General features: G+C 55.0%; 44 protein-coding genes, 2 pseudogenes and 1 riboswitch (1 of these 47 running past the window's edge). Of the genes and pseudogenes, 26 read left to right on the top strand and 20 right to left on the bottom strand.

Features of this window, described 5'->3' with window-relative positions:
- Positions 1–420 carry the 3' portion of a DUF1456 family protein gene (locus ACHHZ6_RS02630; protein ID WP_182272031.1) on the top strand. The gene continues 51 nt to the left of window position 1, outside the view, so the window shows 420 of its 471 coding nt (coding positions 52–471); its start codon lies beyond the left edge, outside the window; the stop codon is at positions 418–420.
- 749 nt (positions 421–1,169) lie between these two features.
- Here the strand turns inward: ACHHZ6_RS02630 and metG are convergent.
- Positions 1,170–3,203 carry a methionine--tRNA ligase gene (metG, locus tag ACHHZ6_RS02625; protein ID WP_395121691.1) on the bottom strand — a complete coding sequence of 678 codons (2,034 nt, stop codon included), beginning with the start codon at positions 3,201–3,203 and terminating at the stop codon, positions 1,170–1,172.
- A 165-nt stretch (positions 3,204–3,368) separates the two neighbouring features.
- On the opposite strand from metG, the gene apbC reads away from it, so the two are divergent.
- The gene (gene apbC / locus ACHHZ6_RS02620; protein ID WP_182272029.1) at positions 3,369–4,478 is read left to right on the top strand and encodes an iron-sulfur cluster carrier protein ApbC; all 1,110 of its coding nucleotides are present in this window, start codon (positions 3,369–3,371) and stop codon (positions 4,476–4,478) included.
- Between the two features lie 46 nt (positions 4,479–4,524).
- Here the strand turns inward: apbC and ACHHZ6_RS02615 are convergent, their stop codons facing one another.
- On the bottom strand, positions 4,525–4,980 hold the full coding sequence (locus ACHHZ6_RS02615; RefSeq protein WP_230857809.1) for a GNAT family N-acetyltransferase: 456 nt from the start codon (positions 4,978–4,980) through the stop codon (positions 4,525–4,527).
- On the bottom strand, positions 4,955–5,269 hold the full coding sequence (locus ACHHZ6_RS02610; protein WP_182918669.1) for an RcnB family protein: 315 nt from the start codon (positions 5,267–5,269) through the stop codon (positions 4,955–4,957). Before ACHHZ6_RS02610 ends, ACHHZ6_RS02615 begins: the two co-directional genes overlap by 26 nt.
- Positions 5,270–5,525: 256 nt before the next feature.
- Here ACHHZ6_RS02610 and ACHHZ6_RS02605 point away from each other — a divergent pair, with 256 nt between their 5' ends.
- Positions 5,526–6,041: a protein disulfide oxidoreductase gene (locus tag ACHHZ6_RS02605; RefSeq protein WP_395121690.1), complete on the top strand. Its 516-nt coding sequence runs from the start codon at positions 5,526–5,528 to the stop codon at positions 6,039–6,041.
- A gap of 33 nt (positions 6,042–6,074) precedes the next feature.
- Here the strand turns inward: ACHHZ6_RS02605 and ACHHZ6_RS02600 are convergent, their stop codons facing one another.
- Both ACHHZ6_RS02600 and ACHHZ6_RS02595 read right to left on the bottom strand, forming a co-directional pair.
- The gene (locus ACHHZ6_RS02600) at positions 6,075–7,541 is read right to left on the bottom strand and encodes an aspartate aminotransferase family protein (RefSeq protein WP_182272025.1); all 1,467 of its coding nucleotides are present in this window, start codon (positions 7,539–7,541) and stop codon (positions 6,075–6,077) included.
- Positions 7,542–7,559: 18 nt separating this feature from the next.
- Positions 7,560–8,936: a diaminobutyrate--2-oxoglutarate transaminase gene (locus ACHHZ6_RS02595; protein ID WP_182272024.1), complete on the bottom strand. Its 1,377-nt coding sequence runs from the start codon at positions 8,934–8,936 to the stop codon at positions 7,560–7,562.
- A 411-nt stretch (positions 8,937–9,347) separates the two neighbouring features.
- A riboswitch (TPP riboswitch) is annotated at positions 9,348–9,444 on the top strand.
- A 35-nt stretch (positions 9,445–9,479) separates the two neighbouring features.
- Here ACHHZ6_RS02595 and thiM point away from each other — a divergent pair.
- From thiM to ACHHZ6_RS02580, 3 genes are read left to right on the top strand one after another with little or no spacing between them, the layout of a single operon-like run.
- Positions 9,480–10,250, top strand: a complete 771-nt coding sequence (gene thiM / locus ACHHZ6_RS02590; RefSeq protein ID WP_182272014.1) for a hydroxyethylthiazole kinase — start codon at positions 9,480–9,482, stop codon at positions 10,248–10,250.
- Positions 10,247–11,047: a bifunctional hydroxymethylpyrimidine kinase/phosphomethylpyrimidine kinase gene (gene thiD, locus ACHHZ6_RS02585; protein WP_182272013.1), complete on the top strand. Its 801-nt coding sequence runs from the start codon at positions 10,247–10,249 to the stop codon at positions 11,045–11,047. Before thiM ends, thiD begins: the two co-directional genes overlap by 4 nt.
- Before the next feature lie 42 nt (positions 11,048–11,089).
- A complete protein-coding gene (locus tag ACHHZ6_RS02580) occupies positions 11,090–11,836 on the top strand; it encodes a GntR family transcriptional regulator (RefSeq protein WP_182272012.1) in 747 nt (248 codons plus the stop codon).
- Here the strand turns inward: ACHHZ6_RS02580 and ACHHZ6_RS02575 are convergent.
- The 3 genes from ACHHZ6_RS02575 to ACHHZ6_RS02565 are packed head-to-tail and all read right to left on the bottom strand — an operon-like array spanning position 11,810 to position 15,038.
- On the bottom strand, positions 11,810–12,763 hold the full coding sequence (locus tag ACHHZ6_RS02575; RefSeq protein WP_395121689.1) for a PfkB family carbohydrate kinase: 954 nt from the start codon (positions 12,761–12,763) through the stop codon (positions 11,810–11,812). The two genes, ACHHZ6_RS02580 and ACHHZ6_RS02575, sit on opposite strands and share 27 nt — an antisense overlap.
- Positions 12,760–13,764, bottom strand: coding sequence for an ADP-ribosylglycohydrolase family protein (locus tag ACHHZ6_RS02570; RefSeq protein WP_395121688.1), 1,005 nt, complete (start codon positions 13,762–13,764; stop codon positions 12,760–12,762). The genes ACHHZ6_RS02575 and ACHHZ6_RS02570 overlap by 4 nt, the downstream gene beginning before the upstream one ends.
- Positions 13,761–15,038 carry a nucleoside permease gene (locus ACHHZ6_RS02565; protein ID WP_395121687.1) on the bottom strand — a complete coding sequence of 426 codons (1,278 nt, stop codon included), beginning with the start codon at positions 15,036–15,038 and terminating at the stop codon, positions 13,761–13,763. The genes ACHHZ6_RS02570 and ACHHZ6_RS02565 overlap by 4 nt, the downstream gene beginning before the upstream one ends.
- Before the next feature lie 232 nt (positions 15,039–15,270).
- Here ACHHZ6_RS02565 and fbaB point away from each other — a divergent pair, with 232 nt between their 5' ends.
- Positions 15,271–16,323 (top strand): class I fructose-bisphosphate aldolase, encoded by a 1,053-nt coding sequence (gene fbaB, locus ACHHZ6_RS02560; protein ID WP_182272008.1) that lies wholly within the window; start codon positions 15,271–15,273, stop codon positions 16,321–16,323.
- 77 nt (positions 16,324–16,400) lie between these two features.
- Here fbaB and yegS read toward each other — a convergent pair whose 3' ends face one another.
- The 10 genes from yegS to yegD all read right to left on the bottom strand — a co-directional run bounded on the left by yegS (position 16,401) and on the right by yegD (position 32,780).
- Complete coding sequence (yegS, locus tag ACHHZ6_RS02555; RefSeq protein ID WP_395121686.1) at positions 16,401–17,300, bottom strand: lipid kinase YegS; 900 nt, start codon at positions 17,298–17,300, stop codon at positions 16,401–16,403.
- Between the two features lie 134 nt (positions 17,301–17,434).
- On the bottom strand, positions 17,435–18,199 hold the full coding sequence (locus tag ACHHZ6_RS02550; protein WP_182272006.1) for a hypothetical protein: 765 nt from the start codon (positions 18,197–18,199) through the stop codon (positions 17,435–17,437).
- Between the two features lie 295 nt (positions 18,200–18,494).
- A complete protein-coding gene (yegQ, locus tag ACHHZ6_RS02545; RefSeq protein WP_182272005.1) occupies positions 18,495–19,856 on the bottom strand; it encodes a tRNA 5-hydroxyuridine modification protein YegQ in 1,362 nt (453 codons plus the stop codon).
- 382 nt (positions 19,857–20,238) lie between these two features.
- The gene (gene baeR, locus ACHHZ6_RS02540; RefSeq protein ID WP_182272004.1) at positions 20,239–20,961 is read right to left on the bottom strand and encodes a two-component system response regulator BaeR; all 723 of its coding nucleotides are present in this window, start codon (positions 20,959–20,961) and stop codon (positions 20,239–20,241) included.
- Positions 20,958–22,361 (bottom strand): two-component system sensor histidine kinase BaeS, encoded by a 1,404-nt coding sequence (baeS, locus tag ACHHZ6_RS02535; RefSeq protein WP_182272003.1) that lies wholly within the window; start codon positions 22,359–22,361, stop codon positions 20,958–20,960. The genes baeR and baeS overlap by 4 nt, the downstream gene beginning before the upstream one ends.
- Positions 22,358–23,773 (bottom strand): MFS transporter, encoded by a 1,416-nt coding sequence (locus ACHHZ6_RS02530; protein WP_196390229.1) that lies wholly within the window; start codon positions 23,771–23,773, stop codon positions 22,358–22,360. The genes baeS and ACHHZ6_RS02530 overlap by 4 nt, the downstream gene beginning before the upstream one ends.
- The gene (gene mdtC, locus ACHHZ6_RS02525) at positions 23,774–26,851 is read right to left on the bottom strand and encodes a multidrug efflux RND transporter permease subunit MdtC (protein WP_395121685.1); all 3,078 of its coding nucleotides are present in this window, start codon (positions 26,849–26,851) and stop codon (positions 23,774–23,776) included.
- Complete coding sequence (locus ACHHZ6_RS02520) at positions 26,852–29,974, bottom strand: MdtB/MuxB family multidrug efflux RND transporter permease subunit (RefSeq protein ID WP_395121684.1); 3,123 nt, start codon at positions 29,972–29,974, stop codon at positions 26,852–26,854.
- Positions 29,974–31,221, bottom strand: a complete 1,248-nt coding sequence (locus ACHHZ6_RS02515) for an MdtA/MuxA family multidrug efflux RND transporter periplasmic adaptor subunit (RefSeq protein WP_182271999.1) — start codon at positions 31,219–31,221, stop codon at positions 29,974–29,976. Before ACHHZ6_RS02515 ends, ACHHZ6_RS02520 begins: the two co-directional genes overlap by 1 nt.
- A 206-nt stretch (positions 31,222–31,427) precedes the next feature.
- Complete coding sequence (gene yegD / locus ACHHZ6_RS02510; protein ID WP_182918657.1) at positions 31,428–32,780, bottom strand: molecular chaperone; 1,353 nt, start codon at positions 32,778–32,780, stop codon at positions 31,428–31,430.
- A gap of 131 nt (positions 32,781–32,911) precedes the next feature.
- On the opposite strand from yegD, the gene alkA reads away from it, so the two are divergent.
- Positions 32,912–33,784 (top strand): DNA-3-methyladenine glycosylase 2, encoded by an 873-nt coding sequence (gene alkA, locus ACHHZ6_RS02505; RefSeq protein ID WP_395121683.1) that lies wholly within the window; start codon positions 32,912–32,914, stop codon positions 33,782–33,784.
- On the opposite strand, the gene ACHHZ6_RS02500 is transcribed toward alkA, so the two are convergent.
- Positions 33,749–37,078, bottom strand: coding sequence for a diguanylate cyclase (locus tag ACHHZ6_RS02500; protein WP_182918655.1), 3,330 nt, complete (start codon positions 37,076–37,078; stop codon positions 33,749–33,751). The genes alkA and ACHHZ6_RS02500 overlap by 36 nt on opposite strands.
- A 343-nt stretch (positions 37,079–37,421) precedes the next feature.
- Here ACHHZ6_RS02500 and udk point away from each other — a divergent pair, with 343 nt between their 5' ends.
- The 3 genes from udk to asmA all read left to right on the top strand — a co-directional run bounded on the left by udk (position 37,422) and on the right by asmA (position 40,606).
- Positions 37,422–38,063, top strand: a complete 642-nt coding sequence (gene udk, locus ACHHZ6_RS02495; protein WP_182271995.1) for a uridine kinase — start codon at positions 37,422–37,424, stop codon at positions 38,061–38,063.
- Positions 38,064–38,154: 91 nt separating this feature from the next.
- Positions 38,155–38,736, top strand: a complete 582-nt coding sequence (gene dcd, locus ACHHZ6_RS02490) for a dCTP deaminase (RefSeq protein ID WP_182271994.1) — start codon at positions 38,155–38,157, stop codon at positions 38,734–38,736.
- Positions 38,737–38,758: 22 nt separating this feature from the next.
- Positions 38,759–40,606, top strand: coding sequence for an outer membrane assembly protein AsmA (asmA, locus tag ACHHZ6_RS02485; protein ID WP_196390226.1), 1,848 nt, complete (start codon positions 38,759–38,761; stop codon positions 40,604–40,606).
- A gap of 42 nt (positions 40,607–40,648) precedes the next feature.
- On the opposite strand, the gene ACHHZ6_RS02480 is transcribed toward asmA, so the two are convergent.
- Positions 40,649–42,232, bottom strand: a complete 1,584-nt coding sequence (locus ACHHZ6_RS02480) for a TerC family protein (RefSeq protein ID WP_182271992.1) — start codon at positions 42,230–42,232, stop codon at positions 40,649–40,651.
- A gap of 692 nt (positions 42,233–42,924) precedes the next feature.
- Between ACHHZ6_RS02480 and ACHHZ6_RS02475 the strand changes: the two genes are divergently transcribed.
- The 15 genes and pseudogenes from ACHHZ6_RS02475 to ACHHZ6_RS02405 all read left to right on the top strand — a co-directional run.
- A complete protein-coding gene (locus ACHHZ6_RS02475) occupies positions 42,925–44,064 on the top strand; it encodes a polysaccharide export protein (protein ID WP_395121682.1) in 1,140 nt (379 codons plus the stop codon).
- Between the two features lie 6 nt (positions 44,065–44,070).
- Positions 44,071–44,514 carry a low molecular weight protein-tyrosine-phosphatase Wzb gene (gene wzb / locus ACHHZ6_RS02470; RefSeq protein WP_395121681.1) on the top strand — a complete coding sequence of 148 codons (444 nt, stop codon included), beginning with the start codon at positions 44,071–44,073 and terminating at the stop codon, positions 44,512–44,514.
- A gap of 2 nt (positions 44,515–44,516) precedes the next feature.
- Positions 44,517–46,679: a tyrosine-protein kinase Wzc gene (gene wzc / locus ACHHZ6_RS02465; RefSeq protein WP_395121680.1), complete on the top strand. Its 2,163-nt coding sequence runs from the start codon at positions 44,517–44,519 to the stop codon at positions 46,677–46,679.
- Positions 46,680–46,791: 112 nt separating this feature from the next.
- Complete coding sequence (wcaA, locus tag ACHHZ6_RS02460; protein WP_395121679.1) at positions 46,792–47,634, top strand: colanic acid biosynthesis glycosyltransferase WcaA; 843 nt, start codon at positions 46,792–46,794, stop codon at positions 47,632–47,634.
- Positions 47,634–48,125: a colanic acid biosynthesis acetyltransferase WcaB gene (gene wcaB, locus ACHHZ6_RS02455; protein ID WP_395121678.1), complete on the top strand. Its 492-nt coding sequence runs from the start codon at positions 47,634–47,636 to the stop codon at positions 48,123–48,125. Before wcaA ends, wcaB begins: the two co-directional genes overlap by 1 nt.
- Entirely contained in the window at positions 48,122–49,339 is a 1,218-nt protein-coding gene (gene wcaC / locus ACHHZ6_RS02450) for a colanic acid biosynthesis glycosyltransferase WcaC (RefSeq protein ID WP_395121677.1), read from the top strand. Before wcaB ends, wcaC begins: the two co-directional genes overlap by 4 nt.
- Positions 49,314–50,534 (top strand): colanic acid polymerase WcaD, encoded by a 1,221-nt coding sequence (gene wcaD, locus ACHHZ6_RS02445; RefSeq protein ID WP_395121676.1) that lies wholly within the window; start codon positions 49,314–49,316, stop codon positions 50,532–50,534. Before wcaC ends, wcaD begins: the two co-directional genes overlap by 26 nt.
- A 12-nt stretch (positions 50,535–50,546) precedes the next feature.
- Positions 50,547–51,293 carry a colanic acid biosynthesis glycosyltransferase WcaE gene (gene wcaE / locus ACHHZ6_RS02440; RefSeq protein ID WP_395121675.1) on the top strand — a complete coding sequence of 249 codons (747 nt, stop codon included), beginning with the start codon at positions 50,547–50,549 and terminating at the stop codon, positions 51,291–51,293.
- 16 nt (positions 51,294–51,309) lie between these two features.
- Positions 51,310–51,858: a colanic acid biosynthesis acetyltransferase WcaF gene (gene wcaF / locus ACHHZ6_RS02435; protein WP_182918649.1), complete on the top strand. Its 549-nt coding sequence runs from the start codon at positions 51,310–51,312 to the stop codon at positions 51,856–51,858.
- A gap of 26 nt (positions 51,859–51,884) precedes the next feature.
- The gene (gene gmd, locus ACHHZ6_RS02430) at positions 51,885–53,006 is read left to right on the top strand and encodes a GDP-mannose 4,6-dehydratase (protein ID WP_010431938.1); all 1,122 of its coding nucleotides are present in this window, start codon (positions 51,885–51,887) and stop codon (positions 53,004–53,006) included.
- A 2-nt stretch (positions 53,007–53,008) separates the two neighbouring features.
- Positions 53,009–53,974 (top strand): GDP-L-fucose synthase, encoded by a 966-nt coding sequence (locus ACHHZ6_RS02425; RefSeq protein WP_182271982.1) that lies wholly within the window; start codon positions 53,009–53,011, stop codon positions 53,972–53,974.
- Between the two features lie 2 nt (positions 53,975–53,976).
- A pseudogene (locus ACHHZ6_RS02420) lies at positions 53,977–54,450 on the top strand (GDP-mannose mannosyl hydrolase); the annotation flags it as partial.
- Between the two features lie 113 nt (positions 54,451–54,563).
- Complete coding sequence (gene wcaI, locus ACHHZ6_RS02415; protein WP_395121674.1) at positions 54,564–55,787, top strand: colanic acid biosynthesis fucosyltransferase WcaI; 1,224 nt, start codon at positions 54,564–54,566, stop codon at positions 55,785–55,787.
- A 3-nt stretch (positions 55,788–55,790) separates the two neighbouring features.
- Positions 55,791–57,227, top strand: a complete 1,437-nt coding sequence (cpsB, locus tag ACHHZ6_RS02410; protein ID WP_182918648.1) for a mannose-1-phosphate guanyltransferase — start codon at positions 55,791–55,793, stop codon at positions 57,225–57,227.
- Between the two features lie 110 nt (positions 57,228–57,337).
- A pseudogene (locus ACHHZ6_RS02405) lies at positions 57,338–57,671 on the top strand (phosphomannomutase CpsG); the annotation flags it as partial.

Here is a 57,671-nt window from a genome sequence, read left to right as displayed (position 1 = left end):
AATAACGATATGGTGCGCATTCTTGCGCTTTCCGATATGGAATCCACGTCTGCCGGTTTCGACACCTGGATGACGAAAGAAGATGAAGAGGGGTTTGTTCGCTGCCCGGACATCATTCTGTCTGGTTTCCTGAACGGGCTTATCTACGACAAGCGCGGTAAAGATGAATCTGCACCGGAGCTGGCGCTTGAGCGTCGGGTGAACAACAACACGGTGCTGAAAAAGCTGCGTATTGCCTTTTCGCTGAAGACTGACGATATTCTGGCGATCATGACCGGGCAAAAATTCCGTGTGTCGATTCCGGAAATTACCGCCATGATGCGCGCGCCGGATCATAAAAACTATCGCGAGTGCGGCGACCAGTTTATGCGTAATTTTTTGCGCGGGTTGACCCAGCGGGAACACGCCGCGAAGCCATAAAAAAAGCCGGAGATTATCTCCTGATATCAGTCAGTTAAGCATGGTGGGTAATTCCGTTCACCTTACTATCCGCAGAAAATAATACGCTCACAACCTGTGAACGGGACAAGGGGGCCACCGTGGCCCCCTTGTCAATCCCCGCGGCCCCGCGGAGAAATCGGTGCTTCGCACTGCGCTCACCTCCCGACCCGCTGCCTGCGGTCGGCTCGACTCAAGATTACTCGTCCCATCCCTGGGACTCGCCCCTTCGGGGCCAACGCAAGCGTTGTTCAAAATTGCTCCCGGCAATTTTGTCCTGTCTCGTTTCGCCTCTGGCCGCCATCCCTGGCGTCCAGCCCTTGTCATCCGGTCTCCGGTTCGCCGATTTCAGCGGGGACTCAACACCCGTGCCACATTCAGACAACTGAGAAGGTGGAGGGAGCGTGAGTCCGGCTGAAAATCGCCGAAGCGTTTCCTGGAGGCCGGGGCGACGCGCAGGGATGCGCGTCGAGGGCGGCTTTACAGGGAGGTTACCTCCGCCCGTCCCCGAAAAGCCGGAAGGAATAAGCTGAGGGTACCGCGCAGCGGCGATTTTCTTTGCCGGGAGACGGGATTGTTAAGGGGGCGCGATAGCCCCCTTAACACGTTCACCACAGCGGATTATGCAGGTAGCAGGAATGTCTGAGTGAACGGAACGATACCACTGAAATAACAAAGTGCCTTTGTGCCGCTTAACTAACCGGCATTAGAGATTATCTCCGGCTTTTTTGTTATTTCACCTGCTGACCTGGTTTCGCGCCTTCATCAGGGCTTAACAGGAAGATATCTTTCCCACCAGGGCCTGCAGCCATCACCATGCCTTCGGAGATACCGAAACGCATTTTGCGTGGAGCCAGGTTGGCGACCATCACCGTGTGGCGACCAATCAGCACCTGCGGATCAGGATACGCAGAGCGGATACCGGAGAAGACGTTACGTTTCTCACCACCCAGATCCAGGGTCAGACGCAGCAGTTTGTCTGAGCCATCGACGAATTCCGCGTTTTCAATCAGCGCCACGCGCAGGTCGACTTTGGCGAAATCATCAAAGGTGATGGTTTCCTGAATCGGATCGTCAGCCAGAGGGCCGGTAACCGGTGCTGCGGCAGCTTTCACTTCTTCTTTAGATGCTTCCACCAGCGCTTCCACCTGTTTCATCTCGATGCGGTTGTACAGTGCCTTGAAGGTGTTCACCTTGTGGCTGAGCAGCGGCTGCTGGATAGCATCCCAGGTCAGCTCGGTGTTCAGGAACGCTTCAGCACGTTCTGAGAGCTGCGGCAGAACCGGCTTCAGATACGTCATCAACACGCGGAACAGGTTGATGCCCATAGAGCAGATGGCCTGCAGATCGGCATCACGGCCTTCCTGTTTAGCCACAACCCACGGAGCCTGCTCATCCACATAGCGGTTAGCCAGGTCTGCCAGCGCCATGATTTCACGCACCGCTTTACCAAACTCGCGAGCTTCCCACGCTTCGCCAATGGTGACCGCCGCGTCGGTGAAGGTTTTGTACAGCGCCGGGTCAGCCAGTTCAGCCGCCATCACACCGTCAAAACGCTTAGCGATAAAGCCTGCATTACGGGAGGCCAGGTTTACCACTTTGTTGACGATGTCTGCGTTCACGCGCTGCACGAAATCTTCCAGGTTCAGGTCGATATCGTCAATGCGGGACGAGAGCTTCGCGGTGTAGTAGTAGCGCAGGCTGTCTGCGTCGAAGTGGTTCAGCCAGGTGCTGGCTTTGATGAACGTACCGCGTGATTTGGACATCTTCGCGCCGTTGACCGTGACATAACCGTGAACGAACAGGTTAGTTGGCTTACGGAAGTTGCTGCCTTCCAGCATCGCTGGCCAGAACAGGCTATGGAAGTAAACGATGTCTTTGCCGATGAAGTGATACAGCTCGGCATCAGAGTCTTTCTTCCAGTATTCGTCAAAGCTTACGGTATCGCCACGCTTGTCGCACAGGTTCTTAAAGGAGCCCATGTAACCGATTGGTGCATCCAGCCAGACGTAGAAATATTTGCCCGGGGCGTCAGGGATTTCGAAACCGAAGTACGGTGCATCGCGGGAAATATCCCACTGCTGCAGACCGGATTCGAACCACTCCTGCATTTTGTTCGCCACCTGCTCCTGCAGCGCGCCGCTACGGGTCCACGCCTGCAGCATTTCGGTAAAGGATGGCAGGTCAAAGAAGAAGTGCTCGGAATCACGCATCACCGGCGTGGCACCAGAGACCACGGATTTCGGATCGATAAGCTCCGTTGGGCTGTAGGTCGCGCCGCACACTTCGCAGTTATCGCCGTACTGATCCGGAGATTTACACTTCGGACAGGTGCCTTTGACGAAACGGTCCGGCAGGAACATGCCTTTTTCCGGATCGTACAGCTGAGAGATGGTGCGGTTTTTAATAAAACCGTTCTCTTTCAGACGGGTGTAGATAAGCTCCGACAGCTCACGGTTCTCGTCGCTGTGCGTGGAGTGATAGTTGTCATAGCTGATGTCAAAGCCAGCAAAATCGGTCTGATGCTCCTGACTCATTTCGGCAATCATCTGTTCAGGGGAAACACCCAGTTGCTGGGCTTTCAGCATGATCGGTGTGCCGTGGGCATCGTCCGCGCAGATGAAGTTGACCTGGTGGCCGCGCATTCGCTGGTAACGGACCCAGACATCAGCCTGGATATGCTCCAGCATGTGGCCGAGGTGGATTGAGCCGTTAGCGTACGGCAGTGCGCACGTTACCAGAATTTTCTTCGCGACTTGAGTCATAGTAGGCATTACTTCTTTTAACTGTGAAAAGGGTTTTTGATGTTACCCGAAAGGGAATAACTACGCCAAGTGATAAGGGCATTAATCCATAAATGAATAATTGTTACCTCTGGGGTAAACTTGGTAGTTACACGTCTTTTTCAGAACAACTACAAAGGAGTCGGGATGAGTTCTCAATCCCAGGCCAAATCACCGGAAGCCTTACGAGCAATGGTTGCCGGGACGCTGGCTAATTTTCAGCATCCAACCCTGAAGCACAATCTCACGACGCTGAAAGCGTTGCATCATGTCGCATGGCTGGACGATACGCTGCACATTGAGCTGCAGATGCCGTTCGCCTGGAGCAGCGCATTTGACGTGCTGAAAGAACAAACCAGCTCCGATCTGCTGCGCATTACCGGCGCGAAAGCGGTGGACTGGAAGCTGACTCACAGTATCGCCACGCTGAAACGCGTGAAAAATCAGCCTGGCGTAAACGGCGTGAAAAACATTATCGCCGTCAGCTCCGGTAAGGGTGGGGTGGGCAAATCCTCCACGGCAGTCAACCTGGCGCTGGCGCTGGCAGCGGAAGGCGCGAAAGTCGGCATTCTGGATGCGGATATTTACGGCCCATCCATTCCGAATATGTTGGGCGCAGAAAACCAGCGTCCGACCTCGCCGGATGGCACCCACATGGCACCGATTATGGCGTATGGCCTGGCAACTAACTCAATCGGGTATCTGGTTACCGACGATAACGCAATGGTCTGGCGTGGCCCGATGGCCAGTAAAGCGCTGATGCAGATGCTGCAGGAAACGATGTGGCCGGATCTGGATTACCTGGTACTGGATATGCCGCCGGGTACCGGTGACATTCAGCTGACGCTGGCGCAGAACATTCCGGTCACGGGCGCGGTGGTGGTGACCACGCCGCAGGATATCGCGCTGATCGACGCTAAAAAAGGCATCGTGATGTTCGAAAAAGTGGAAGTACCGGTGCTCGGTATCGTTGAGAATATGAGCATGCACATCTGCAGCAATTGCGGACATCAGGAGCCTATCTTCGGTACCGGTGGTGCGGAAAAACTGGCTGCGCAGTATCACACTCAACTGCTGGGTCAGATGCCGCTGCACATCACGCTGCGTGAAGATCTGGACAGCGGGAAGCCGACGGTGGTGAGCCGTCCGGAAAGTGAGTTTGCTGAGATGTATCGTCAGCTGGCAGGTCGCGTCGCGGCGCAGCTTTACTGGCAGGGTGAAGTCATTCCCGGCGACATCGCGTTCCGCGCGGTATAAGTTTTCTGCTCTGAATGGCCGGGTAAGGCGTTGCCGCCACCCGGCTTTAACGCAGCCGATAGTGCATCAAATAATACTCTCCGTCCGGAGAATCTCCCGTCTCCTCAACGTGCCAGCCGTGCCGCTGGTAAAACGCGATCGCCCGTTCATTGCGGATGAGGCACTTTAACGCGCCGGTACGGGTGAATGTCTTCTGCGCCTGCTCCAGCAACAAACGACCCACACCCAGGTTTTGGTAGCGTGGATCAACAAACAAATTATGCAGAAAATTATCGTGCGTCCAGACCGAGGCGAAACCCAGGCAGCGGCCATTCTGAACGGCCACCCAAATCTCTTCGTCACGGGTGGCTGCGTCAAAATCCTCAGGTTGCCATTCCGCGCTGTTTAACCAGGGCCAGGCATCACGCCGGGCATGCAGGTAAAGCGTACGCAGGAAAGGTCGGTCGCTCTCCTGCCACGGACGGACAGTAATGGGATCAGCGATGATAGAAGATATCTCCATTGTAGGCTTTGTGGATTTTGCCGTCGGCATCACCAATCAGGACATAGTTTTCGCCCATATATGTCCAGTGAGTACCCGCATCTGGCGCTGGCAGGTTGCGCAGTTGATACTGTTTGATGGTGTACTCGGGGGTTTGATACTGCGCAGGTGCAGTGTCGCCAATCCTGAATTTTGTGAAATCGGCAATGAACTCTTGTTCGGCATAGGCCTGAATTCCGGCAGGCGCTGACCAGGCGGCACCCGCCAGAGACATTAACGCGCCCATAAGCAGCCATTTACACTTAGCCATTTTTTCTCCACTTATACTGTTACTTTTTGCCTTGGTTAACCCACAATACGGCACCTTGCCCATTTTATGTATCAGACTATGGCCTGTTTGAAGAAAAATGTAACAAAACTGAACACGACAAGATTATTTTCCCCGGCGTAGTGCTTCTACCGCTTACTGTCCCCTGCTTTAGGCGGTGCTGGCTGATGCGACACTTCTTTACAGTGTAACGGTGTGTTGCTGGCTAAGATAACCGCTGTTGAATCACGAGGTCATAATGGATAACCGCATATTTAGTCAACTGCGACGCTGGGTATGGGAAGGGGTCGTTTTTATTTTGCTGGCGCTGGCCGTAATGTGGGGTGTGGATCAATACCGTAAACCCGCGATACCTGCCAGTTTCAGTGCAACGCCGATGCAGAGCATTGACGGCAAACTGTACGATTTCACGGCGCTCAGCCAGGAACGGCCTTTGCTGATTTATGTCTGGGCGACCTGGTGCAGTATTTGTCGTTTTACCACACCGTCGGTCGATAAGCTGGCAAACGAGGGCGGAAACGTAGTGAGTATCGCTCTGCGATCCGGTGATGATGCAAAGCTTGAACGCTGGGTGGAGAAGAAACAGCTTACAGTTCCGGTGATCAACGATGAACGCGGTGCGTTGTCGCAGCAGTGGCAGGTGAGCGTAACGCCAACGCTGGTGGTGGTGTCAAAAGGGCAGGTGGTTAGCACAACAACCGGCTGGACAAGCTACTGGGGAATGAAGATCAGAATGTGGTGGGCGGGGGTGTAAATAGCCCCTCTCTGTTAAGAGAGGGGACACAGATTACTTCGCCATAACTTCCTGTGCGGTACGCTCAACCAGAGACAGCAGGACTTTAACATCCTCCAGCGTCACGGTTGGGTTCAGCAGAGTCAGCTTCAGGCAGGTGATGCCGTTGTGCTCGGTCACGCCGACGTTGGCACGGCCAGATTCCAGCAACGCATCGCCAATTTTCTGGTTCAGCAGGGCAATACCCGCATCATCCATCTGTGCTTCAGGGCGGAAGCGGAACAGTACGCTTGCCAGCTGTGGCTGCATGACCAGTTCCAGAGCAGACTGCTCTTTCACATAAGCCGCAACCTGCTGCGCCAGCGTCACACCGTGGTCGATGATCGCCGCATATTGTTCCTGACCCAGCGCTTCCAGGCTCATCCACAGCTTCAGCGCGTCGAAACGGCGGGTCGTCTGCAGAGATTTGGACACCAGGTTAGGTACGCCCGCTTCTTCATCGAACTCAGAGTTCAGGTAGGCCGCCTGATAGCGCATCAGCTCATAGTGACGCGCTTCTTTCAGCAGGAACGCGCCGCAGCTGATGGTCTGGAAGAACTGCTTGTGGAAGTCCAGGGTAATGGAATCCACCAGCTCGATACCGTCCAGGTAGTGACGATACTGCTCAGACATCAGCAGCGCGCCGCCCCAGGCCGCATCAACGTGTACCCAGATGTTCTGCTTCGCCGCCAGCTCAGCAATCGCACGCAGCGGATCGATAGCACCTGCGTCGGTAGTACCGGCAGTCGCCACAATCGCCAGGATCTGTTCGCCGTTGGCATTGCACTGCTCAATTTTCGCCGCCAGATCGGTCAGATCCATACGGGAGAATTCGTCAGTTTTCACCTGCACCACGGACTGGTAACCCAGACCCATCAGCGCCATGTTTTTCTGCACGGAGAAGTGCGCGTTTTCGGAGCACAGCACGCGAATTTTACGCAGATCGCCTACCAGACCGTCCTGCTGAACGGAGTGGCCCTGACGCGCGAAGAAGGCGTCACGTGCCAGCATCAGGCCCATCAGGTTGCTCTGGGTGCCGCCGCTGGTGAAGACACCTGCGTCGCCAGCCTGATAACCCACGCGGGTACGCAGCCACTCGATCAGTTTGATTTCGATAATGGTTGCGGACGGGCTTTGATCCCAGGAGTCCATACTCTGGTTAGTGGCGTTGATCAGCACTTCTGCCGCCTGGCTGACAACCAGGCTTGGACAGTGCAGGTGCGCCACACACTGCGGGTGATGAACGGACAAACTGTCTTTCAGGAAGAACTCCACAGCGCGTTCAATCGCTGCGTCGTTGCCCAGCCCTTTCGGGTTGAAATCCAGCTTAATACGGTCGCGCAGTTCCGCGACCGTTTTGCCCTGGTACATCTCAGGCTGTTTCAGCCACTGCATCACAGCCTGAGAGCTTTGTTCAATCGCCTGCTGGTAAGCTTCAATGCTCTGCGCAGAGGAGAACAAAATTGGGTTTGAATCAGACATCGTAATCAACAACTCCGGTTACGCCGGGCGAACGCCCGCAGCAAGCAGTGCCTGCTCAAATTTATCCAGGAAGATTTTCAGCTGATCATCGCTGATCAACAGAGAAGGCAGCAGACGCAGCACAATGCCGTTACGACCACCACGCTCCAGAATCAGACCGGATTCGAAGCACTTCTTCTGAATCAGGGCAGACAGCTCGCCGTCGCCAGGGAAGCAGCCCATATGATCTGCCGCTTCGTGTGGCTTAACGATCTCAATACCGATCATCATGCCCAGACCACGAATGTGACCAATTACCGGGTAGCGTTTCTGCAGTTCAGCCAGCTGCGCTTTCAGCCATTCGCCCTGTGCAGCCACTTTGCCCGCGATGTTCTGGTCTTTCAGGATTTTCAGCGTCGTCAGACCGGTTGCCATCGCCAGCTGGTTGCCGCGGAAGGTGCCGGTGTGGTGACCTGGAGCCCATGCATCGAACTGCTTTTTGATACCGAGTACAGCCAGTGGCAGACCGCCACCTACAGCTTTAGACATCACGATGATGTCTGGCTCGATGCCAGCGTGTTCGAAAGCGAAGAATTTACCGGTACGGGCAAAGCCAGCCTGAACTTCGTCGAGGATCAGCAGAATGCCGTGTTCCTGAGTCACTTTACGGATGCGCTGCAACCACTCAACCGGAGCCGGGTTAACGCCGCCTTCACCCTGAACGGCTTCCAGAATCACCGCTGCAGGTTTACGCACGCCGCTTTCAACGTCGTTGATCAGGTTTTCGAAGTAGTAGGTCAGTGCTTTTACGCCAGCCTCACCGCCGATACCCAGCGGGCAACGGTACTGGTGTGGGTAAGGCATGAACTGCACTTCTGGCATCATACCGTCAACCGCTTCTTTCGGAGACAGGTTACCGGTGACGGACAGTGCGCCGTGGGTCATACCGTGGTAACCACCAGAGAAACTGATGATACCGCTACGACCAGTCACTTTTTTCGCCAGCTTCAGCGCGGCTTCAACGGCGTCAGCGCCGGATGGACCGGTGAACTGCAGGCAATACTCTTTACCCTGGCCAGGCAGCAGAGAGAGCAGGTATTCGGAAAACGCGTCTTTCAACGGCGTAGTCAGATCCAGGGTATGTAACGGCAAGCCGCTGGTAATGACATTTTGGATGCTTTTCAGCACATCAGGATGGTTATGGCCAAGCGCAAGGGTGCCCGCGCCAGCTAAACAGTCAAGGTATTCTTTATTATCTGCATCGGTGATCCACACGCCTTCTGCTTTAGTGATGGCTAAAGGCAGTTTGCGCGGATAACTCCTGACGTTAGATTCAAACTCGGCCTGACGGGCCAGATAGGTTTCGTTGCTTTTGTGGGCATCTACGGTGTCAATACGGACTTTATCCGTCATCATATCACTCCTACAACCGCCGCTTCGTTATGAGCCACGATTGAATAAAAAGTTAAAAAACAGATGGGGGTCTGAAAAAAACGCCGCCAATATAGAGCCTTTTGTCACGGGGCTCAATGGTTAATTTGTTTACTGTTTTGTTACGGGGTGCATAAGGGGGTAAATATCCCGTCTTTGGCAGGGGAGAATGCGTTTCCCATCAAGTGAAAACAATGCGTTACATTGCATGCTGTGTGAGCGAAAAAGGGTGCCAAAGAGTGTTGCAAAATGTGCTTTTTTTGGTGTTAAAACGTAAATCTGGTGCATCCTGCCAAAAACCTGTTTTTGCACTCACTACCGGATGTTGTGAGGGGCAATGGTTTCTTGCATCAGCCTGTCACATCCCCTAATCTGCAAGCGGTTAAGCATTTGCTTACCCTTGACTCGGGGTGCCCTTCCTTGTGAAGGCTGAGAAATACCCGTATTACCTGATCTGGATAATGCCAGCGTAGGGAAGTCAGATGCCTTCCCGGTCATCGCTTCTTCACGCAAGGCAGGAGCGAACCCATGCAGCCTGACCTGCTCGATTTACACATTTTACATCAGTTCCGAACCCGTTCCCCGCTCACACATTGCATGACCAACGACGTCGTGCAGACGTTTACGGCTAACGTTTTGCTGGCGCTTGGCGCATCCCCGGCGATGGTGATTGAAGCCGAAGAGGCTGAACAGTTTGCTGCTCTTGCCGATGCGCTGCTGATTAATGTCGGCACGCTGACTGCCCCGCGCGCTCAGGCGATGCGCCGGGCGATTGAGAGTGCCGTGGCAGCAGGCAAACCCTGGACGCTCGATCCGGTGGCTGTCGGGGCGTTGACGTTCCGCACCCGTTTTTGCCATCAAATCCTCTCCCTTAAACCTGCGGCCATTCGTGGTAACGCGTCGGAAATTCTTGCGCTTGCCGGGATGAGTGCGGGGGGGCGCGGCGTGGATACTACCGATACTGCATCCAGTGCATTGCCTGCGGCACAGGCGCTGGCACGCCAGACCAATGCCATTATCGTGGTCACAGGCGAGGTTGATTACATCACCGACGGGCAGCGAACCCGGACGGTGACCGGGGGCGATCCGCTGATGACTCGCGTGGTCGGTACCGGGTGCGCGCTTTCGGCGGTGGTGGCGGCCAGTTGTTCGCTGCCGGGTGACAGGCTCGATAACGTGGCCGCTGCCTGCGGATGGATGAAGCGCGCCGGAACGGCTGCCGTTGCTCAGTCTCGTGGCCCGGGCAGCTTTGCCAGTGCGTTCCTGGATGCGCTCTACACCCTGGAGGAGCAGGCATGAAACGAATTAACGCCCTTACCATTGCCGGTACTGACCCAAGCGGCGGTGCAGGTATTCAGGCCGATCTGAAAACGTTCTCCGCACTGGGTGCCTACGGCTGTTCGGTGATCACCGCGCTGGTGGCACAAAATACGCGTGGTGTGCAGTCGGTCTACCGTATCGAGCCGGATTTTGTCGCCGCACAGCTCGATTCGGTGCTCAGCGATGTGCGCATTGATACCACTAAAATCGGGATGCTGGCGGAGACAGATATTGTCGAAGCGGTGGCAGAACGTCTGAAACGCTATCAGGTGCAAAACGTGGTGCTTGATACGGTAATGCTGGCAAAAAGTGGCGACCCGCTGCTTTCTGTTTCCGCTATCGACACGCTGCGTAAAAAGCTGTTGCCGCAAGTGGCGCTGATCACGCCAAACCTGCCTGAAGCTGCCGCGTTGTTAGACGCGCCGCATGCGCAAACCGAACGCGAAATGAAAGAGCAGGGGCGGGCATTGCTGGCAATGGGCTGCGGTGCGGTGCTGGTGAAAGGTGGCCATCTGGATGACGCCGAAAGCCCGGACTGGCTCTTCACCCGTGACGGAGAACTGCGTTTTACCGCACCCCGCGTGCAGACTAAAAACACCCACGGTACAGGCTGTACGCTCTCCGCCGCGCTGGCGGCGTTGCGTCCACGCCATAACAACTGGGCTGATACGGTACAGGAAGCCAAAATCTGGCTCTCGGACGCGCTGGCAAAAGCCGATACTCTGGAAGTGGGTCACGGTATTGGGCCGGTTCATCATTTTCATGCATGGTGGTAAGCCAGTATACTGGCAGGAAACACCACGCCTGAGAAAACAGAGATGGAACAAGCGCATACCCGGTTAATTGCTCAACTGAATGAACGGATCGCCGCTCCGGACAACACACCGCTGTACCTGAAGTTTGCCGAAACGGTAAAAAACGCGGTACGTAGCGGGGTGCTTGAACACGGGAATATTCTGCCCGGCGAGCGCGATCTGAGTCAGTTAACGGGTGTGTCACGCATTACCGTGCGCAAAGCAATGCAGGCGCTGGAAGAAGAGGGCGTGGTGACGCGCTCCCGGGGTTACGGTACGCAAATTAATAACATCTTTGAATATTCGCTCAAGGAAGCACGCGGGTTTTCTCAGCAGGTGGTACTGCGCGGCAAAAAGCCCAACACGTTGTGGGTTAATAAACGGGTGGTGAAATGCCCGGAAGAGGTGGCAAACCAGCTGTCAGTGGCGGCGGAAAGCGACGTCTTTTTGCTCAAGCGCATTCGCTATGTTGATGATGATGCCGTCTCGATTGAAGAGTCCTGGGTTCCGGCCGGGCTAATTCCCGATCCGGACGCCATCGGCATCTCGCTGTACGATTACTTCCGCAGTCAGAACATCTTCCCGCAGCGTACCCGTTCACGCGTCAGTGCCCGCATGCCGGACAGCGAATTTCAGGCCCATATTAAGATGGATGAAAAGATACCGGTGCTGGTGATCAAGCAGGTTGCGCTTGACCAGCAGCACCGGCCTATTGAGTACAGCATTAGCTACTGTCGCAGCGATCTATACGTCTTTGTGTGCGAGGAGTAATTCCCCGCGCGCAGGGGCGCAATCACCGCCACGGTGGCTGACCACCCAGGCGGCAACCGCATTGCCCAGCAGCACTGCATCCGCCAGTGACCATCCTGCTGCCAGCCCGGCCAGCGTACCGCCAGCGTGGCTGTCACCCGCGCCAATGGTGTCGACCACCGAAGCAGGAAACGCCGGAACATAACCCGAATCGTCAGCGTCATACCAGGCTGCGCCGTCTTTGTCGTGACGTACAATCAGCGCAGTGCCGAAACGTTGCTGCCATGTTGCACCTAACGTATCAACCTCCACACCAAGCCGCCCGGCAGCAATTTGCGCCTCCTGGCGATTAAGCGACACAATGGGTTTACAGGCCATAATCCGCGCCATCAGCGTGTCGGGAATATCTGCGATGCGTGGGCCGAAATCGATAAACGCGGTCACCTCCTGCAACCCTTCCAGCCAGCCCGTCAGTAACTCCCCGCACGGCGATGCCAGTTGATAGCCGGACAAATAGACCAGGCTTTTTTGCGGCACGTTAAGCGCATCAAGCCAGGATTGCTGCCACTGGTTCTCCACGCCGCTAAACGACATAAACGTGCGCTCACCGTCTGGCTCCACCAGCGCCAGACACCAGCCGTTATCGCCTGTTTCGGCTTCCACGGCGCTGTGCAGATCCTGCTTCGCCATTGCGTTGCGAATAATATCTGCCCACACGCCGTGGCCGACGGGCAGCGCATTTTGCGCGGTGACGCCAAGCCGTTTTAGGGCTATGGCAATATTGAGCGCGCAGCCGCCGATATTGACGCCCTGCTGTTTTAGCTCGATATCACACCCGCGCCAGGGCAGGGCGTAAGCATCGGCGATAACGTCAATCACCGCTGCCCCCAGCACCGTCACTGGCCGCGTGGCGCGTAATGTTTCAAGGCGTTGGGCAAAAGAATTCATACGCCCTCCCTTTGCTCCCGGTAGTGCAGCAATTTTTCGCAGTAATGACCAAAGTTGAGCTGGTTAACGGCGTCGAGTTCATCCTTCAGTGCCGGATTAATCGCCTGTACGCCGTGCAGCGCGCCACAGATTGCGGTTGCCATTGCGCCGATGGTGTCCGTATCGCCGCCCAGATTGGCGCATAAAATTGCGCAGCGGTTCGGGTCAGTGCCTGCCAGTTCAACCATTGCGATCGCCGCCGGAACGGACTCAATGGTGCTGGTTCCTGCCCCCACAAGCTGATAAACCTGCTCGCTGGCGGATTCAGTACCGTTGGCTTCACGCACGGTTTTGAGTGCCAGCTCAATACGTGCCGCAAGTGATGCGCTGAAGGTGGTGGTCTTCACTTCCTGTGCATAGCGGGCAATACCGGGCAGGGCAGTAACGATGTTCTGCCAGCTTTCGCCGTCGATGGCGCGTGAAACCGCCCAGGCAATCACCACCGCACCGGCAATAGCGAGATCCGATTTATGCGTCGGGCTGGAAGCCTGCGCCACCTGCTCAACAAAGTGCTCCAGGCGAGTGGCCGGGAGCAGGCAGCCGAGCGGGGAGGCGCGCATCGCCGCCCCGTTGGTGACGCCGTTGTTCTCCAGCTCGCTGACCGGTTTGCCATCGCGAATGGCGTTGAGGGCAATTTTGGAGGTCGGACCTAACACGTTTTTGTTAAAGGCATCGAACGACTCGACCCAGCGCAAAATATGTTTGCCGATGACATCCGCGTTAATCTGCCCGTCGCATTCGATAATCGCATCCGCCAGACACAGCGCCATCGACGTATCATCGGTGAACTCCGCGCGGTTGAAATAGCAGGCCGCGTTATTCTCTGCCGGGCCGGGTAAGAAGCGGTCAATCCAGCCGAAATGCGCTTTGACGCGCTTTCTTGGCCACAGCTCCGACGGCATGCCCATTGCGTCCCCTAACGCCTGCCCGTAAAGAGCACCGAGAACACGTTCTTGTTTCATTTAACTTCCCCTTGTGTCAGCGCGGTATCGCCATCAACCACCTCAATTGCGGTGATCTCTTTATCCGATTCGCGGAAAAACAGCATAAACAGCACGGCGATCACAGCAATCATGATCCCTCCGAATGCCCACATTCCGGCCCAGTTGAAGGTCAGCCCATTCACCGGCTCTTTGTATGCGAACATTTTTTCCATCATCACGCCGCCCAGGCGGTAACCCAGCAGGCTACCAAAGCCCTGACAGCACAGCGTGATCAAGCCCTGCGCAGCGGTACGCATATGCACCGGTGCTTTTTTGTCCACGTAGATATACGCGGTGACGTAGTAGAAGTCGTAGCTCACGCCGTGCAGCAGAATGCCGAGGAACAGCAGGGCGTAAGTGAAGTATTGTTCCGCACCACCGTAAACAAAGAAACCATAGCGGATGGCGGCGGTGATAAGCCCCAGCAGTAAGACCTTCTTAATACCAAAGCGTTTGGTGAAGAACGGCAGCGCCAGCATAAAGAAGATTTCGGAGAACTGGCCGAGTGTCATCCAACCGGTTGCGTTTTTCATGCCCACTTCGGTGAGATACCCGTTGGCAAAGATGTAGTAGAAAGCCAGCGGCATGGCGAACAGGAACGAGCAGAAGAAGAACACCAGGAAGTTTTTGTCGCGCAACAGGATCAGCGCATCCAGCCCCAGCATCACTTTGAAATCGAGTCTACCGGTACTTTTCGGCGGTGTATCCGGCAGGAACAGGGCAAACACGCCGAGCAGCGCAGAGCTGGCCGCCGTCATCAGCAGTGGGATATTGGTATCCGAAATGTCGCTATAGCCCATCATCTGCGGCAGGAAACCGCACGCCAGACCGGAGGCTATCCAGCCAATCGTGCCCATCACGCGAATACGCGGGAAATCGGCCTCGACGTCATCCACGTTGGCAAAGGCAATGCTGTTAGTCAGCGCGATGGTAGGCATATAGGTCAGGGAATACAGCAGTAGCAGCGGGAAGAAGGTGCTGAACTGAGTTTGCTGTGCGGCAAAGTACATCAGAATAGCCCCGGCAAACATCAGCACTGCCAGCACTTTCTGGGCGGCGAAGAAGCGGTCTGTCAGCGAACCGACCAGGATTGGCGAGAGGATCGCTGCAATCGCGGTACAGGCGTAAGACCAGCCAATTTCCCCGGCGCTAAAACCGCTTTTGCTTAACCACAGCCACAGCGGTACAAACCATGCGCCCCAGATAAACCATTCAACAAACATCATGAATGACAGTTGGACTTTCGTTTTCATTGTTTAATCCTGCATGTCAGAGAGGGTACGCCTTTAACATACCACTCAATGATACCTTTTAAATACCTTTGTGGTGATTGTTTGATCAATGTAACAGTTTTGTTGTGCCAGAATCGAGCCAGCAGATTGTGCTGAAAAAAATGGCAGAAGGTGGAAAATCGGTTAAGTCGGTACCAGGCTTAGTCTGCCCGCGAAAATGTGGGTTTGGATAACACGCTACGGGAGCATAGCTATGACTGATATTGCACAGTTGCTTGGCAAAGATGCCGACAGCCTTTTACAGCATCGTTGTATGACCATTCCAGCCGACAAACTCTACCTGCCTGGCCACGACTACGTTGACCGTGTGATGGTGGATAACAATCGTCCGCCTGCGGTACTGCGAAATATGCAGACGCTCTACAATACCGGGCGGCTGGGAGGCACCGGGTATCTCTCTATTTTGCCGGTTGACCAGGGCGTTGAGCATTCTGCTGGCGCATCGTTTGCGGCCAACCCGCTGTATTTCGATCCGAAGAACATCGTTGAGCTGGCAATTGAAGCAGGCTGTAACTGCGTGGCGTCGACCTATGGCGTGCTGGCTTCGGTATCGCGCCGTTACGCTCACCGTATTCCGTTCCTCGTTAAGCTGAACCACAATGAAACCCTGAGCTACCCAACCGAATACGACCAGACTCTGTATGCCAGCGTAGAGCAGGCGTTCAATATGGGCGCGGTGGCCGTCGGGGCGACCATCTATTTCGGTTCTGAGCAGTCGCGCCGCCAGATTGAAGAGATCTCTGCCGCGTTTGAGCGCGCGCATGAGCTCGGGATGGTTACCGTGCTTTGGGCGTATTTGCGTAATAATGCGTTCAAAAAAGATGGCGTGGATTACCATGTATCTGCCGACCTGACCGGCCAGGCGAACCACCTGGCGGCAACCATTGGCGCAGACATTGTGAAGCAGAAAATGGCCGAGAATAACGGCGGCTATAAGGCGGTGAACTTCGGTTACACCGATGATCGTGTTTACAGCAAACTGACCACCGATAACCCCATCGATCTGGTGCGTTACCAACTGGCGAACTGCTATATGGGACGCGCGGGGCTTATTAACTCCGGCGGTGCGGCGGGGGGGGAAACCGATCTCTCAGACGCGGTGCGTACGGCGGTTATCAACAAACGCGCGGGTGGTATGGGGCTGATCCTTGGCCGTAAGGCGTTTAAAAAATCGATGGCTGACGGCGTGAAGCTGATCAATGCGGTTCAGGACGTGTATCTGGACAGCAAAGTGACGATTGCTTAAAAAACTGACGCTTCTCCGACACGGGAGAAGGCGCAAAATACAGGCCGGGTCAGGCTAACCGCTACCCGGCAATTCATTCAGCGCAGCAGCATACAATCTGGTGGCAATCGACACTGCAACGCTCCTGGTACAACCGCAATTCGGAACCGTTTCCCGCTCAACGGTTCGCCATCAAGGTTAAAAGTCATTCCGTGCGGCGCATTCACCTCAAACCAGGCGGATTGCCCATCAATGATGTTCGGGCTTTTCTCCGGTTGGGTGAGGGTGGTAAACAGTGCTGGCAGCAGCCCGTCACCGGTGAAAATGCGCAGTGCCAGTAAGCCATCATTGATCAGCGCCTCCGGGCAAAGCTGTTGCCCACCGCCCGCCTGACGACCGTTACCGATCCCGATCACCAGCGCATCACCCTGCCAGTAAAAATCATCCCCGTGAATTTCGCAGCGATCGGGTTTCAGGGTATCCATTCGCATCAGACCGTGGATGAGATAGGAAACGCCGCCCAGTGCCGCCTTCAGCTTTTCCGGTGTTTCACTGGTAATGCGCGTACCAAATCCGCCCGTCGCCATATTGATAAAGCAGGTTTTATCGTTTACCTGTGCAATATCGACTGCGGTTGCTTTCCCGAGAATGGCAAGCTGTAGCGCTTTACTCAGATCCTCCGGTATCCCCGCGCTGGTGGCAAAATCATTTGCTGTACCGAGCGGTAAAATGCCCATCACCGGGCGTGTGTCCACGTTCAGGCCGATCAGGGCCGTCGCTATCTCGTTGATGGTGCCGTCACCACCGCCAGAAATAATCGTGTTGACGCCCAACTGTACGCCTTCGGCAACATACCGCGCGGCATCGCCTTTTTCCCACGTGAGCCGTACGTGAATATGGGCACCATCTTCCCGCAAATCGACCACCGCCTGGCGCAGTATGTCATTACTGGCACTCTTGCCGTTCAGAATCAATAAACTGTCTGGATACGTTGCCATCCGCGCTGCTCCCTTTTGTAGCGTTATCAAAAAGTGTATCGCAGGGAGGAAAAAAGCGGGTAGGAACAGGATGAAAGCTGGAACCCATCCAATGGGATGAGGCATCCTGTGTTCCTTTACCCACTGTTGATACGCTATCGAATACCTTTTAAATCACATACGGTTTTATTTAAATTAAGGAAATTATTGAAACCTACCATTATCAACCCACCTGTAGCAAACAGTATGGTGATGAGTCCAGCAAGCACCTTTTTCCCGGTTGTTTCAGAGTTGATTGCATCTTGTAATTCTGCACGAAGATCGCCATCATCAGTTGTGATATAAATGCATGCATCTTTAAGGTATTGAGCAGACGCTGAATTTTTGATGATGTCCATGCATTCAATTTTATTCCAGGAGTGGTTGTTCCTTTTATCATATACACGGTATTTAGAAATATATAATTTTTCGCTATCGCTGATATTGTATGTGACATAACCTGCTTTCATGTACGGTGCATCATAGAGGATGCCACATGCGGTGATAATGAACAGAACACCAAAAAACATCGTGCTGACAGCCTCTAGCCGCATCGTTCTTTTGACGCCCACCGCGCCAAACAGCCCTGTGAAACGCAATGTTGATCGTTCAATTTTTCCTTCATTCAGGGCCGTGGATATTAATTTTGCATCGTCAGTTGACGCTACTCTCACGCCATTTTTTAGTCTAAATAACTGCTGGTTGTAAATTTTTTCATCATATTCGCAGTACTCTTTATCTGAGTACTTAATTCGAAATAATTTTAGAATCAGTCCCGTAAAGAAACTGATGCTTGGTAATTTCATAAAAAATAACAGCGCGAAAAATACTAGCAAATATGCTTTGTAATCACCAAGCGCTTCAGAAATATAGTTGCTCATTCCTCAGGATCCTTTTGATATTCTCAACTAAGCGTTACCAGACATTTTACATGAATTTTACATTCGAAGCGTCAGACACCCTCCGATACTGCTAAAGCTCTTGTGTCGGCGGGGGACTATAGATAAAAAATAAGCCCGCGTAAGGGAGATTACGCAGGCTAAGGAGGTGGTTCCTGGTACAGCTAGCATTTATGGGTTATGTTTTTCAGCGGAGAGGATAATACCCTTATTGAGCGAAGCGGTATGTGATCCGATTCTAAGAATTATCCCGGCGCGAAAAAATCCCCCTGATTAACTACTTGCTGTGCGGGTTACGGGTGCTTTCGCCGTCGAAATTACGCATCAGCAGCGCAAATTTCAGCTCCACTTCTTCCGGAACCGGCAGCCAGACGGTATGTCCATCGCCAGGTGCAACGGTAATCGCTTCACCTTTGCCGTTTTCCAGATGCTCCAGCGTGAAGTTCATGTTGCCCTGCGGGGTCATCAACTCCAGGCTGTCGCCTTTGGTGAACTTGTTCTTCACGGCGACGGCGGCCAGTGCGCCTTTGCGCTCGCCGGTGAAATCACCAACAAACTGCTGGCGCTCTGAAACTGAATAGCCGTGCTCGTAGTTCTGGTAGTCGTCGTGCGTGTGACGACGCAGGAAGCCTTCGGTGTAACCGCGATGCGCCAGACCTTCCAGCGTTTCCAGCAGGCTGGTATCGAATGGTTTACCGGCAGCAGCATCGTCGATGGCTTTACGGTACACCTGCGCAGTACGCGCGCAGTAGTAATAGGACTTGGTGCGGCCTTCGATTTTCAGCGAATGCACGCCCATCTGGGTCAGACGTTCAACGTGTGCGATGGCGCGCAGGTCTTTGGAGTTCATGATGTAGGTGCCGTGCTCGTCTTCAAAGGCGGTCATGTACTCGCCAGGACGTTTGGCTTCTTCAATCATAAACACGCTGTCGGTCGGTGCGCCGACGCCCAGTGTAGGCTCAACGTTAGTGACCGGGATCGGTTCGTGTTTATGCACGATATTACCGATGTCATCTTCTTTGCCTTCCTGGACGTTATATTCCCAGCGGCAGGCGTTGGTGCAGGTTCCCTGGTTCGGGTCGCGCTTGTTGATATAGCCAGAAAGCAGGCAGCGGCCAGAGTAGGCCATGCACAGCGCACCGTGGACGAAGATCTCGATTTCCATATCCGGCACCTGGGTGCGGATCTCTTCAATCTCTTCGAGGGAAAGTTCGCGAGACAGAATGACGCGGGTGAGCCCCATCTGCTTCCAGAATTTCACCGTCGCCCAGTTTACGGCGTTGGCCTGCACGGAGAGGTGAATATCCATTTCCGGGAAGTTCTCCCGCACCAGCATGATTAAACCCGGGTCTGACATGATCAGCGCGTCCGGCCCCATATCCACTACCGGCTTCAGGTCACGGATGAACGTTTTCAGCTTGGCGTTGTGCGGCGCAATGTTAACAACGACGTAGAATTTTTTGCCCAGCTCATGCGCTTCATTGATGCCGAGCTGCAGGTTCTCGTGGTTGAATTCGTTGTTGCGCACGCGCAGCGAGTAGCGCGGCTGGCCCGCGTAAACGGCGTCGGCACCATAAGCGAAAGCGTAACGCATATTTTGCAGCGTTCCCGCCGGGGAAAGGAGTTCCGGTTTAAACATGTTTGTTCTCGTTCTGATGACAGGTCAGATCCGCGTACACACGGTGTCGCGGTAAGGGGATGATCCCCTACTTTAAGGGCGGGCATTGTAGCGCTGCGGAGCGGGGAGGTAAACCTTTTGGTCGCTTAGCTGTGCCTGTTATCAGGCGGTTTTGCGATATTGCCAGTAATGGTAAAGCCCATATGTCGGATCCAGGGGGACAGCGAAGGGTTACACCATGAAAAGACAGAGCGCGCCCCTCGCCAGTTTTCCAACAAAATCAAGACGCTTTATAAAGCAAACCGCGGTTTTTTTTCAGCAATGTGCTCTGCGCAGTGTCTGTTCTTTTAGCTAACAACTGCCGCTTTTACTCAGGGTTTATCCTTAAACGCGTCTGTCTACGTTAAACAATCCTGCACGCATCCGCTTCCCACCGATATCCCACGCCATACACCGCGCGAATAAATGACTGATCGGGGTCAAGAGCTTCCAGCTTGCGACGCAGGTTTTTGATGTGGCTGTCGATGGTGCGGTCGGTGACGACGCGATAATCGTCATACAGGTGGTTCAGCAGCTGTTCGCGGGAGAATACTTTCCCCGGCTCATGGGAGAGGGTTTTCAGCAGGCGGAACTCGGCAGGGGTGAGATCCAGTAGTTTACTGCGCCAGCTCGCCTGGAAGCGACCTTCGTCGACGATCAGCGGGCTTTCCGCGTCCAGCGTTTGCAGTTCTCGCTGCGGTTTGCAGCGGCGCAGGATGGTCTTCACGCGGGCGACGACCTCACGCGGGCTATACGGCTTGCAGATGTAGTCATCTGCGCCAATTTCCAGCCCCAGCAGACGGTCAATCTCTTCGATTTTAGCGGTCACCATCACGATGGGGACGTCGGAGAAGCGACGAATTTCCCGGCACAGGGTCAGGCCGTCTGTGCCCGGTAGCATCAGATCCAGCAGAATCAGATCCGGCGGTGTCTGGCGTACATATGGCAGCACCTGATCGCCATGACTGATCAGCGACGGGGCATAGCTTGCGGCGCGTAAATAGTCGATCAGCAGCTGCCCAAGCTTAGGCTCATCTTCCACGATCAAAATGCGCGGTGTGTTTTTGTCAATCGGTAACTCGGTCATGCTTCTCTCGATAAATCCCGTTCCAGAGGTAACTCTACTGTAATGCTAACCCCGCCAAAAGGCGAATGGGCGGCACGCAGCGTGCCGTTGTGCGCTTCGACGATGTTGACGCAAATCGCCAGCCCCAGGCCGGAGCCGCCGCTGGCGCGGTTGCGGGAGCCTTCGGTGCGATAAAAACGCTCAAACAATCTTTCCAGTTGTGCGTCCTGCACGCCAGGGGCGGAGTCCGCAAAGGTGAGGGCAAAACGCCCGTTTTCCTGCTTACCGGAGATATGTAGCCCGCCGCCGCTGTCAGTGTAGCGCAGGCTGTTTTCCAGCAGATTATTGAACAACTGCATCAGGCGATCCCTGTCACCAAACACCACGGCGCTGTCCGGCAGGGAGAGATGGATTTTCAGGTTGCGGCTGGCAAAGCGCTCGCGGAAGGCTCCGCTGGCAACTTCCAGAATGTTGATCACGTCCACCGGAGCTTTCTGATAGGCCAGCGCCCCTTCGTCCGACATCGAGAGCTGATGCAGGTCGTCCACCAGTTTGGTCAGCGTGCCTACTTCCGCCTGTAAGGAGGCCACGGATTCAGGGGTGAACTGACGCACACCGTCCTGAATGGCTTCCAGTTCGCCACGCAGTACTGCCAGCGGGGTGCGCAGCTCGTGCGAAATATCGGCCATAAAATCGCGTCGCATCTGCTGGTTTTTCTCCAGCGTGCTGGCGAGCTGGTTGAAGTCCTGCGCCAGTTTACCCAGTTCGTCCTGGCTTTGGGTGTCCACGCGGGTGGTGAAATCCCCGGCGGCCAGCTTGTGCGTACCTTCCACCAGCCGTTTAACCGGCGCGAGCAGGCCGCGTGCCAGCGGGAAGGTGGCGAGCGCGGCAAGCAGTATAGCGAGTGCGACAATCAGCCAACTGGTACGGCGCTGCTGGCGATCAAAGTTGATATCGGTGTTGCGCGTCAGGCGCTCGACCGGGGAGGCAATAACCCAGCCAACGGCCTCATTATTCACCTTGATGGCACGCCGGGTTCCGTCCGGCGGAACCGGCGCGCGCGGGCCAACCAGAACGTGCATATCCTGGTCGATCACCCAGAACTGCGTGCGCCATCCGTGCGGCGGCATGCCGGGGCCGGGACGATCGTCGTTGGTATCATGCTCAAGCGAGCGCAGGATCTGGAACACAAAGCGGTCGTTATTGCGTAAAAAACGCCAGTTTCCGTGCAGGGTATACTGCTCGGCCAGCGCATCGCTCAACCCCTGCAGGCGTTGCTCGTTACCGTGTTTGATGTAATCAATAAACCCGCGCTCAAAGCTGAGACGTACCGCCCAGTGCATGGTGATCAGCAGGACGATGCAGGTGGCAAATATTGCGACAAAGAGTTTACCGGTAATGCCAGGACGCCAGAATTTCATGGTTCACTCCTTTTGCCACGCCGGATCACGGCGTTTTTACTGGTATCATCCGGCACCCTGGCGAAGATGAATGCGGGCAGGGCAATAATCACCGCCATGCTGAGATAGGTATATAAAAACACCTGGTGAGCGACCGGGGTGTCAACGCTGAGATGGTGCTGCCCATACATGCCGAGCAACAGGCCCGCGATGGTGACCCCTACGCTCATGGAAAGCTGCATCACCATCGACAGCAGGCTGTTGCCGCTGCTCGCCTGCTCATCCGGCAGGTCTTTCAGCGTCAGGGTATTCATTGATGAGAAGCGCATGGCGTTGATAACCCCCTGGCAGAACAACACCAGCGGCAGGGCGTAGTACCAGCCCATCAGCGCCACGGCCATAAACAGCAGGATGACCAGCGCCAGTGCCAGCGTGGCGACTACCAGCACATGACGATAACCAAAGCGGTTCACCACCTGCACCACAATGCGCTTCGTCCCCATACTGCCAAGCACCATTGGGATCATCATTAAGCCTGCATGGAACGGCGAGAACCCCATCCCAATCTGCAGAAATACCGGCGTCATAAACGGCAGCATGCCGCTACCGGCTCGTCCGGCAAAGCTGCCGAGCAGGCCCAGACGGTAGGTGGTGTTTTTAAACAGCGACAGGCTGAACAGCGCTTTAGCGTTGCCTCTGGCATGCCACAGATACCCCAGTATTGCCGTGATACCGAGGGTGACCAGAATGCCCAGCGTCAGGGATGAAATCCCCAGCCCTTTTTGCCCGTCGAGCGCCAGCGTGAGCATGGCCATCCCGGATGCCAGCAGCATGAAACCAAAGAAGTCAAAGCGCCGCGTCTGCATGGTGTAGTTAGGCATCAGCATCAGGGTTGCGATAGCACCGACGATACCCACGGGCAGGTTAATTAAGAAGATCCAGTGCCAGGAGGCGTATTCCACCAGAAGCCCGCCCAGCGCGGGGCCGAGCAGCGGGCCAATCTGTCCAGGTAAGGTCACAAAGGTCATCGCCGACATATACTGCTCGCGCGGCACAATTTTCATTACCGTCAGCCGCCCGACGGGTACCATCATCGCGCCGCCAAACCCTTGCAGCACACGTGCCATCACCAGTTGGTCGAGGGTGTTGGCCTGCGCGCAAAACAGCGAACCGACGGTAAACAGCACAATGGCGGTGAAAAAGATATTCCTTACCCCCACTTTATCCGCCAGCCAGCCGCTGGCAGGCAGCATCACGGCGACTGTCAGCACGTAGGAGACAATCACCATATGCATGTGCAGCGGGCTCTCCCCGAGACTTTTGGCCATCGAGGGGAGGGCGGTGTTGACGATGGTCGTATCCAGCGACTGCATAAAGAAGCCGAAGGCGACAATCCATAATTGCCAGCGAACATTCGCGGGGAGGTCGGTCATTTACTCGGTCACCGTGGTTCTGTTTTTACGCGAAAAACGCATTCGCAGGCGGTCGAAAAAGAGATAGACCACCGGCGTGGTGTAGAGCGTCAGCAGTTGGCTCATCACCAGCCCGCCGACAATTGTAATACCCAGCGGCTGGCGCAGCTCTGAGCCGTCGCCACCGGATATCACCAGCGGTAGCGCACCAAACAGTGCCGCCAGCGTGGTCATCATGATCGGACGAAAACGCAGCAGGCAGGCCTGGAATATCGCCTCTTCCGGAGGAAGATTGCCGTGACGTTGGGCATCCAGCGCAAAGTCGACCATCATGATGGCGTTTTTCTTCACAATACCTATTAATAGCATGATCCCGATTAATGCTATCAGGCTGAATGGAGCACCAAACAATTCCAGCGCCAGCAACGCCCCGACGCCCGCTGATGGCAGGGTTGAGAGGATGGTCAGCGGATGGACGTAGCTTTCATACAGCACGCCAAGCACAATATAGACCGTCGCAATGGCCGCCAGAATCAAAATGACCTGCGAGTTCATCGTCTGCTGGAACACCTGCGCGGTGCCGGCAAAACTGCCGCGTACGGTGGACGGTACGCCAAGCTGGGTCATGGCGCGGTTGATAGCATCGCTGGCCTCGGAAAGCGACGAGCCGGTTGGCAGGTTAAAGGAGATGGTCGACGCAGCCGAAAGCCCCTGATGGTTAACCGACAGCGGCGCGTTCGCAGGCCGCCAGCTGGCAAACCAGGAGAGCGGGATGGGTTTACCGTCGCTGTTGATGATGTACATTTTATCCAGCGCGCTGATATCCTGGGTGTAGCGTGGGTCAACCTCCATCACCACTTTGTACTGGTTCATCGGCCGGTAGATGGTCGAGATTTCGCGCTGACCGAAGGCGTTGTTCAGCAGGCTGTTGACCGCTTCAACATTAATCCCCAGACGCGACATAGTGTCGCGATCGTAGGTCAGATCCATCTCAGAACCGTTGTCCTGTTGATCGGAATTCACGTCCGCCAGCTGTGGCAGTGCGGCCAGCGCTTTGCGGATCTTCGGCTCCCACTCGCGCAGGGCGGTCAGGTCGTCAGAAAGCAGGGTGTACTGGTAGCTGGCATTGGCCTGACGCCCGCCCACGCGGATATCCTGAACGGCCATCAAAAACAGGTTTGCCCCGGGCTCTTTGGCAAGCTTCACTCGCAGGCGGTCAATCACCTGTTGTGCGGTTTCATTGCGGACATCACGCGGTTTAAGGGTGATAAACATCATCCCGCTGTTGACGCGGGAGCCGCCGGTAAAACCGGTGACGTTATCCACCGCCTTGTCCTCGCGGATGATTTTCATAAAGTCCTGCAGTTTACCGCGCATTGCCTGGAACGAAATGCTCTGGTCAGCCTGAATACCGCCCATCAACACGCCGGTATCTTGCTCCGGGAAGAGGGTTTTCGGGATGGTAATATACATCCAGACATTAAGCCCGATCGTGGCGATAAGCGCTAACCCGACAAGCCGCGTATGGTTCAGTACCCACTTCAGTGATTTACCGTAGCCTCCCTGCATGGCCATCAGGACACGACCAAACCCCTTGCGACGCGGCTGCGAACGCGGTTTGCTGCGCCTGAGCATCCAGCCGCACATCATCGGCGTGAGCGTGAGCGAGACAGCCAGCGAAATACCGATGGCGACGGAGAGCGTCACCGCAAACTCGCGCAGCAGGCGGCCGGGAAGCCCGCCCATCAGCAGCAGCGGCAGGAACACCGCCACCAGCGACAAACTCATTGAAAGCACCGTAAAGCCCACTTCGCGCGTGCCCTGAAGCGCAGCCTGAAGCGGTTTCACGCCGGCTTCCAGATGACGGGAGATGTTCTCCAGTACCACAATGGCATCATCCACCACAAACCCGGTGGCGATGGTCAGGGCCATCAGCGACAGGTTGTTGAGGCTAAAGCCGCACAGATACATGGCGGCAAATGTCCCAATCAGCGAGACCGGCACTGCCACGGCGGGAATGAGCGTTGCGCGCCCGGAGCGCAGAAACAAAAAGACCACCAGGATAACCAGCCCGACGGAGATCACCAGCGTCTGTTCTACCTCTTCGAGCGAGGCGCGAATGGTCGGAGAGCGATCCTGGGCAATCTGCAGGTCAATTGCAGCCGGGATAGTCTCCTGTAGCTCCGGCAATCGCGCGCGGATGCTGTTCACCGTCTGGATAATATTGGCTTCCGGCAGCTTGCGGATCATCAGCAGGATCGCCGGTTTGGCGTTGGTCATCCCCGCGTTGCGGACATCCTGTACCGAGTCGGTGACGCTGGCGACATCGCTTAAGCGTACCGCCGCGCCGTTGTTGTAGTGAATAATCAGCGGCTGGTATTCAGCGGCGGTTTTCAGCGCGTCGTTGGTCTGGATCTGCCAGCGATGGCCGCTGTCCTCAATTGCCCCTTGTGGCTTACGCACGTTGGCATTGCTGATGGCGGTGCGCACCTCGTCCAGCGACACCCCCTGGTTAAACAGTGCCTGTGGGTTTAAACCCACGCGCACGGCGGGCAGGGAGCTACCGCCAACGCTCACATCGCCCACACCGTCAATCTGCGAAAGGGTCTGCGCCAGCTGTGTGGAGGCGAAATCGTACAGTTGTCCCTGAGAGTAAGTCTCCGAAGTGAGCGTCAGGATCATAATCGGCGCATCGGACGGGTTGGCTTTGCGGTAGGTCGGGCGGCTCGGCATCCCGCTCGGCAGCAGGCTTTGCGCGGCGTTGATAGCCGCCTGCACGTCACGCGCGGCTCCGTTTATATCGCGGTCAAAGCTAAACTCCAGAATAATACGCGTGCTGCCAAGCGAACTGCTGGAGGTCATTTCGTTGACCCCCGCAATCCGCCCGAGCGAGCGCTCCAGCGGCGTGGCGACGGACGATGCCATGGTTTCCGGGGATGCGCCAGGCAGCGAGGCGCTGACCATGATCACCGGGAAATCCACCTGCGGCAACGGAGCCACCGGCAGCAGCCGGAAGCCCAGCACGCCGCACAGGGTGATGGCGAGCGAAATTAAAATCGTCGCCACCGGTCGGTAAATGAAGAGGGCGAAAAACTTCACTTATGCCTCCTCTTCACGTTTCGGGAAGCGGCTTTTCGCCCACAGCGCCAGACGGTCAAACAACAGGTAAATGACCGGTGTGGTAAAGAGCGTCAACACCTGGCTGACCAGTAAACCGCCGACCATACCCACCCCCAACGGGCGGCGCAGTTCGGCCCCTACACCGGTACTCAGCATCAACGGCAGGGCACCCAGCAGGGCGGCGAGTGTCGTCATCAGGATCGGACGAAAACGCAACAGACAGGCCAGGAAGATGGCATCGCGTGGCGACATCCCCTGCTCGCGCTCGGCGGCGAGGGCAAAGTCGATCATCATGATGGCGTTTTTCTTCACGATCCCGATAAGCAGAATGATCCCGATGATGGCAATGACGTCCAGTTCGCTGCCTGCCAGCATCAGCGCCAGCAGTGCCCCTACGCCCGCGGCCGGCAGGGTGGAGAGGATGGTAATCGGGTGAATAAAGCTTTCGTACAACACGCCGAGCACGATGTACATCGCCACGACCGCCGCCACAATCAGCCAGATGGTGTTACCCAGCGCGGCCTGGAACGCCAGCGTACTGCCCTGGAACTGGGTCTGAATATCTGACGGGAAGCTCAGCGCTTTTTCAGCGGCCACAATGGCTTCAACCGCTTCGCCCAGCGAGTAATTGTCCGGCACGTTGAACGAAATGGTGGTGGACGGGAACTGATCCAGATGGTTTATCGACAGTGGGGTATAGCGCTCTTCCACATTCGCAATTGCACTTAACGGCACAATGCCGCCGTCTTTGCTGGTCAGGCGTACCGAGTCCAGCCCGGCAAGCCCCGGGGTGTTTTCGGTGTTGTGTTCCAGCACCACGCGATACTGGTTCGCCTGGGTATAAATCGTGGAGATCAGACGCTGACCAAAGGCGTTATACAGTGCGTTATCCACATCGGCCATCGTGATGCCCAGCCGACTGGCGGTGTCACGGTTGACGTTCACATATGCTGCCAGACCTTTGTCCTGCCAGTCGCTGCTGACGTCGGAGAGCTGCGGCTGCGCTTTCAGTTTATTCACCAGTTGCGGAACCCAGGTGCTGAGTGCGTCGAGCGTGGTCGCCTGCAGCGTGAACTGGTACTGCGTGCGGCTCACCTGCGTATCAATGGTTAAATCCTGAATCGGCTGCAGGTAGAGTTCAACGCCCGGCACGCGTGCCACGGCGGTTTGCAGACGTTCAATCACCGTTTGCACGCGGTCATCACGGCCACTCAGCGGTTTAAGGTTGATTTGCAGGCGAGCGCTGTTCAGCGACGGGTTAGTACCATCCACGCCAACAAACGACGTCAGGCTCTCGACCGCCGGATCGTTCATGATTGTCTCAGATACCTGCTGCTGGCGCTGTGCCATGCTGGCAAACGAAACCGACTGCGGTGCCTGCAGCGTACCCTGAATAATGCCGTTATCCTGAATCGGGAAGAAACCTTTAGGGATGAAGATCCACAGCATCACGCTCAGTGCCAGCGTACCCAGGGCTACACTCAGCGTCGCCCACGGATGATTGAGCACTTTCGCCAGTACGTGTCCGTAAGCGGCAATAATGCGTTCGAACATGCGTTCAGAGGCGCGGGAGAAGCGGTTTTGCTTACGCAGGGACTCAACGCTCAGCATGCGGGCGCACATCATCGGCGTCAGCGTCAGCGACACCACGGCAGAGATTAAGATTGCGATTGCCAGCGTGACGGCAAATTCACGGAACAGACGTCCGACGATATCACCCATAAACAGGAGTGGGATCAGCACTGCAATCAGTGAGAAGGTCAGCGAGATAATAGTAAAGCCAATCTCACCCGCCCCCTTCAGCGCGGCGGCCAGCGGTTTTTCGCCTTTTTCGATATAGCGTGAGATGTTCTCGATCACCACGATGGCGTCATCCACCACGAAACCGGTGGCGATGGTGAGCGCCATTAACGTCAGGTTGTTAATCGAAAAACCGAGGAACACCATCACCGCGAACGTGCCGACCAGCGAGAGCGGTACGGCAACGGCGGGGATAATGGTTGCGGGCACGTTGCGCAGGAACAGGTAAATAATCATTACCACCAGCGCAATCGCCAGCATTAGCTCGAACTGAGTATCGGTAACCGACGCGCGAATATTGGTGGTGCGGTCAGAGAGGACCTTCACGCTGACCGACTTCGGCAGACTGTCAATCAGCTGCGGCAGCATGGTACGAATGCTGTCGGCGGTTGCAATGATGTTTGCACCTGGCTGGCGCTGAACGTTCATCACGATCGCCGGCTGTTTGTTGGCCCATGCGCCAAGCCAGCTGTTTTCCGCCCCTTGTTCAACGGTCGCCACATCACCCAGGCGTACGGGAGCGCCGTTCTGGTACGCCACAATCAGCTGGCGGTACTCATCGGCGGACTGCATCTGATCGTTTGCAGAGAGCGTGACGGCACGGGCCGGGCCATCCAGCGAGCCTTTTGCCGAGTTGACGTTGGCATTGCTGATGGCCGCACGAATGGTTTCACTGGTTAACCCCAGCCCGGCGATCGCCTGGGCGTTAAGTTTCACGCGAACCGCCGGGCGCTGCCCGCCCGCCAGCGTGACCAGACCCACGCCAGACACTTGCGAAATTTTCTGTGCCACGCGGGTTTCGACCATATCTTCAACCTGAGTCATCGGCATGGCGGATGACGTGACCGCGAGGGTCATGATCGGCGGATCGGCCGGGTTGACTTTGCTGTAGACCGGTGGGTTAGGCAGGTCAGACGGCAGCAGGTTGGTTGCCGCGTTGATCGCAGCCTGCACCTCCTGCTCGGCGACATCCAGCGACAGCGTGAGCTGGAACTGCAGCGTCACTACGGATGCCCCGCCGGAACTTTGCGAGGACATCTGTTTTAACCCCGACATCTGGCCAAACTGGCGCTCGAGTGGGGCGGTAATGGCCGACGTCACCACATCCGGGCTGGCTCCGGGGTAGAGAGTGATAACCTGAATCGTCGGGTAGTCCACTTCCGGCAGCGCCGAAACGGGCAGGAAGCGGTAACCGATAATCCCGGCCAGCAGGATAGCCACCATCAACAATGTGGTGGCGACAGGGCGCATGATGAACAGGCGTGATGGCCCACCTGTCGTGCTGGGTGGCATGACCTGCATCAGGAGGCCGCTCCCTGTTTCTTATGCTCCCGCTTCGTGGGTGCAGCGTCTGATGCGGTGCTGCCGTGTGCTTCAACAACGTCGACTTTTGCCCCTTCGGTCAGGCGGTCTATGCCGTCGGTCACCACGCGGTCGCCCACGGCAATCCCGGCGCTGATCACCACCGTCTGGCTGTCCTGAAGCCCGGCTTTCACCAGATGCTTGCTGACGTTGTTGTCACTGTTTAGCACCCAGACAAAGTTACCTTCGTTACCCATCTGTAGTGCAGCCGTTGGGATCACCACCGCGTTTTCCTCGGTGGCAACCAGCATCCGCGCATTCACAAACTGGTTCGGGAAGAGGGCATCATCCTGGTTGTTAAAGCGCGCTTTCAGCTTGATGGTGCCGGTGGTGGTGTCGATCTGGTTATCGAGGCTCAGCAGGGAACCTTCGCTGAGTTTCTGCTTGTTGGTGCGATCCCAGGCTTCCACCACCAGCGCTTGCCCGGTTTTTTGCGCCTGCACGACGGTGGCGATATCACTCTCCGGCAGGGTAAAAACAAGATCGATAGGGTGAGTTTGCGTAATGACCACGATCCCGGTGGTATCGCCACTGGAGATCTGGTTGCCGATATCCACCTGTTTCAGGCCGACGCGTCCGCTAATCGGCGCGGTAATACGGCTCCAGTCGAGCTGTAGCTGCGCGCTGGCAACGGTGGCTTCATCGGCTTTTATCGTGCCCTGGGATTCGCTGACCAGAGACTGTTGGGTATCCAGCTCCTGGCGCGACACGAGATTGGTTTTTACCAGTTGCTGATAGCGGGCTAAATCACGCTGGGCGTTGGCGAGCGTGGCTTTATCTTTGGCGAGCTGTCCCTGCGCCTGAGCGAGGGTAACCTTAAACTGGCTCGGGTCGATTTCCGCCAGTAAATCACCGGCGTTGACCTGCTGCCCCTCCTGGAAATGAAGCGCCATCAGTTGACCGTCGACGCGGCTGCGTACCGTCACGGTCTTTGCCGCCGTGATAGTTCCCAGGCCTGTGAGATAACGGGGTACCGCTTTGCTCACCGCCGTCGCGGCCTGAACCGGAGCCAGAGCACCACTGCGCATACCGTGACGACCACCGCTCGCAGAGCGCTGTGGTGGGTTACTGGCACTTGCGGTTGACGTTGGTTCAGCGGATTGACTGTGCCAGTACCAGGCGGCGGCAAGAACCACCACAATGATGCCAGCGGCGATTGCCCAGCGGGATTTGTTACGGCCTTTCATCGTTATACGTTCTCATCCTGAAACACTTCGGGGGATGATACTAGTTTAGTCAGGCAAGACGGTGGAAAAATGGAGGAAATATGGAAGACTGTCTGGAATTGTCTGAATGGAGGTCAACGCAAAACGGCAATGCCGTTTGGGGTGTGTTCGCCCTCTCCCTGTGGGAGAGGACCGGGGTGCGGGCACCAGACCGCACCGTAACAACACTAGCTAAACACTACCTGCGCCCAGCGGGCAAGCCCTGCGGTTACCGAGCCGAAGTCATCGCCCCCGGCAATCGGGATCCCCGGCAGTTGTTCCGCCAGCGCTTTCTTGATCAGCGGCGAACGGGCGCTACCGCCGGTCAGGTAAATGATATCCGGCTTCTCTTTACCGTTCTCCAGGGCCAGTTGAACCTGCTCCAGAATACGCTGCAGAGGCTGGGTGAGTGCTGTTTCCAGCCCTTCCTGTGAAATCGCGGTTGCCAGCTCGTCGCGGATAAACGGTAACGATACCGCATGTTCAGGACGGTTGGAGAGGGCAATTTTGCTCTCTTCAGCGGTGCGCACCACGCGGTAGCTCAGACGCTGACGCCACACTTTGTACAGCAGCGCGACTTTGTCGGCGTCCTGGGCATCGCGCACCAGGTCATTCAGGTAGCGACCGTTGGCGGTGCTGTAAAAATCACTTTGCGCGGGAACATCATTGATGGCGATAGCGTTCCACCACGGCAGGATCGGCAGGGCGATCCCTTTTTCCGTTTGTCCACCCATGCCAAGCAGCGGCATCAGGCTCCTGAACGCCAGGGCGATATCCAGATCGTTACCACCCACGCGGCAACCACTGTGTCCCAGCAGGCTGTTTTCACGGTCGCGACGCGAGTGCCATTGTGGCCCCATCAACAGCAGCGAGCAGTCCGTTGTACCGCCGCCGATATCCACGACCAGCACGCGTTTTTCTTCCGTCAGCGTGGCTTCAAAATCCAGCCCCGCAGCAACCGGTTCATACTGGAACACCACATCACGGAAACCTGCACGGTGCGCGGCACGCTCAAGGATCCCCTGTGCCTGTTGGTTAGCGTCGTCACCACCCAGCCCCTGGAAGTTGATCGGGCGGCCAATAACTGCCTGAGTGATTGCATCGGAAACCTGCGTCTGTGCCTGATTACGGATGTGCAGCATCATGGCGCACACCAGATCTTCAAACACTGCCACCTGCTGTGGCTTCAGGCCGCTGGCACCCAGGAAGGACTTCGGTGATTTAACGAAGTAAACCTCTTCCGGGTCGTCAATGTAATGTCCGAGCGAAGAAAGACCAAACTGCACGCTGGAAGGCGTAACGTCGATGTCTTCCTCGCGGTTAAAACTGACAGCCCGGCGTAGCAACGCCTGGGTTTCTGCGGCATTGGCCGGAACCTGATGATGGCGAAACAGCCATTCGCTGACCGCTTCGCGCGTGGGTGCGCAGAGCATTGACGGCAGCAGCGTGCTCTCTTTTTCCATTTTCAGGAGCTGTGGTTGCCCGTTTTGCATAACCGCAACCGAACAGTTTGCCGTACCGTAGTCAAATCCAATAAACACGTAGAAATCCCCATGCCAGTGAGAAGGGGCGAGACTTTAACGAAATGTCTTCCCGGCGACAACTGGAATATGAAAGCAAGGCGCAACAAGATCTTTCGGTTTATGCTGAGGGGAACATAAAAGGAGCAACAATGTATACCCTGACATGGCAACCCCCTTATGACTGGCAATGGATGTTTGGCTTTCTTGGCGTGCGTGCGGTAGCGGGCGTCGAAACTGTCACGGACGAATACTACGAACGCAGTTTTGCCTGTGAGGGACATCAGGGAATATTTCGCGTCACGCCGGATATCCGCACCCGTACGTTAGAGGTAACGTTCAGTGCGGGGCTGACGCCAGTTGCACAGACCTGCCTGGAGCGCATCGGACGTCTGTTCGATCTTGCCTGCGATCCGCAGCAAATTCAGGAGGCGCTGGGCGAACTCGGTGCTGCGCGGCCAGGCTTACGTTTACCGGGGGCAATGGATGCCTGGGAGCAGGGCGTGCGGGCGATTCTGGGGCAACTGGTCAGCGTGGCGATGGCGGCGAAGCTGGCCTCGCGTGTTGTGGCGCTGTGTGGCAAACCGGTTAAGGATTCTCCGGGCTATGTCTGCTTCCCGACACCGGCAGCGCTGGCGGCGGCCGACCCACTGGCGTTGAAAGCTCTCGGGATGCCGGTCAGGCGGGCGGAGTCGTTGATTCATCTGGCGCAGTCCGTGGTCGACGGAACGTTTCCGCTTTTCCCGCCTGCGGATATTGAAGAAGGCATGAAGGCGTTACAACAGCGGCCGGGGATTGGGCGCTGGACGGCAAACTACCTTGCCCTGCGCGGCTGGCAGGCGAAAGATGTTTTCCTGCCGGATGATTATCTGATTAAACAGCGCTTCGCCGGAATGACCCCGGCGCAGATCCGTCGATACGCCCAGCGCTGGCAGCCGTGGCGCTCTTACGCGCTGCTGCACATCTGGTATACCGACGGTTGGGTGCCGTCAGTTGATAGCGAAATAGCTGGTATTCAGAAGTAATTCCAGCGGCTGTGGTTCGGCGATGGTGTCGCCGTAGATGAAGTCAATGCCGATACCGGAAAGGGTATCCATCATGATCGGCTGGTTGCTTGGCCCGGCGAGGGTTTTCATCCTCAGCCGCTGTGCATGGCCCTGAATAATGGCAACCATCATTTCATCCATCAGATTGCCGTGTATGTTCGTCACCATTTCTGCGTCCAGCATCAGATAATCGGCCATATTGGCGCTCAGGTGGTTAAAGACGTTCATGTCACGTCCTACCTGGCTGAGCACCACGCGACAGCCAGCATGACGGAGCTTTTGCAGCCCCTGCTGGACTCTCTCATCCGGGTTACGTACCACGTCGACAGCAATAACCAGATGCAGAAGACGACCCGGCAGTGTGCCTTTATCCAGAAGATCGAGCAACTCGTCGACCAGTGTGACGCTGGCTAAACCGGCTTCAGAAAGCGGCAGTGCCACTCCCATACCTTTACTGGCCACCTGCGCGGCATAGGTGCGGAAGAACTCGCTAAAAATACGTCGGTCGAGGGCGTGTAACAGTTCAGGCTCCGCCAGGCTCGAACGGAAGGCGTGCTCCTCCTGGACTTCGCCCTGGTTAGTCCACAGGCGTAATGAGATCAGCCAGAAATTACAGCTCTCCGGAATACGCGGGGAGGCGACGCTACGGGCAATCAACATCAGGTGATTGTCCTTGATCATATGCCACTGTTCATCAAGCGACATCATGCTGCGCGTGCTGTGGATCCGCTCCTGCTGCGGTTCGTAAACGGTGACGACACCACGCCCGTTGTTTTTCGAGGCATAGCAGGCGATGTCGGCTTGCGACATCACTTCCGACGCCTGATTGTTATTTTCATCAATCAGGGTGATACCGGCGCTGGCACCAATGCGGTGCAGACGTCCTTCCCACATAAAGTGGTAATTGTTGATGGCGTGGATCAGACGGCCTGCAATATAGCGTGCGCTTTCGATATTGCAGTCCGGCAGCAATAGCCCGAATTCGTCGCCGCCCAGACGTGCCAGGACGTCGCTTGAGCGCAGCATGGTCAGCATTAACGAAGAGAGTTCCCGGAGCAGGGCGTCGCCCGCCGCATGGCCTGCGGTATCGTTAACGGCTTTGAAGCGGTCGAGATCGATAAACACCAGCGCATGACGCTGGCGCGTCTCCTGCACGGTCTGCAACAGGCGTTTAAGGTGGTTTTCGAAGCTGACCCGGTTTGCCAGATGGGTGAGCGCATCGTGGGAGGCGCTGTAGCTCAGCTGACGCAGCATTTTGCGTGACTCGGTGACATCCTGAATCACCAGAACCGAGCCAATATTTTGCCCGTCAAGCGTACTGAGCGGAGTGATACTGTAATGGATATCAAAGCTCCCGCCAGTGCGACAGTTAAGCACCACATCCTGTTCAATCGCAGAACGGGACATATCGCCGCTGTGGATATTCTCCATCAGTGGGCCATTCTCACCAAACGTAATATGCAGCACCGTCAGGATCGGCTGCCCGATAGCCTCGGTTTGCAGCCAGCCGCTCATCTTCTCGGCGACGGGATTCATAAAGGTGACATTCATGTCGATATCGGTACACAACACCGCTTCACCGATGGAGTCGAGCGTGATGTGCAAACGCTCTTTTTCCTGGAACAGCGCTTCATTCAGCTGCTTAACTTCGGTCATGTCCATATTGATGCCAAGCAAGCGTTCAACTTCGCCCTGTTTATCCAGCACCCGGTTTGCCAGCGAACGAATATGACGTATGCCGTCCTTGACGCGAATACGAAACTCAAGCTTAAACGGCAGCCTGTCCATCAGCGAGTCGCGGATCACCTGTTCCACGTGGGCGCGGTCTTCTGGCACCATCGCCTCGTGCCAGAGTTGCCACGTCGGCTTGATATGCGGCGGAATTTCATACAGCTCGAACATCCGCTTATCCCAGCTGATGATGTCAGGCTCCAGATCCCACTCCCAAATCCCGATACCACCGGCTTCGTTAGCAAGGGTGATACGTTCCATCAGGCGTTTGTTGACCCACTCGGTCTGCTTGAGATCGTTAATGTCTTCAATCTGGGCGATAAAGTAGAGTGGGGAGCCGTCCGCATGGCGTACGACTGAAACAACAAGCAGCGCCCAGACGACCTCGCCATTGCGGGTGTAATAGCGTTTCTCAAGGCTGTAGTTATTGATATCCCCCCTCACAAGCTGTTCAAGCAGCTTCAGGTCGGAATTCAAATCTTCCGGCCACGTGAGCTGCTGGAAGGTGAGCGACTGAAGTTCTTTCTGGCTGTAGCCAAGAAAACTGCACAGCGCTTTGTTCGCCTGTAGCCACTGTCCTTCAACCCCCACCAGAGCCATACCGATGGCGGAATACTCCATTGCATTACGGAAACGCTCTTCGCTTTCGGTTATATGCTTACGTTCGGCACGAAATGCATACATCACCATCGTCATGACGTTGGCTGGCAGTAGCATCATCAGGAATGGCAGCCAGGGGGCATTCAGCATGGCGCTGGCATTCTGGGTTGCCAGCGGTAGGGGATTTCGGGCAATCATCAGCGAAATGACCATCACGGTGACTAAAAACACCAGGAAGGCTTCCATCCTCGGCAGACGCACGGCGCTCCACATGAGCAGGACGATGACGCAGGTAAACGGCCACGGTACCCAGGTTACGGCCACCCAGCTTAGCGTCAGGGTGGCGGCCATCGTCAGCAAGGTTTCCAGCAGCAGCTTCGGATTGCGGTGGCGAAGCAAATAGTGTGACTTAAAGAGCAGACCCAGTGGAACCAGTGCCAGCGAGCCAATGGATTCAGAAAGCACCCAGACCAGGAAGGTACGAAGTGGTTCCGGGCTGGGGATCAGAAAATGCACCAGTACCCCACCCACCAGCGGTGGTATCAGCGCACTGCCGATAGCCAGACGGATCCAGTCACCCAGGTTTTGTAATGGGTTATACCAGGGCAGCCATTTGCGGAGTATGACCGCGCCAATAAAGGCTTCAATCAGGTTTATCGAGAGGTAGGTGAAGCTCGTTGCCTCCCAGGAAAAGAGCATCCAGGTGGCCAGAATATTGCCAAATGAACAGGCCAGCGCAATGCCAGGCCACATTTTTCCTGCGTGGCGGTAAAACGCCACCATCATAATGGCGGTGGGAAACCAGAGGGGAGCCAGCAGCGTGCCGGAGCGGGTGAGCTCCAGCGAGAACAACGTAAAGATGAAGGTGACCAGGCCCAGACAGACAAGTCGTAATAAAGGATGTGGGGTAGTAACCAAAACCCGCTGGTATTGTTTATTCATTACCGCTTTATCCAAAGACGCCATGCCGTCAGGAGCCAGGCCCGGACGAGAGAATTTAATAATTTGGCTTATGCTAGTACAAACAATTTACAATTCATATGGCGTCTGCTCATAATTTGACATCATAGAGTTATTAAATAGTTACTCTGCAAAAAATTCATATTAAACGCTGAAAAAATGTTCGTTTAAATTTCACTAAGGGATCGAAAAGGCACTTTTCAGCCTCTCTCGCATATCCTGCGCTTTCGACTGGTATCACGCCCACGAAATCCCTATAATTGCCGCGTTTGACGCTCCGGCGTCGTCCTTCCTTAACATCCAGGTCAATCAGGTCGCTAAATTTATGACTGATAAGTCTCATCAGTGCGTCATCATAGGCATCGCCGGCGCATCGGCTTCAGGTAAAAGTCTTATTGCCAGTACGCTTTACCGCGAACTGCGTGAACAAGTTGGTGATGAGCACATCGGCGTCATTCCCGAAGATAGCTATTACAAAGACCAATCCCATCTGTCGATGGAAGAGCGCGTAAAAACGAATTATGATCATCCAAATGCAATGGATCACAGCCTGCTGTTCCAGCATTTAGAAGCGCTTAAGAATGGCCAGGCGATTGAACTGCCTGTCTATAGCTACGTGGAACATACCCGCACGCAGGAAACGATTCGCATCGAGCCGAAGAAGGTGATTATCCTCGAAGGCATCCTGCTTCTGACCGACGCGCGTCTGCGTGAATCCATGAACTTCTCTATTTTTGTCGATACCCCACTGGATATTTGCCTGATGCGCCGCATTAAGCGCGACGTTAACGAACGTGGCCGTTCGATGGACTCTGTCATGGCGCAATACCAGAAAACCGTCCGTCCGATGTTCCTGCAATTTATCGAACCATCCAAGCAATACGCCGATATCATCGTGCCTCGCGGCGGTAAAAACCGCATTGCTATTGATATCTTAAAAGCGAAAATCAGCCAGTTCTTTGAATAAGCCACGCGAATTGTGTACCGTTCAGATATAACCTGGTTTTGCCCTGAGTCAGTAAACTCTCAGGGCACGATGCACGAAAGGAGAAAGTGCCATGCGTCTTTGTGATCGCGATATAGAAGCCTGGCTGGATGAAGGCCGCCTGTCTATTACCCCGCGCCCGCCGGTGGAGCGTATCAATGGTGTGACCGTTGACGTGCGTCTGGGAAATAAATTCCGCACCTTTAGCGGCCACACTGCACCGTTTATCGACCTCAGCGGGCCGAAGGACGAAGTCAGCGCGGCGCTTGACCGTGTGATGAGTGACGAAATTGTCCTCGACGAGGGTGATGCGTTTTACCTGCATCCGGGTGAGCTGGCGCTGGCGGTGACGTTTGAATCCGTCACGTTGCCTGCGGATCTGGTTGGCTGGCTTGATGGCCGTTCTTCTCTGGCGCGTCTGGGGCTGATGGTACACGTGACCGCGCACCGTATCGATCCAGGCTGGTCGGGCCGTATCGTGCTGGAGTTCTTCAACGCCGGTAAACTACCGCTGGCACTGCGCCCGGGTATGATGATTGGCGCGCTGAGCTTTGAACCCCTGACAGGTCCGGCAGAGCGTCCTTATAACCGCCGTCAGGATGCAAAATATCGCGACCAGCAGGGTGCGGTTGCCAGTCGTATTGATAAAGACTGATCGTTAGTCCACTGAGGATGCCATGAGAAGAGTTCTGACAACGCTGATGATATTGCTGGTGGTGCTGGTTGCTGGCCTTTCAGCGTTGGTTCTGCTGGTTAACCCTAATGATTTCCGTGCCTATATGGTGCGGCAGGTTGAAGCGCGCAGCGGTTATGAACTGAAGCTGGATGGGCCGCTGCGGTGGCACGTCTGGCCGCAACTCAGCATTCTCTCAGGCCGTATGTCGTTAACCGCACCGGGGGCCACTCAGCCGCTGGTATCGGCCGATAACATGCGTCTTGATGTGGCGCTGTTCCCGCTCTTTTCACACCAGTTGCAGGTAGACCAGGTGATGCTGAAAAGCGCGGTCATTCAGCTTACCCCACAAACTGAAGCCGTGCGAAACGCGGATGCGCCGGTTGCACCACGTGAAAACACCCTGCCAGATGGGGCGTCTGATACAGGCTGGTCATTTGATATCGGTAAACTGAAAGTGGCCGACAGTGTGCTGGTTTTCCAGCATGAAGATAATGATCAGGTCACTGTACGCAACATTAACCTGAAGATGGAGCAGGACGCGCACCATCGTGCCACGGTGGATTTCAGTGGACGAGTAAACCGCGATCAGCGCGATCTGACCCTGTCGCTGAATGCCAGCGTGAATGCGTCGGATTATCCGCACCAGCTCACGGCAGATATTCAGCAACTGAACTGGCAACTGACGGGGGCCGATGTTCCTGCTCAGGGAATTACCGGCCAGGGAACGTTGCAAGCCGTATGGCGTGAAGAACAAAAACAGCTGGAGCTGGATAACCTTAACCTGCAGGCGAACGACAGCAGCCTGAAAGGGCAGGCGAGTGTTTCTCTTGAACAGAAGCCGAAATGGGTGCTGAACCTGCAGTTTGATAATCTGAACCTGGAGAACCTGCTCGTGACCCAGGCCGCCGCGCCGGACAGTGATGTGCAGCAATCGGGGCAGAGTCAGATGAAACAGACGCGCCCGGTTATCTCCTCCAATATTGATCAGCCAGACTATAACGGTCTGCGCGGGTTCACGGCAGACATTCTGCTGAAAGCCAACAGCGTGCGCTGGCGCGGCATTGACTTTACCAATGTGAGCAGCCAGATGTTTAACCATAACGGGTTGCTGGTTGTCTCCGAGCTGAGCGGCAAAATGGGGACCGGGCATGTTTCTCTGCCTGGCTCGCTGGATGTGCGTACAGAACCCGCCAGCGCGGAGTTCCAGCCGCGTCTCGACAACGTTGAGATTGGTACGATCCTGAAAGCCTTTAACTACCCGATATCCATGACGGGGCAGCTGACGCTGGCCGGGGACTTTTCCGGGGCGAAGATCGATGCTGACGCCTTCCGCCGCGACTGGCAGGGGCAGGCTCATGTTGAGCTAAAAGACAGCCGTATGGAAGGACTCAACTTCCAGCAACTTGTTCAGCAGGCGGTTGAACGCAGCAGTAACGTCCAGGCCCAGGAAAATTACGACAGCGCAACGCGTCTCGATAGCTTTACCAGTGACCTGACGCTGGACAACGGGCAGCTCTCTCTGGGCGGCATGCAGGGCTCTTCATCCCTGTTGTCGTTAACGGGCGAAGGCTCGCTGGATCTGGTGAAAGAGACGGCAGATACCCGTTTTAACGTGCGTGTGCTTTCCGGCTGGCAGGGTGAAAGCAAACTGGTCGACTTCCTGAAAGAGACGCCGATCCCGCTTAGCGTGTACGGCAAATGGCAGGCGCTGAATTACAGCCTTCAGGTGGATCAGATCCTGCGTAAGCATCTGCAGGATGAAGCCAAACGTCGGCTGAACGACTGGGCGGATCGGAATAAGGATTCACAGACAGGGAAAGATGCGAAGAAGCTGCTCAATAAGCTTTGATGTCTGTTGTGCCGGGTAAGGCGTAGCCTCCACCCGGCTTTTTTACACCTCAAAATCCATCTCTTCCTCATCGCGTAGCGGTATTAACCGTACCTTCTGCACGCGATGGTTCTCCACCTGTAATGTCTTAATCAGATAATCCCCGACCTGTACCTCTTCACCGGGTACCGGAATGCGCTGCAGATATTCCATCAACAAACCGGCAATGGTGTGGTACTCACGTTTCTCATCCAGAGGCAGGGGAACATACTGGATCAGGTCTTCAAGTGGCATATGGCCGTTGGCCGTCCATGAACCGTCCGCATTTTTCTGAATGTCATGGCGCGCATCAATTTCATCTACCTCGTTGGGGAGATTACCGGCGATGGTTTCCATTACGTCGCTGAGCGTGACCAGCCCTTCAACCGAACCAAACTCATCCACCACAAAAGCAAAATGGGTGCGCGCGTTACGGAACTGCTCCAGCGCCGAGAGCAACAGCAACGTTTCCGGGAACACCAGCGGCTGGCGCACCAGTGCGCGCAGATTGAGTGGTTCGCCGTGCAGCTGTTGTTGCAGCAGGTCGATAACATGCACGACGCCCAGCAGCTCTTCTTCCTCTTCTTCCCCAGTGACGACCACGCGGGTGTGCTGGTTTTTATCCAGCAACGCGCGGATTTGCTCTTCCGGGGCGGCCAGATCGATATGTTCAATGTCATGGCGTGAGGTCATGATACTGCTGACTGAACGCTGGTTCAGATTGAGCACCCGCTCAATCATCCGCCGCTCCTGCGGGTCAAAAATCTGCCCGTCGCTGTGATCGGCGAGCATCGCGGAGGATGCGGCATCCAGCTCCGCATCTTCTTTTTGTCCGCTGAGCAGGCGCATTACCGTGTCGGCAGTGCGCTGGCGCAGACTCTGGTTAGCAGACAGAAAACGACGGCGGTTGAAAATCGCCAGCTGGTTAAGCGATTCAATCATGACCGAGAAACCAATGGCGGCGTACAGATAGCCTTTTGGAATGTGGAATCCGAAACCGTCGGCCACCAGGCTAAAGCCAATCATCAGCAGGAAGCTCAGACAGAGGATGACGATGGTCGGGTGGCTGTTCACAAACCGTGTCAGCGCTTTGCTCGCCATGACCATCAGTACAATGGCGATAATCACGGCGGCCATCATCACGGCCAGATGGTCTACCATCCCGACGGCAGTGATGACCGAGTCCAGCGAGAAGACCGCATCCAGCACCACAATTTGCGCGACCACTGGCCAGAATTTAGCGCCCCGGCGCTGGGTGGGGTTTTCACTGTCTTTCCCTTCAAGCCGCTCATTCAACTCTACCGTGGCTTTGAACAGCAGGAACAACCCACCAAAAAGCATGATCAGATCGCGGGCGCTAAAGCTCAGGTTGTAAACGGTAAACAGCGGCGTGGTCAGCGTGACCAGCCAGGAGATTGACGCCAGCAGCAACAGTCGCATCACCATCGCCAGCAGCAAACCCGTCACGCGTGCCCGGTCACGCTGCGAAGGTGGCAATTTTTCGGCGAGGATGGCGATAAAGACCAGATTATCAATACCGAGTACTAATTCGATGACGACCAGCGTAACCAACCCGGCCCAGAGTGATGGATCGGCAATCCATTCCATAGTAATAGCAATACCTTCTGTTATATGACCAATGTCACACTTTGATCATGGATAAAACCAGAGGAAATTGCAATGCCAGGGTGAGATTTCTCTTAATAAGCGGGAGAAAAAGAAAATATGCTGAGAATACTGTAAATAAGGTAAAGGCGTATATTTGATTATTGAGTGAGATATTTAGGAAATATCGCAATTAATGATTTTAATGTGTTTTTTGTCAATATAAAGAAAATCCTAAAATGTGAAAAATTTGCTCTTAATATTATTCTTAAAAATAGTTATCAGGGTGGATGTCTTCTTGCCTGCTATTAGGTTAGCTGCAACAATTCCCTCAGCATCAAATGTTAAATCTCCTTGTTGCTATTATTGTTCCGGTCTTTAGTCTCGGTTATTCATTATCAGCAACTTCTCTGAAGTGGTTGGTATATTTGCTATAAGACCTGATTCAAGAGGGTGTCTTTCCATAACACATTGTTTAGTCAGTAGATTGGTAACTGAAAGCCAAGGGCGGTAGCGTGCCCGGACGCGAGTGAATCAGCCTCGATTATTCTGTCAATAGCCAGTGGGTGAATAAGCTTTTTTTAGGACTGATGCCAGTTATATTTCTATTTGATTAACTGCATGCTGAAAGCCAAAAGACCCGGGCTTATTTAAATTTCACAGGGTAATTACTCTGCCAAAGTGATAAATAATCAATGATGAAATCCAAAATGAAATTGATGCCATTATTGGTGTCGGTGACCTTGATGAGTGGTTGTACGGTCTTTCCCGGCAGCAATATGTCAACAATGGGCAAGGATGTGATCAAACAGCAGGATGCTGATTTTGACCTCGACAAAATGGTGAATGTTTATCCGCTGACGCCGCGTCTGGTTGAACAATTACGCCCACGTCCAAATGTTGCCCAGCCGAATATGTCTCTGGACCAGGAAATAGCCTCTTATCAGTACCGCGTAGGGCCAGGAGACGTGATCAACGTGACCGTCTGGGACCACCCGGAACTGACGACTCCGGCGGGCCAGTATCGCAGCTCAAGCGATACCGGGAACTGGGTGCAGTCTGACGGGACCATGTTCTATCCCTATATCGGCAAAGTGCATGTTGCAGGGAAAACGCTCGCCGAGATCCATAGTGATATTACCGGCCGCCTGGCGCAGTATATTGCTGACCCGCAGGTGGACGTTAATATCGCCGCATTCCGCTCGCAGAAAGCCTATATCTCCGGGCAGGTGAACAAATCTGGCCAGCAGGCCATTACCAACGTCCCCCTCACCGTGCTGGACGCCGTTAACGCCGCAGGCGGTTTAACCGACGGCGCTGACTGGCGCAACGTGGTACTCACGCATAACGGCAAAGAGCAGCGCATTTCCCTGCAGGCGCTGATGCAAAACGGTGACCTGACCCAGAACCGTCTGCTCTATCCGGGCGATATTCTCTACGTACCACGCAACGACGATCTGAAAGTGTTCGTGATGGGCGAAGTGAAGAAGCAGAGCACCCTCAAGATGGACTTCAGCGGTATGACCCTGACCGAAGCGCTGGGCAATGCGGAAGGCATCGATCTGACGTCCTCCAACGCCAGCGGCATCTTCGTGATCCGTCCGCTGAAGAACGACGCCAGCGCCAAAGGCAAGATTGCCAATATCTACCAGCTGGATATGTCTGATGCGACGTCTTTGGTAATGGCAACGTCGTTCCGCCTGCAGCCATACGATGTGGTTTATGTCACCACCGCGCCAGTTGCCCGCTGGAACCGCCTGATCAACCAGTTGCTGCCAACCATCAGTGGCGTTCGCTACATGACGGATACGGCGCGCGACATTCATACCTGGTAACCCGCGATGTTTAACAAAATTCTGGTGGTATGCGTGGGGAACATTTGCCGTTCCCCGACGGCGGAACGGTTGCTGAAAAATTATCAGCCCGGACTCACCGTTGACTCCGCAGGGCTTGGTGCGTTGGTCGGTAAAAGTGCCGATGAACGTGCCACCAGCGTTGCCAGCGGTCACAACCTTTCCCTTGACGGGCACTGCGCCCGCCAGGTCTCCGGCCGGATGTGCCGGGAGTATGACCTGATCCTGACGATGGAAAAACGCCACATTCACACGCTGTGCGACATCGCGCCGGAGATGCGCGGCAAGGTGATGCTGTTTGGTCACTGGGACAATGAACGTGAAATCCCCGATCCGTATCGCAAAAGTCGTGAGGCGTTTGAAGCGGTATACACCTTACTTGACCAGTCTGCCCGTCAGTGGGCGCAGGCACTGAAAGCTCAGCAGGGATAACAATGACAGAAAAAACAAAACTTTCTGCCGCCCCGACTTCGGGCAGTGATGAAATTGATATTGGTCGCCTGGTCGGCACCGTTGTAGAAGCGAAGTGGTGGGTGATTGGGATCACCGCCGTATTTGCCGCTGCGGCGGTGGTCTATACGCTGTTCGCGACGCCAATCTACAGCGCCGATGCGCTGATGCAGATTGAGCAGAACACCGGTAGCTCGCTGGTGCAGGACATTGGTTCCGCGCTGGCCAACAAGCCTCCGGCATCAGACGCCGAAATTCAGCTTATCCAGTCGCGTCTGGTACTCGGTAAAACGGTTCACGACCTGGGGCTGGATATTTCTGTCACCAAAAATACCTTCCCGGTATTTGGTGCGGGCTGGGATCGCCTGATGGGCCGCAGCAATGACACCGTGAAAGTGACGGATTTTGTGCTGCCGAAAGGGGGCGCGGATCAGACGTTTACCCTGACCGTGCTGAGCCCGAAACAGTATCAGTTGACCAGCGATGCGGGCTTTAGTGCGCGGGGTGAAGTGGGGCAGATGCTCACCAAAGACGGCGTCAGCATGATGGTGAGCAGCATTCAGGCGCAGGAAGGGGGTGAGTTTACGGTCACCAAATTTTCCACGCTGGGGATGATCAATAATCTGCAAAATAACCTGACCGTCACCGAAAATGGTAAGGACACCGGCGTTCTGAGCATGACCTTTACCGGTGAGGATAAAGATCAAATCCGCGACGTACTCAACAGCATTACCCGCAACTACCTTGAGCAGAACGTGGAGCGTAAATCGGCGGAAGCGGCAAAAAGCCTGGCCTTCCTGGCGAAACAGCTGCCAGAGGTGCGCGCTCATCTGGATGATGCAGAGAATAAACTGAATGCCTATCGTCAGGATAAAGATTCCGTTGATTTACCGCTGGAAGCAAAATCGGTTCTCGATTCAATGGTTAACATTGACGCACAGCTCAACGAACTGACCTTCAAAGAAGCCGAAATCTCTAAGCTCTACACCAAACGTCACCCGGCCTACCGCACGTTGCTGGAAAAACGCCAGACGCTGGAAGAAGAGAAGGCGAAGCTGAATAACCGCGTGACCGCGATGCCAAAGACGCAGCAGGAAATTGTGCGTCTGACCCGCGACGTGGAATCTGGTCAGCAGGTGTATATGCAATTGCTGAATAAACAGCAGGAGCTGAAAATCACCGAAGCCAGCACCGTCGGCGATGTGCGTATCGTTGACCCGGCAATTACCCAGCCTGGTGTGCTGAAGCCGAAGAAAGCGCTGATTATTCTCGGCAGCATTATTCTTGGCCTGATGCTTTCCATCGTCGGCGTATTGCTGCGCTCGCTGTTCAACCGTGGTATCGAAAGCCCACAGGCGCTGGAAGAGAATGGCATCAGCGTGTATGCCAGCATTCCTCTGTCCGAGTGGCAGAAATCGCATGACAGCGTCAAAACCGTGAAGGGCGTTAAGCGTTACAAACAGAGCCAGCTTCTGGCGGTGGGTAACCCAACTGACCTGGCGATTGAAGCGGTGCGCAGCCTGCGAACCAGCCTGCACTTTGCCATGATGCAGGCTAAAAATAACGTCCTGATGATGACCGGTGTAAGCCCGTCGATTGGTAAGACATTCGTCTGTGCCAACCTGGCGGCGGTGGTGAGCCAGACCAATAAACGCGTGCTGCTGATCGACTGCGATATGCGTAAGGGTTACACCCACGAGCTGCTGGGCACCAACAACGTCAACGGTTTGTCGGAAATCCTGCTCGGTAAAGGGGAGATTAGTGAAAGTGCTAAACCGACCTCGATCCCGAAATTTGACCTGATCCCGCGTGGACAGGTACCGCCTAACCCCTCTGAACTGCTGATGAGTGAGCGCTTTAGCCAACTGGTGGCGTGGGCGAGCAAACACTACGACCTGGTGCTGATTGATACACCGCCAATTCTGGCCGTCACCGATGCTGCCGTTGTGGGCCGCCATGCAGGTACCACGCTGATGGTGGCGCGCTATGCGGTGAACACCATCAAAGAGGTGGAAACCAGCCTGAGCCGTTTTGAACAGAACGGTATTGAGGTGAAAGGGGTGATCCTGAACTCCATCTTCCGTCGCGCGAGTGGTTATCAGGATTACGGGTACTACGAGTACGAATATAAATCGGACAGCAAATAAAAGTTCATCCCCCCCTCACCCTAACCCTCTCCCAAAGGGAGAGGGAATATTATCCCCCTCTCCCTTTGGGAGAGGGCAGGGGTGAGGGCATCGAACTCATTCGGGAAAGACCATGGCCACACAACGTCCTTTGATTTCTATCTATATGCCGACATGGAACCGTCAGCAGCTGGCGATCCGCGCAATCAAATCCGTACTACGACAGGATTATGATAACTGGGAGCTGATCGTCGTTGATGACTGTTCTTCCTCGTATGAACAGTTGCAGAAATTTGTGTCTGATCTCAACGATCCGCGCGTGATGTATACGCATAACGCCATCAACTCCGGGGCGTGTGCGGTGCGTAACCAGGCGATTATGCAGGCGCAAGGGCAGTATCTGACCGGTATTGACGATGATGATGAATGGACGCCAAATCGTTTGTCGATCTTCCTGTCGCATCAACAGCAGCTGGTTACGCACGCTTTCCTGTATGCCAACGACTATGTCTGCCAGGGTGAAGTCTACTCTCAGCCCGCGAGTCTGCCGCTGTACCCGAAATCTCCGTACTCACGCCGTCTGTTTTATAAGCGCAATATCATTGGCAATCAGGTGTTTACCTGGGCATGGCGCTTTAAAGCGTGTCTGTTTGATACCGAACTGAAGGCCGCGCAGGATTACGACATCTTCCTGCGGATGGTGGTGGAGTACGGCGAGCCGTGGAAAGTGGAAGAGGCCACGCAGATCCTGCACATCAACCACGGGGAGATGCAAATCACCTCCTCGCCGAAAAAATTCTCGGGCTACTTCCATTTTTACCGTAAGCACAAGGACAAGTTTGACCGTGCCAGCCGGAAGTATCAGCTCTTTACCCTCTATCAAATCCGCAATAAGCGCATGAACTGGCGCACGCTGCTCACGCTGTTTTCCGTGCGCAATGGTAAACGCCTGGCTGATGGGCTTCGGGGGAAATAATGTTTCTGGAAGATTGCCGCGCAAACAGCTGGAGCCTGCGCCCATGCTGCATGGTTCTGGCGTACCGCATCGCGCACTTTTGCTCGGTGTGGCGCAAAAAAAATGTGCTGAACAATATCTGGGCGGCACCGGCTCTGGTGCTGTACCGCATCATCACCGAATGCATTTTTGGTTATGAAATTCAGGCTGCCGCGACCATTGGCCGCCGCTTCACCATTCACCACGGCTATGCAGTGGTGATTAATAAATTTGTGGTCGCGGGTGATGATTTCACCATTCGCCACGCGGTGACCATCGGCAACCGTGGGCCGGACAGTCTGGCGTGCCCGGTTATCGGCAATAACGTCGAGCTGGGAGCCAACGTGGTGATCATTGGCGACATTACTGTCGGCAATAACGTCACCGTGGGTGCAGGTAGCGTGGTGCTGGACAACATTCCGGATAACGCGCTGGTGGTGGGAGAAAAAGCCCGGGTGAAGGTGATCAAATGAACATTCTGCAATTTAACGTGCGCCTCGCGGAAGGCGGGGCGGCCGGTGTAGCGCTGGATCTGCATCAGCGTGCGCTGCAAAAAGGATTACAGTCGCGCTTTGTCTACGGCTACGGCAAGAGCGGCAAGAAAAGCGTCAGCCACGATAACTATCCGCAGGTGCTGAAGCAGACGCCGCGCCTGACGTCTATTGCTAACATTGCACTGTTTCGTCTGTTTAACCGCGATCTGTTCGGTAACCTGAATAACCTTTATCGCACTGTAACGCGAACCACCGGCCCGGTAGTGCTGCATTTTCACGTGCTGCACAGCTACTGGCTGAAGCTGGAAGAGGTGGTGGCATTTTGCGAGAACGTGCAGGCGCATAAACCGGACACCCGGTTTGTCTGGACGCTGCACGATCACTGGAGTGTGACCGGACGCTGCGCGTTTACCGACGGCTGTGAAGGGTGGAAAACGAACTGTCAGAAATGCCCGACGCTGACCAACTATCCACCCGTCAGCATTGATCGCGCATATCAGCTGGTAGAGGGAAAACGTCAGCTGTTTCGCGACATGATCTCGCTTGGCTGCACGTTTATCTCCCCAAGCCAGCACGTGGCGGACGCATTCAACAGTCTGTACGGCGCAGGGCGCTGCAAAATCATTAACAACGGTATCGATGTGGCGACGGAAGAGATTCTGGCGGAGCTGACGCCGGTGGCGGAAACCACGGGCAAACCGAAAATTGCTATTGTCGCGCATGATTTGCGCTACGACGGTAAAACCAATCAGCAACTGGTGCAAGACATCATGGCGCTGGGCGACAACATTGAACTGCATACCTTCGGTAAGTTTTCCCCGTTCATCGGGGCAAACGTGGTGAACCACGGGTTTGAAACTGACAAGCGCAAACTGATGAGCGCCCTGAACGGCATGGACGCGCTGGTGTTTAGCTCACGCGTGGATAACTACCCGCTGATCCTGTGCGAAGCGCTCTCCATTGGTGTGCCGGTGATTGCCACCCACAGCGATGCGGCGCGTGAAGTGCTGGAAAAATCGGGCGGGAAAACCTTCGCGGAGCAGGAGGTATTGCCGCTGGTGCAGATGACGAAGGCCGATATTGCGCAAGCCGTGTTTGGCACGAGCCTGGAATCATTCCGCAACCGCAGCCGTAAGGCCTACAGTGGACAACAGATGCTGGAGGAGTATGTCTCGTTCTATCAGAATCTGTAGTTATCTGCTGCTGCCGCTGATTTACCTGCTGGTCAATGTCAAGATTGCTCAGTTGGGTGAAAGCTTCCCGATTACCATCGTGACCTTCTTGCCCGCTCTGCTTTTGCTGTACGTCGAGAAAATCAACCTGAAGAAGTTGATGATTGCGCTGGGTATCGGGTCAGGGCTGACGGCCTTTAACTACATCTTTGGTCAGTCGCTGGATGCCAGTAAATACGTCACCTCCACCATGCTGTTTGTTTATATCGTCATTATTATTGGCATGGTCTGGAGTATTCGCTTTAAAACGATATCACCGCACAATTATCGGAAAATCCTCAGGTTCTTTTATATTGCCGTTGCGTTAATTGTTATGCTTGCTGCACTGGAGATGGCGCAAATTATTTTGACCGGTGGCAGTAGCCTGATGGAGATTATTTCGAAATATCTCATTTACAGTAACAGTTACGTTCTGAACTTCATTAAGTTTGGCGGAAAGCGTACCACCGCACTCTATTTTGAACCGGCGTTTTTTGCTCTGGCATTAATCTCAATTTGGCTCAGCATCAAACAGTTTGGTATCAAAACCCCTAAGACCGATGCTATGATTCTTGCAGGGATTGTTCTGTCAGGATCGTTTTCCGGGGTAATGACATTTATCCTGTTTTACCTGCTGGAGTGGGCGTTCCAGTATCTGAACAAAGAGGCGATTAAGAAAAAATTGCCGCTGGCGATTATTTCCCTGACGGTGTTTATGGTGGGTGTGATATTTGCCTTCCCATACATCTCTGAACGTCTGGGAGATTTGGGAACAGAGGGTTCATCATCCTATTATCGCATCATCGGACCGCTGGTGATGGTGGGTTATTCCTTAACCCACATTGATGGTGTAGTAAGATTCGGCTCACTTTATGAATATGTTGCATCATTCGGAATCTTTAACGGTGCGGACGTCGGTAAAACCATAGACAATGGCCTGTATCTGTTAATTATTTATTTTTCGTGGTTCGCCCTGTTGTTGACATTGTGGTATCTGTTTAACGTTTTCAAAATGATGATTAACGCGTTTGGTGATAACCAAAACTTTCGCGTGCAGCTTTATCTTTTTACGCCCGTGTCGCTGTTTTTTACAGGGTCAATATTTAGCCCGGAATATGCATTCTTAATTGTCTGTCCGTTTATTTTGCGCAAGGCGCTAAATATTACGAATTCATGACGAGGTGATTTTATGTTTCTTAGCGTTGTTACTGTCGCCTTTCGCAACCACGAAGGGGTGGTAAAAACCTGGCGCTCGCTGCGCAATCTGGCGCGCGATCCAAGTCTCACCTTTGAGTGGATCGTGGTCGATGGCGGTTCGAACGATGGCACGGCGGAGTTTCTGGAAAAACTCAACGGTGAGTTCAACTTACGTTACATCAGCGAGAAAGATAAAGGTATCTACGACGCCATGAATAAAGGCATCGCGATGGCGCAAGGGCGGTATGCTATCTTCCTCAATTCCGGTGATGTGTTCCATGATGATGTGGCGCTGTTTGCCCGCCAGCTGGCTCGCCAGAAAGAAGAGGCGATGTACATTGGTGATGCGCTGCTCGATTTTGGCGACGGTAATAAAGTACTGCGTAGCGCCAAACCAGGCTGGTATATCTATCACAGTTTACCCGCCAGCCATCAGGCCATTTTCTTCCCGGTAAAGGGGCTGAAAAAACAGCCTTACGATCTGCAGTACAAAGTGTCATCAGACTATGCACTGGCCGCCAGTTTGTATAAGTCAGGTTATCCATTCTGTCGAATTAACGGTCTGGTGTCTGAATTTTCAATGGGTGGGGTGTCAACCTCGAATAATCTTGAATTATGCCAGGATGCCAAAAACGTCCAGCGTAAGATATTACGCGTGCCGGGCTTTTGGGCGGAATTGTCTTATTTTCTGCGTCTGAAAACGACGGGTAAAGCGAAAGCCTTATATAACAAAGTCTGAAATATAAGGAAACGTAATGCAGGATTTAAAAGGATTCTCCGTGCCGAAAGATTTTCGCGGCAGGAGCGGTATTAAAGTGCAGTTATGGTGGGCGGTACAGGCAACTTTATTTGCATGGTCGCCGCAAATACTGTATCGCTGGCGAGCATTTTTATTACGCCTGTTTGGTGCAAAAATCGGAAAAAACGTAGTTATTCGTCCATCGGTCAAAATTACGTATCCCTGGAAATTAACGCTTGGGGATTATGCCTGGGTCGGGGACGACGCCGTGCTCTATACCCTGGGCGATATTACGATTGGCGCAAATTCGGTGGTGTCACAGAAATGTTATTTGTGCACCGGAAGTCACGATTTCATGAGCCCGCATTTCGATATTACCGCCACACCTATTGTGATCGGTGAAAAATGCTGGCTGGCAACAGATGTCTTTGTTGCACCGGGTGTTTCTGTTGGCGACGGCACGGTTATTGGTGCCCGCAGCAGCGTTTTTAAATCGCTACCGGCAAATAAAGTTTGCCGTGGCAACCCCGCAGTGGTGATACGCGAACGCGTTGAAACTGAATAATTTCTTATAAGTTGGAGAAAATAAACATGTCTAAAGTCGCTCTCATCACCGGCGTTACCGGACAGGATGGTTCTTACCTGGCAGAATTACTGCTGGAAAAAGGGTATGAAGTACACGGTATCAAGCGTCGTGCTTCTTCGTTCAACACCGAGCGTGTTGACCATATCTACCAGGATCCTCATTCCGCGAACCCGAAATTCCATCTGCATTACGGCGATCTGACCGATTCCTCCAACCTGACCCGCATCCTGCAGGAAGTGCAGCCGGATGAAGTGTACAACCTGGGGGCGATGAGCCACGTTGCGGTCTCTTTCGAATCTCCTGAATACACCGCTGACGTTGACGCAATGGGTACCCTGCGCCTGCTGGAAGCCATTCGCTTCCTCGGTCTTGAGAAGAAAACCCGTTTCTACCAGGCGTCCACCTCTGAGCTGTACGGCTTGGTGCAGGAAATCCCACAGAAAGAGACCACGCCGTTCTACCCGCGCTCTCCGTATGCGGTAGCCAAACTGTACGCCTACTGGATCACCGTGAACTACCGTGAATCTTATGGCATGTACGCCTGTAACGGCATTCTGTTCAACCACGAATCCCCACGTCGTGGCGAAACCTTCGTCACCCGCAAAATCACCCGCGCGATCGCTAACATCGCTCAGGGTCTGGAATCGTGCCTGCACCTCGGCAACATGGACTCCCTGCGTGACTGGGGTCATGCCAAAGACTACGTGAAAATGCAGTGGATGATGCTGCAGCAGGACAAGCCAGAAGATTTCGTTATCGCTACCGGTGTGCAGTACTCCGTGCGTCAGTTCGTTGAGATGGCCGCAGCACAGTTGGGCATCAAACTGCGCTTCGAAGGCACTGGCGTGGAAGAGAAGGGCATTGTGGTTTCGGTAACTGGCCACGACGCACCGGGCGTGAAGCCGGGCGATGTGATTGTGCAGGTTGACCCGCGTTACTTCCGCCCTGCGGAAGTGGAAACCCTGCTGGGCGATCCAACCAAAGCGCACGAAACCCTGGGCTGGAAACCCGAAACCACTCTGCAGGAGATGGTTTCTGAGATGGTGGCCAAAGATCTTGAAGCAGCGAAAAAACACTCCCTGCTTAAGTCTCATGGCTACGAGGTTGCCATCGCGCTGGAGTCTTAAGAATGACGAAACAACGTATTTTTGTCGCCGGCCATCGCGGAATGGTGGGTTCCGCGATTGAACGCCAGCTGAAGCAGCGCGGTGACGTAGAGGTGATTGTCCGCACCCGCGACGAGCTGAACCTGCTCGACAGCAAGGCTGTGCAGGCGTTCTTTGCGAATGAACGCATTGACCAGGTGTATCTGGCGGCGGCAAAAGTGGGTGGCATTGTTGCCAACAACACGTACCCGGCGGATTTCATCTACGAGAACATGATGATCGAGAGCAACATCATTCACGCAGCGCATCTGCATAACGTGAACAAGTTGTTGTTCCTCGGGTCATCCTGTATCTACCCGAAAATGGCAACACAGCCGATTGCGGAAAGTGAGCTGTTGCAGGGCACGCTTGAAGCGACCAACGAGCCATACGCGATTGCCAAAATTGCCGGGATCAAGCTGTGTGAATCCTACAACCGTCAGTATGGTCGCGACTATCGCTCAGTGATGCCGACCAACCTGTACGGGCCGCATGACAACTTCCACCCGAGCAATTCGCACGTGATCCCGGCGCTGTTGCGTCGCTTCCACGAGGCAACCGCCGAGAACACACCGGACGTGGTGGTGTGGGGAAGCGGTACGCCGATGCGTGAGTTTCTGCACGTAGATGATATGGCGGCTGCCAGCATTCACGTGATGGAGCTGGATCGCGAGGTGTGGCAGGAGAACACCGAGCCGATGCTGTCGCACATCAACGTGGGCACGGGCGTGGACTGCACCATTCGCGAGCTGGCGCAGACCATCGCCAAAGTGGTGGGCTACAAGGGCCGCGTGGTGTTTGATGCCACCAAACCGGACGGCACGCCGCGTAAACTGCTGGACGTGACCCGTCTGCATCAGTTGGGCTGGTATCACGAGGTGTCACTGGAGCAGGGGCTGGCCAGCACTTACCAGTGGTTCCTGGAAAACCAGCACCGCTTCCGGGGGTAACGATGTTTTTAAGTCAGGAAGATTTTGCCACGGTAGTGCGTTCTACGCCGCTCATCTCAATCGATTTGATCGTCGGGAACGAACGCGGCGAGTTCTTGCTGGGGAAACGAACCAACCGTCCTGCACAGGGCTTCTGGTTCGTGCCCGGCGGGCGCGTGCAGAAGGATGAGACGCTGGCAACTGCCTTTGAGCGTCTTACTCTGGCGGAGCTGGGCCTGCAACTGCCGATGGCAGCGGGCCAGTTTTACGGGGTCTGGCAGCACTTCTATGACGATAACTTTTCAGGCACCGGATTCTCCACGCACTACATCGTGCTGGGGTTCCGCCTGAGGGTGAGTGAGGCAGACCTGTGTCTGCCTGATTCCCAGCATGACGACTACCGCTGGCTGACGCCAGAGGCGCTGCTTGCCAGTGGTAACGTGCATGACAACAGTCGGGCGTATTTCCTCACGGAACGTCAGGCTGAGGTGCCGGGATGTTACACGAAATCATTCTGCCTGGATCAAGGCGGCAAGACTGGGGATCCTGAAGCAAGTGACTGGGGTGAGCAGACGCAGCCAACGCAGAGTCAGGTTGAAGGATGAAGTGTATGAAGATCCTCGTATATGGAATTAACTACTCGCCGGAGCTAACCGGTATCGGGAAATACACCGGCGAGATGGTCGAGTGGATGGCGAGCCAGGGACATGACGTGCGGGTCATTACCGCGCCGCCGTACTACCCGGAGTGGAAGGTGGGCGAGCGCTACTCCAGCTGGCGTTATCGCCGCGAAGAGGGGGCCGCGACGGTGTGGCGCTGCCCGCTGTACGTGCCGAAGCAGCCCTCGACGCTAAAACGTTTACTTCATCTGGGCAGCTTTGCCCTGAGCAGTTTCTTCCCGCTGATGGCGCAACGTCGCTGGAAGCCGGATCGCATTATCGGCGTGGTGCCGACGCTGTTTTGCACGCCAGGCATGCGCCTGCTGGGCAAACTCTCCGGCGCGCGCACCCTGCTGCATATTCAGGACTATGAAGTGGACGCCATGCTTGGCCTGGGGATGGCAGGTAAAGGCAAGAGCGGCGTCGTTGCGAAGCTTGCCAGCGCTTTTGAGCGTAGCAATCTGCATAACGTCGATTACGTTTCGACCATCTCGCGCTCAATGATGAATAAAGCCCAGGAGAAGGGCGTGGCGGCGGAGAAAGTGATCTTTTTCCCGAACTGGTCTGAAGTGGCGCGTTTTCGTGACGTGACAGAAAGTGACGCGCAGGCGTTACGTGCCCAGCTTGGTTTGCCTGAAGAACAAAAAATCATTCTTTACTCCGGCAACATCGGCGAAAAGCAGGGGCTGGAGAGCGTTATCGAGGCCGCGCAACAGCTTAGTAAACATTCGTGGATGTTTGTGATTGTCGGGCAGGGCGGTGGGAAAGCGCGGCTGGAGAAGATGGCAAGCGAGCGTGGCCTGACAAATGTGAAATTCTTCCCCCTTCAGTCGTACGAGGCACTGCCTGCGTTGCTGAAGATGGGCGACTGCCATCTGGTGGTGCAAAAGCGCGGCGCGGCAGATGCGGTGCTGCCGTCCAAGCTGACCAACATTCTGGCGGTGGGCGGTAATGCGGTGATTACGGCAGAAGCCGCAACCGAATTAGGCCAGTTATGCAGCAGCTATCCGGGGATCGCCGTTTGCGTGGAGCCGGAATCAGTCTCTGCGCTGGTGAGTGGAATTGAGCAGGCACTTGCCATGCCAAAAGTGAACACGGTGGCACGTGAATATGCCGAGCGTACGCTCGAGAAAGAGAACGTGCTGAGCCAATTTATTGCAGATATACGGGGATAAATCATGAGTCAAACCACGTTGTATCCGGTTGTGATGGCAGGTGGCTCTGGTAGCCGGTTGTGGCCGCTGTCCCGCGTGCTCTATCCAAAACAGTTCCTCTGCCTGAAAGGGGATCTCACCATGCTGCAAACGACGGTTAACCGTCTGCACGGTGTGGAGTGCGAAAGCCCGGTGGTGATCTGTAACGAACAACACCGCTTTATCGTTGCCGAGCAGCTGCGCCAGCTGAATAAACTCACTGAAAATATCATTCTGGAGCCTGCCGGACGCAATACGGCACCGGCTATCGCCCTGGCGGCACTGGCAGCAAAACGCAGCAGCCCGGATTGCGATCCGTTGATGCTGGTGTTGGCGGCAGACCACGTCATTCAGCAGGAAGACGCGTTCCGTGATGCGGTACGAGCTGCCATTCCTTACGCCGACAGCGGCAAGCTGGTGACCTTCGGCATCGTGCCGGATCTGCCGGAAACGGGTTACGGCTACATCCGCCGTGGCACGGTAACGCCAGGTGAAGGCGATAGCGTGGCGTTTGACGTGGCGCAGTTTGTCGAAAAACCCAATCTTGAAACCGCACAGGCTTATGTGGCCAGCGGTGAATACTACTGGAACAGCGGCATGTTCCTGTTCCGCGCCGGGCGCTATCTGGAAGAGCTGCAGAAGTATCGTCCGGATATCTTAAGCGCCTGCGAAAAAGCGATGGACGTGGTTGACCCGGATCTCGACTTTATTCGTGTGGATGAAGACGCCTTCCTCGCCTGCCCGGAAGAGTCCATCGACTACGCGGTGATGGAACGCACGGCAGACGCCGTCGTGGTGCCGATGGATGCGGGCTGGAGCGATGTCGGCTCCTGGTCCTCATTGTGGGAGATCAGCGCCCATACCCCGGAGGGTAACGTTCATCACGGTGATGTGATTAGTCACAAGACGGTAAACAGCTACGTTTATGCCGAATCAGGCCTGGTGACGACGGTGGGGGTGAAGGATCTGGTGGTCGTTCAGACCAAAGATGCTGTGCTGATTGCCGACCGTAATGCCGTGCAGGACGTGAAAAAAGTGGTGGAGAAGATCAAGGCCGATGGCCGTCATGAACACCATATTCATCGCGAAGTCTACCGTCCGTGGGGGAAATATGACTCCATCGATGCGGGCGACCGCTACCAGGTGAAACGCATCACCGTGAAGCCGGGTGAAGGGCTGTCGGTACAGATGCACCATCACCGCGCTGAGCACTGGGTTGTGGTGGCGGGCACTGCCAAAGTCACCATCGACGGTGAGATCAAACTGCTGGGTGAAAACGAATCGGTGTACATCCCGCTCGGGGCAACGCACTGCCTGGAAAACCCGGGGAAAATTCCTCTCGATTTAATTGAAGTGCGCTCCGGTTCGTATCTGGAAGAGGACGACATTGTTCGCTTCCAGGATCGTTACGGCCGGGTATAGCACCTTAGCATCTTGCCCGGTGGCGCAGCGCTTACCGGGCCTACGAATGACAAAAATGAATTTGGCCATTTAGTGGTCAGGGCCAACTGTTGCCTGAAAAAGGGGTCATCATGGAAAAATTAACCTGTTTTAAAGCCTACGATATTCGCGGCAAGCTGGGTGAAGAGCTGAATGAAGATATTGCGTGGCGCATTGGCCGCGCGTACGGCGAATATTTAAAACCGCAGACCATCGTGCTGGGCGGTGATGTGCGTCTGACCAGTGAGTCGCTGAAGCTGGCGCTGGCAAAAGGGTTGCAGGATGCGGGTGTGGATGTACTGGACATCGGCCTTTCCGGTACCGAAGAGATCTATTTTGCCACCTTCCACCTTGGCGTGGACGGCGGTATCGAAGTGACCGCCAGCCATAACCCGATGGATTACAACGGCATGAAGCTGGTGCGCA

Origin of the sequence: Enterobacter cloacae complex sp. 2024EL-00214 (genome assembly GCF_043945575.1) — a bacterium.
In the GTDB taxonomy this organism is placed as follows: domain Bacteria; phylum Pseudomonadota; class Gammaproteobacteria; order Enterobacterales; family Enterobacteriaceae; genus Enterobacter; species Enterobacter cloacae_P.
This window is presented reverse-complemented; position numbering and strand designations above follow the sequence as displayed.

Bases quoted from the DNA above. Each gene is read 5' to 3' on its own strand.
- metG (WP_395121691.1), bottom strand. From the start codon at position 3,203: ATGACTCAAGTCGCGAAGAAAATTCTGGTAACGTGCGCACTGCCGTAC.
- apbC (WP_182272029.1), top strand. From the start codon at position 3,369: ATGAGTTCTCAATCCCAGGCCAAATCACCGGAAGCCTTACGAGCAATG.
- ACHHZ6_RS02615 (WP_230857809.1), bottom strand. From the start codon at position 4,980: ATGGAGATATCTTCTATCATCGCTGATCCCATTACTGTCCGTCCGTGG.
- ACHHZ6_RS02610 (WP_182918669.1), bottom strand. From the start codon at position 5,269: ATGGCTAAGTGTAAATGGCTGCTTATGGGCGCGTTAATGTCTCTGGCG.
- ACHHZ6_RS02605 (WP_395121690.1), top strand. From the start codon at position 5,526: ATGGATAACCGCATATTTAGTCAACTGCGACGCTGGGTATGGGAAGGG.
- ACHHZ6_RS02600 (WP_182272025.1), bottom strand. From the start codon at position 7,541: ATGTCTGATTCAAACCCAATTTTGTTCTCCTCTGCGCAGAGCATTGAA.
- ACHHZ6_RS02595 (WP_182272024.1), bottom strand. From the start codon at position 8,936: ATGATGACGGATAAAGTCCGTATTGACACCGTAGATGCCCACAAAAGC.
- thiM (WP_182272014.1), top strand. From the start codon at position 9,480: ATGCAGCCTGACCTGCTCGATTTACACATTTTACATCAGTTCCGAACC.
- thiD (WP_182272013.1), top strand. From the start codon at position 10,247: ATGAAACGAATTAACGCCCTTACCATTGCCGGTACTGACCCAAGCGGC.
- ACHHZ6_RS02580 (WP_182272012.1), top strand. From the start codon at position 11,090: ATGGAACAAGCGCATACCCGGTTAATTGCTCAACTGAATGAACGGATC.
- ACHHZ6_RS02575 (WP_395121689.1), bottom strand. From the start codon at position 12,763: ATGAATTCTTTTGCCCAACGCCTTGAAACATTACGCGCCACGCGGCCA.
- ACHHZ6_RS02570 (WP_395121688.1), bottom strand. From the start codon at position 13,764: ATGAAACAAGAACGTGTTCTCGGTGCTCTTTACGGGCAGGCGTTAGGG.
- ACHHZ6_RS02565 (WP_395121687.1), bottom strand. From the start codon at position 15,038: ATGAAAACGAAAGTCCAACTGTCATTCATGATGTTTGTTGAATGGTTT.
- fbaB (WP_182272008.1), top strand. From the start codon at position 15,271: ATGACTGATATTGCACAGTTGCTTGGCAAAGATGCCGACAGCCTTTTA.
- yegS (WP_395121686.1), bottom strand. From the start codon at position 17,300: ATGGCAACGTATCCAGACAGTTTATTGATTCTGAACGGCAAGAGTGCC.
- ACHHZ6_RS02550 (WP_182272006.1), bottom strand. From the start codon at position 18,199: ATGAGCAACTATATTTCTGAAGCGCTTGGTGATTACAAAGCATATTTG.
- yegQ (WP_182272005.1), bottom strand. From the start codon at position 19,856: ATGTTTAAACCGGAACTCCTTTCCCCGGCGGGAACGCTGCAAAATATG.
- baeR (WP_182272004.1), bottom strand. From the start codon at position 20,961: ATGACCGAGTTACCGATTGACAAAAACACACCGCGCATTTTGATCGTG.
- baeS (WP_182272003.1), bottom strand. From the start codon at position 22,361: ATGAAATTCTGGCGTCCTGGCATTACCGGTAAACTCTTTGTCGCAATA.
- ACHHZ6_RS02530 (WP_196390229.1), bottom strand. From the start codon at position 23,773: ATGACCGACCTCCCCGCGAATGTTCGCTGGCAATTATGGATTGTCGCC.
- ACHHZ6_RS02520 (WP_395121684.1), bottom strand. From the start codon at position 29,974: ATGCAGGTCATGCCACCCAGCACGACAGGTGGGCCATCACGCCTGTTC.
- ACHHZ6_RS02515 (WP_182271999.1), bottom strand. From the start codon at position 31,221: ATGAAAGGCCGTAACAAATCCCGCTGGGCAATCGCCGCTGGCATCATT.
- alkA (WP_395121683.1), top strand. From the start codon at position 32,912: ATGTATACCCTGACATGGCAACCCCCTTATGACTGGCAATGGATGTTT.
- ACHHZ6_RS02500 (WP_182918655.1), bottom strand. From the start codon at position 37,078: ATGAATAAACAATACCAGCGGGTTTTGGTTACTACCCCACATCCTTTA.
- udk (WP_182271995.1), top strand. From the start codon at position 37,422: ATGACTGATAAGTCTCATCAGTGCGTCATCATAGGCATCGCCGGCGCA.
- dcd (WP_182271994.1), top strand. From the start codon at position 38,155: ATGCGTCTTTGTGATCGCGATATAGAAGCCTGGCTGGATGAAGGCCGC.
- asmA (WP_196390226.1), top strand. From the start codon at position 38,759: ATGAGAAGAGTTCTGACAACGCTGATGATATTGCTGGTGGTGCTGGTT.
- ACHHZ6_RS02480 (WP_182271992.1), bottom strand. From the start codon at position 42,232: ATGGAATGGATTGCCGATCCATCACTCTGGGCCGGGTTGGTTACGCTG.
- ACHHZ6_RS02475 (WP_395121682.1), top strand. From the start codon at position 42,925: ATGATGAAATCCAAAATGAAATTGATGCCATTATTGGTGTCGGTGACC.
- wzb (WP_395121681.1), top strand. From the start codon at position 44,071: ATGTTTAACAAAATTCTGGTGGTATGCGTGGGGAACATTTGCCGTTCC.
- wzc (WP_395121680.1), top strand. From the start codon at position 44,517: ATGACAGAAAAAACAAAACTTTCTGCCGCCCCGACTTCGGGCAGTGAT.
- wcaA (WP_395121679.1), top strand. From the start codon at position 46,792: ATGGCCACACAACGTCCTTTGATTTCTATCTATATGCCGACATGGAAC.
- wcaB (WP_395121678.1), top strand. From the start codon at position 47,634: ATGTTTCTGGAAGATTGCCGCGCAAACAGCTGGAGCCTGCGCCCATGC.
- wcaC (WP_395121677.1), top strand. From the start codon at position 48,122: ATGAACATTCTGCAATTTAACGTGCGCCTCGCGGAAGGCGGGGCGGCC.
- wcaD (WP_395121676.1), top strand. From the start codon at position 49,314: ATGTCTCGTTCTATCAGAATCTGTAGTTATCTGCTGCTGCCGCTGATT.
- wcaE (WP_395121675.1), top strand. From the start codon at position 50,547: ATGTTTCTTAGCGTTGTTACTGTCGCCTTTCGCAACCACGAAGGGGTG.
- wcaF (WP_182918649.1), top strand. From the start codon at position 51,310: ATGCAGGATTTAAAAGGATTCTCCGTGCCGAAAGATTTTCGCGGCAGG.
- gmd (WP_010431938.1), top strand. From the start codon at position 51,885: ATGTCTAAAGTCGCTCTCATCACCGGCGTTACCGGACAGGATGGTTCT.
- ACHHZ6_RS02425 (WP_182271982.1), top strand. From the start codon at position 53,009: ATGACGAAACAACGTATTTTTGTCGCCGGCCATCGCGGAATGGTGGGT.
- wcaI (WP_395121674.1), top strand. From the start codon at position 54,564: ATGAAGATCCTCGTATATGGAATTAACTACTCGCCGGAGCTAACCGGT.
- cpsB (WP_182918648.1), top strand. From the start codon at position 55,791: ATGAGTCAAACCACGTTGTATCCGGTTGTGATGGCAGGTGGCTCTGGT.